57 protein-coding genes (1 of these 57 running past the window's edge) are annotated in these 57,505 nt (G+C 45.7%); 22 read left to right on the top strand and 35 right to left on the bottom strand.

Annotated elements, in window-relative coordinates; translation table 11 throughout:
- Window positions 1-196: 196 nt before the first annotated feature.
- Window positions 197-808, bottom strand: a complete 612-nt coding sequence (locus JZ784_RS15570) for a TetR/AcrR family transcriptional regulator (protein ID WP_026253479.1) — start codon at window positions 806-808, stop codon at window positions 197-199.
- Window positions 809-905: 97 nt separating this feature from the next.
- On the opposite strand from JZ784_RS15570, the gene JZ784_RS15565 reads away from it, so the two are divergent.
- Window positions 906-2,111: an oxygenase MpaB family protein gene (locus JZ784_RS15565; protein ID WP_346315486.1), complete on the top strand. Its 1,206-nt coding sequence runs from the start codon at window positions 906-908 to the stop codon at window positions 2,109-2,111.
- 65 nt (window positions 2,112-2,176) lie between these two features.
- Here the strand turns inward: JZ784_RS15565 and JZ784_RS15560 are convergent, their stop codons facing one another.
- The 3 genes from JZ784_RS15560 to def form a co-directional block, all read right to left on the bottom strand.
- The gene (locus tag JZ784_RS15560; protein ID WP_346315485.1) at window positions 2,177-4,249 is read right to left on the bottom strand and encodes a TonB-dependent copper receptor; all 2,073 of its coding nucleotides are present in this window, start codon (window positions 4,247-4,249) and stop codon (window positions 2,177-2,179) included.
- Window positions 4,250-4,324: 75 nt separating this feature from the next.
- Window positions 4,325-4,765 (bottom strand): DUF2946 family protein, encoded by a 441-nt coding sequence (locus JZ784_RS15555; RefSeq protein WP_346315484.1) that lies wholly within the window; start codon window positions 4,763-4,765, stop codon window positions 4,325-4,327.
- A gap of 97 nt (window positions 4,766-4,862) precedes the next feature.
- Window positions 4,863-5,393 (bottom strand): peptide deformylase, encoded by a 531-nt coding sequence (gene def / locus JZ784_RS15550; RefSeq protein ID WP_005012041.1) that lies wholly within the window; start codon window positions 5,391-5,393, stop codon window positions 4,863-4,865.
- A gap of 119 nt (window positions 5,394-5,512) precedes the next feature.
- Here def and JZ784_RS15545 point away from each other — a divergent pair, with 119 nt between their 5' ends.
- Genes JZ784_RS15545 through JZ784_RS15535 form a run of 3 tightly spaced genes read left to right on the top strand, consistent with a single transcriptional unit; the run spans window position 5,513 to window position 8,438 of the window.
- Entirely contained in the window at window positions 5,513-6,667 is a 1,155-nt protein-coding gene (locus tag JZ784_RS15545) for a LysM peptidoglycan-binding domain-containing protein (protein WP_346315483.1), read from the top strand.
- Window positions 6,668-6,686: 19 nt separating this feature from the next.
- Complete coding sequence (gene dprA, locus JZ784_RS15540; RefSeq protein WP_346315482.1) at window positions 6,687-7,826, top strand: DNA-processing protein DprA; 1,140 nt, start codon at window positions 6,687-6,689, stop codon at window positions 7,824-7,826.
- Window positions 7,827-7,868: 42 nt separating this feature from the next.
- Window positions 7,869-8,438, top strand: a complete 570-nt coding sequence (locus JZ784_RS15535) for a Sua5/YciO/YrdC/YwlC family protein (protein WP_005012046.1) — start codon at window positions 7,869-7,871, stop codon at window positions 8,436-8,438.
- A 381-nt stretch (window positions 8,439-8,819) separates the two neighbouring features.
- Here the strand turns inward: JZ784_RS15535 and JZ784_RS15530 are convergent, their stop codons facing one another.
- Window positions 8,820-9,731, bottom strand: coding sequence for a DMT family transporter (locus tag JZ784_RS15530; protein ID WP_346315481.1), 912 nt, complete (start codon window positions 9,729-9,731; stop codon window positions 8,820-8,822).
- Between the two features lie 126 nt (window positions 9,732-9,857).
- On the opposite strand from JZ784_RS15530, the gene JZ784_RS15525 reads away from it, so the two are divergent.
- From JZ784_RS15525 to JZ784_RS15510, 4 genes are all read left to right on the top strand, one after another.
- Window positions 9,858-10,637, top strand: coding sequence for an AraC family transcriptional regulator (locus tag JZ784_RS15525; protein ID WP_346315480.1), 780 nt, complete (start codon window positions 9,858-9,860; stop codon window positions 10,635-10,637).
- A gap of 337 nt (window positions 10,638-10,974) precedes the next feature.
- Window positions 10,975-11,520: a glutathione peroxidase gene (locus tag JZ784_RS15520; RefSeq protein WP_130145555.1), complete on the top strand. Its 546-nt coding sequence runs from the start codon at window positions 10,975-10,977 to the stop codon at window positions 11,518-11,520.
- A 222-nt stretch (window positions 11,521-11,742) separates the two neighbouring features.
- Window positions 11,743-12,096, top strand: a complete 354-nt coding sequence (locus JZ784_RS15515; RefSeq protein ID WP_346315479.1) for an RcnB family protein — start codon at window positions 11,743-11,745, stop codon at window positions 12,094-12,096.
- A 135-nt stretch (window positions 12,097-12,231) separates the two neighbouring features.
- Window positions 12,232-12,834, top strand: coding sequence for a hypothetical protein (locus tag JZ784_RS15510; protein ID WP_346315478.1), 603 nt, complete (start codon window positions 12,232-12,234; stop codon window positions 12,832-12,834).
- A gap of 65 nt (window positions 12,835-12,899) precedes the next feature.
- On the opposite strand, the gene adhP is transcribed toward JZ784_RS15510, so the two are convergent.
- From adhP to JZ784_RS15445, 13 genes are all read right to left on the bottom strand, one after another.
- The gene (adhP, locus tag JZ784_RS15505) at window positions 12,900-13,934 is read right to left on the bottom strand and encodes an alcohol dehydrogenase AdhP (RefSeq protein ID WP_346315477.1); all 1,035 of its coding nucleotides are present in this window, start codon (window positions 13,932-13,934) and stop codon (window positions 12,900-12,902) included.
- A gap of 501 nt (window positions 13,935-14,435) precedes the next feature.
- Window positions 14,436-14,741: a hypothetical protein gene (locus JZ784_RS15500; protein ID WP_346315476.1), complete on the bottom strand. Its 306-nt coding sequence runs from the start codon at window positions 14,739-14,741 to the stop codon at window positions 14,436-14,438.
- A 154-nt stretch (window positions 14,742-14,895) separates the two neighbouring features.
- The gene (locus JZ784_RS15495) at window positions 14,896-15,375 is read right to left on the bottom strand and encodes a DUF2846 domain-containing protein (RefSeq protein WP_346315488.1); all 480 of its coding nucleotides are present in this window, start codon (window positions 15,373-15,375) and stop codon (window positions 14,896-14,898) included.
- Window positions 15,376-15,512: 137 nt separating this feature from the next.
- A complete protein-coding gene (locus JZ784_RS15490; protein ID WP_346315475.1) occupies window positions 15,513-15,932 on the bottom strand; it encodes a F0F1 ATP synthase subunit epsilon in 420 nt (139 codons plus the stop codon).
- Window positions 15,933-15,958: 26 nt separating this feature from the next.
- Window positions 15,959-17,353, bottom strand: coding sequence for a F0F1 ATP synthase subunit beta (gene atpD / locus JZ784_RS15485; RefSeq protein ID WP_005012065.1), 1,395 nt, complete (start codon window positions 17,351-17,353; stop codon window positions 15,959-15,961).
- Between the two features lie 26 nt (window positions 17,354-17,379).
- Window positions 17,380-18,249 carry a F0F1 ATP synthase subunit gamma gene (gene atpG, locus JZ784_RS15480; protein ID WP_005012066.1) on the bottom strand — a complete coding sequence of 290 codons (870 nt, stop codon included), beginning with the start codon at window positions 18,247-18,249 and terminating at the stop codon, window positions 17,380-17,382.
- A gap of 88 nt (window positions 18,250-18,337) precedes the next feature.
- Entirely contained in the window at window positions 18,338-19,882 is a 1,545-nt protein-coding gene (gene atpA / locus JZ784_RS15475) for a F0F1 ATP synthase subunit alpha (protein WP_005012068.1), read from the bottom strand.
- A 46-nt stretch (window positions 19,883-19,928) separates the two neighbouring features.
- Window positions 19,929-20,465 carry a F0F1 ATP synthase subunit delta gene (locus JZ784_RS15470; RefSeq protein WP_130145535.1) on the bottom strand — a complete coding sequence of 179 codons (537 nt, stop codon included), beginning with the start codon at window positions 20,463-20,465 and terminating at the stop codon, window positions 19,929-19,931.
- Between the two features lie 12 nt (window positions 20,466-20,477).
- Window positions 20,478-20,948: a F0F1 ATP synthase subunit B gene (locus tag JZ784_RS15465; protein ID WP_005012078.1), complete on the bottom strand. Its 471-nt coding sequence runs from the start codon at window positions 20,946-20,948 to the stop codon at window positions 20,478-20,480.
- Window positions 20,949-20,986: 38 nt separating this feature from the next.
- A complete protein-coding gene (atpE, locus tag JZ784_RS15460) occupies window positions 20,987-21,232 on the bottom strand; it encodes a F0F1 ATP synthase subunit C (protein WP_000424060.1) in 246 nt (81 codons plus the stop codon).
- Window positions 21,233-21,316: 84 nt separating this feature from the next.
- A complete protein-coding gene (gene atpB, locus JZ784_RS15455; RefSeq protein WP_005012082.1) occupies window positions 21,317-22,192 on the bottom strand; it encodes a F0F1 ATP synthase subunit A in 876 nt (291 codons plus the stop codon).
- Window positions 22,193-22,297: 105 nt separating this feature from the next.
- A complete protein-coding gene (locus JZ784_RS15450; RefSeq protein ID WP_005012085.1) occupies window positions 22,298-22,696 on the bottom strand; it encodes an ATP synthase subunit I in 399 nt (132 codons plus the stop codon).
- A 170-nt stretch (window positions 22,697-22,866) separates the two neighbouring features.
- Window positions 22,867-23,706 (bottom strand): zinc ABC transporter substrate-binding protein, encoded by an 840-nt coding sequence (locus JZ784_RS15445; protein ID WP_346315474.1) that lies wholly within the window; start codon window positions 23,704-23,706, stop codon window positions 22,867-22,869.
- A gap of 138 nt (window positions 23,707-23,844) precedes the next feature.
- Here JZ784_RS15445 and JZ784_RS15440 point away from each other — a divergent pair, with 138 nt between their 5' ends.
- The 4 genes from JZ784_RS15440 to JZ784_RS15425 all read left to right on the top strand — a co-directional run bounded on the left by JZ784_RS15440 (window position 23,845) and on the right by JZ784_RS15425 (window position 26,553).
- Window positions 23,845-24,339 carry a transcriptional repressor gene (locus tag JZ784_RS15440; RefSeq protein ID WP_005012089.1) on the top strand — a complete coding sequence of 165 codons (495 nt, stop codon included), beginning with the start codon at window positions 23,845-23,847 and terminating at the stop codon, window positions 24,337-24,339.
- Complete coding sequence (gene znuC, locus JZ784_RS15435; protein WP_346315487.1) at window positions 24,315-25,103, top strand: zinc ABC transporter ATP-binding protein ZnuC; 789 nt, start codon at window positions 24,315-24,317, stop codon at window positions 25,101-25,103. The genes JZ784_RS15440 and znuC overlap by 25 nt, the downstream gene beginning before the upstream one ends.
- A 3-nt stretch (window positions 25,104-25,106) precedes the next feature.
- Complete coding sequence (gene znuB, locus JZ784_RS15430) at window positions 25,107-25,907, top strand: zinc ABC transporter permease subunit ZnuB (RefSeq protein WP_005012096.1); 801 nt, start codon at window positions 25,107-25,109, stop codon at window positions 25,905-25,907.
- Window positions 25,908-26,037: 130 nt separating this feature from the next.
- Window positions 26,038-26,553, top strand: coding sequence for a DinB family protein (locus JZ784_RS15425; protein WP_346315473.1), 516 nt, complete (start codon window positions 26,038-26,040; stop codon window positions 26,551-26,553).
- Window positions 26,554-26,915: 362 nt separating this feature from the next.
- Here JZ784_RS15425 and JZ784_RS15420 read toward each other — a convergent pair whose 3' ends face one another.
- The gene (locus JZ784_RS15420) at window positions 26,916-27,536 is read right to left on the bottom strand and encodes a LysE family transporter (RefSeq protein WP_005012102.1); all 621 of its coding nucleotides are present in this window, start codon (window positions 27,534-27,536) and stop codon (window positions 26,916-26,918) included.
- Window positions 27,537-27,702: 166 nt separating this feature from the next.
- On the opposite strand from JZ784_RS15420, the gene JZ784_RS15415 reads away from it, so the two are divergent.
- Window positions 27,703-28,623, top strand: coding sequence for a Dyp-type peroxidase (locus tag JZ784_RS15415; protein ID WP_346315472.1), 921 nt, complete (start codon window positions 27,703-27,705; stop codon window positions 28,621-28,623).
- Between the two features lie 104 nt (window positions 28,624-28,727).
- Here the strand turns inward: JZ784_RS15415 and JZ784_RS15410 are convergent, their stop codons facing one another.
- The 4 genes from JZ784_RS15410 to JZ784_RS15395 are packed head-to-tail and all read right to left on the bottom strand — an operon-like array spanning window position 28,728 to window position 35,555.
- Window positions 28,728-29,273: a hypothetical protein gene (locus tag JZ784_RS15410; RefSeq protein WP_346315471.1), complete on the bottom strand. Its 546-nt coding sequence runs from the start codon at window positions 29,271-29,273 to the stop codon at window positions 28,728-28,730.
- Window positions 29,270-31,690: a hypothetical protein gene (locus JZ784_RS15405; protein ID WP_346315470.1), complete on the bottom strand. Its 2,421-nt coding sequence runs from the start codon at window positions 31,688-31,690 to the stop codon at window positions 29,270-29,272. The genes JZ784_RS15410 and JZ784_RS15405 overlap by 4 nt, the downstream gene beginning before the upstream one ends.
- On the bottom strand, window positions 31,690-32,175 hold the full coding sequence (locus JZ784_RS15400; protein ID WP_346315469.1) for a hypothetical protein: 486 nt from the start codon (window positions 32,173-32,175) through the stop codon (window positions 31,690-31,692). Before JZ784_RS15400 ends, JZ784_RS15405 begins: the two co-directional genes overlap by 1 nt.
- 8 nt (window positions 32,176-32,183) lie before the next feature.
- Window positions 32,184-35,555: a type VI secretion system Vgr family protein gene (locus JZ784_RS15395; protein ID WP_346315468.1), complete on the bottom strand. Its 3,372-nt coding sequence runs from the start codon at window positions 35,553-35,555 to the stop codon at window positions 32,184-32,186.
- A gap of 207 nt (window positions 35,556-35,762) precedes the next feature.
- Here JZ784_RS15395 and JZ784_RS15390 point away from each other — a divergent pair, with 207 nt between their 5' ends.
- From JZ784_RS15390 to JZ784_RS15380, 3 genes are all read left to right on the top strand, one after another.
- Window positions 35,763-36,917: a methionine aminotransferase gene (locus tag JZ784_RS15390; protein ID WP_346315467.1), complete on the top strand. Its 1,155-nt coding sequence runs from the start codon at window positions 35,763-35,765 to the stop codon at window positions 36,915-36,917.
- Between the two features lie 134 nt (window positions 36,918-37,051).
- A complete protein-coding gene (locus tag JZ784_RS15385; protein ID WP_346315466.1) occupies window positions 37,052-38,419 on the top strand; it encodes an MATE family efflux transporter in 1,368 nt (455 codons plus the stop codon).
- Between the two features lie 103 nt (window positions 38,420-38,522).
- Complete coding sequence (locus tag JZ784_RS15380) at window positions 38,523-39,887, top strand: LLM class flavin-dependent oxidoreductase (protein ID WP_346315465.1); 1,365 nt, start codon at window positions 38,523-38,525, stop codon at window positions 39,885-39,887.
- 69 nt (window positions 39,888-39,956) lie between these two features.
- On the opposite strand, the gene JZ784_RS15375 is transcribed toward JZ784_RS15380, so the two are convergent.
- The 9 genes from JZ784_RS15375 to JZ784_RS15335 all read right to left on the bottom strand — a co-directional run bounded on the left by JZ784_RS15375 (window position 39,957) and on the right by JZ784_RS15335 (window position 48,194).
- On the bottom strand, window positions 39,957-40,772 hold the full coding sequence (locus tag JZ784_RS15375) for an ABC transporter ATP-binding protein (protein ID WP_005012128.1): 816 nt from the start codon (window positions 40,770-40,772) through the stop codon (window positions 39,957-39,959).
- 17 nt (window positions 40,773-40,789) lie between these two features.
- The gene (locus tag JZ784_RS15370; RefSeq protein WP_346315464.1) at window positions 40,790-41,551 is read right to left on the bottom strand and encodes an ABC transporter permease; all 762 of its coding nucleotides are present in this window, start codon (window positions 41,549-41,551) and stop codon (window positions 40,790-40,792) included.
- A gap of 14 nt (window positions 41,552-41,565) precedes the next feature.
- Complete coding sequence (locus tag JZ784_RS15365) at window positions 41,566-42,414, bottom strand: ABC transporter permease (RefSeq protein WP_346315463.1); 849 nt, start codon at window positions 42,412-42,414, stop codon at window positions 41,566-41,568.
- Between the two features lie 42 nt (window positions 42,415-42,456).
- Window positions 42,457-43,506, bottom strand: coding sequence for an ABC transporter substrate-binding protein (locus tag JZ784_RS15360; protein WP_346315462.1), 1,050 nt, complete (start codon window positions 43,504-43,506; stop codon window positions 42,457-42,459).
- Between the two features lie 30 nt (window positions 43,507-43,536).
- Complete coding sequence (locus JZ784_RS15355; protein ID WP_346315461.1) at window positions 43,537-45,051, bottom strand: hypothetical protein; 1,515 nt, start codon at window positions 45,049-45,051, stop codon at window positions 43,537-43,539.
- Between the two features lie 13 nt (window positions 45,052-45,064).
- Entirely contained in the window at window positions 45,065-45,280 is a 216-nt protein-coding gene (locus tag JZ784_RS15350) for a TOBE domain-containing protein (protein ID WP_005012141.1), read from the bottom strand.
- A gap of 100 nt (window positions 45,281-45,380) precedes the next feature.
- The gene (locus tag JZ784_RS15345) at window positions 45,381-46,097 is read right to left on the bottom strand and encodes a Crp/Fnr family transcriptional regulator (RefSeq protein ID WP_346315460.1); all 717 of its coding nucleotides are present in this window, start codon (window positions 46,095-46,097) and stop codon (window positions 45,381-45,383) included.
- Window positions 46,098-46,231: 134 nt separating this feature from the next.
- Window positions 46,232-47,173, bottom strand: a complete 942-nt coding sequence (locus JZ784_RS15340; protein WP_346315459.1) for a TauD/TfdA family dioxygenase — start codon at window positions 47,171-47,173, stop codon at window positions 46,232-46,234.
- 184 nt (window positions 47,174-47,357) lie between these two features.
- Window positions 47,358-48,194 (bottom strand): SDR family NAD(P)-dependent oxidoreductase, encoded by an 837-nt coding sequence (locus JZ784_RS15335; RefSeq protein WP_346315458.1) that lies wholly within the window; start codon window positions 48,192-48,194, stop codon window positions 47,358-47,360.
- A 246-nt stretch (window positions 48,195-48,440) separates the two neighbouring features.
- Between JZ784_RS15335 and JZ784_RS15330 the strand changes: the two genes are divergently transcribed.
- The 3 genes from JZ784_RS15330 (at window position 48,441) to phoR (ending at window position 51,464) form a co-directional block, all read left to right on the top strand.
- The gene (locus tag JZ784_RS15330) at window positions 48,441-49,133 is read left to right on the top strand and encodes a TetR family transcriptional regulator (RefSeq protein WP_026253477.1); all 693 of its coding nucleotides are present in this window, start codon (window positions 48,441-48,443) and stop codon (window positions 49,131-49,133) included.
- A 221-nt stretch (window positions 49,134-49,354) separates the two neighbouring features.
- Window positions 49,355-50,065, top strand: a complete 711-nt coding sequence (gene phoB, locus JZ784_RS15325) for a phosphate regulon transcriptional regulator PhoB (protein WP_005012153.1) — start codon at window positions 49,355-49,357, stop codon at window positions 50,063-50,065.
- 40 nt (window positions 50,066-50,105) lie between these two features.
- Complete coding sequence (gene phoR, locus JZ784_RS15320; protein ID WP_130145491.1) at window positions 50,106-51,464, top strand: phosphate regulon sensor histidine kinase PhoR; 1,359 nt, start codon at window positions 50,106-50,108, stop codon at window positions 51,462-51,464.
- Between the two features lie 79 nt (window positions 51,465-51,543).
- Here the strand turns inward: phoR and JZ784_RS15315 are convergent, their stop codons facing one another.
- The 3 genes from JZ784_RS15315 to JZ784_RS15305 all read right to left on the bottom strand — a co-directional run bounded on the left by JZ784_RS15315 (window position 51,544) and on the right by JZ784_RS15305 (window position 53,724).
- A complete protein-coding gene (locus JZ784_RS15315; RefSeq protein ID WP_346315457.1) occupies window positions 51,544-52,191 on the bottom strand; it encodes a glutathione S-transferase in 648 nt (215 codons plus the stop codon).
- 90 nt (window positions 52,192-52,281) lie between these two features.
- Window positions 52,282-52,680, bottom strand: coding sequence for an OsmC family protein (locus JZ784_RS15310; RefSeq protein WP_346315456.1), 399 nt, complete (start codon window positions 52,678-52,680; stop codon window positions 52,282-52,284).
- 96 nt (window positions 52,681-52,776) lie between these two features.
- Entirely contained in the window at window positions 52,777-53,724 is a 948-nt protein-coding gene (locus tag JZ784_RS15305; RefSeq protein ID WP_346315455.1) for a pirin family protein, read from the bottom strand.
- 400 nt (window positions 53,725-54,124) lie between these two features.
- Here JZ784_RS15305 and JZ784_RS15300 point away from each other — a divergent pair, with 400 nt between their 5' ends.
- The 3 genes from JZ784_RS15300 to JZ784_RS15290 form a co-directional block, all read left to right on the top strand.
- Complete coding sequence (locus JZ784_RS15300) at window positions 54,125-55,471, top strand: GGDEF domain-containing protein (protein WP_346315454.1); 1,347 nt, start codon at window positions 54,125-54,127, stop codon at window positions 55,469-55,471.
- 170 nt (window positions 55,472-55,641) lie between these two features.
- Entirely contained in the window at window positions 55,642-56,673 is a 1,032-nt protein-coding gene (dcm, locus tag JZ784_RS15295; RefSeq protein WP_346315453.1) for a DNA (cytosine-5-)-methyltransferase, read from the top strand.
- Window positions 56,674-56,790: 117 nt separating this feature from the next.
- A protein-coding gene (locus JZ784_RS15290; protein ID WP_346315452.1) for an AAA family ATPase crosses the window boundary here: on the top strand, window positions 56,791-57,505 show its start. Its footprint extends 1,709 nt past the window's final position; only the first 715 of its 2,424 coding nucleotides appear in the window; it begins with the start codon at window positions 56,791-56,793; the stop codon falls past the right edge of the window.

Here is a 57,505-nt window from a genome sequence, read left to right as displayed (position 1 = left end):
TTAAAACCAAACTCAATCAATTCAATCAAGTCTTTGTTTCTTAAGAAGTTTTAATCTTCATCACCGCCGATGGATGTGCATTCTACAGCATTTCCTACCCCATGCAACCCTATTTTTTAATTTGCTTGATTGAGTGCTTAAATTTCAAACCATAAAAACAATAAACTGCTGATAATTATGCATAAATTAATTAAAATTAGTTTTCACCAATCGCTTTTGCATCTAAATAAGCCAGAATCATCATCGATAACTCCAACTTAAGCTGCTGTTCTGTAATAAGAAAGTTATTATTGCTGACATAGCGCATCATAGTAAACAGGGTACTGTTGATAATCACAAAAGAGCGGTTTTTCAAAGTTTCAAAGTCCCAGTGCCGGTAATAGCGGTTAAATAAGTACATGCCAACTTCAAAAAAGTGCTTTTCCAAAACCTGAGATGCACCTGAATGACTATACACATGCCAATGTTTCAATATTTCAATTAAAAAACCCTGATCTGCTTTGAGCATGTCAAAACCGAATTGAATGGTCAGCGGAATGATGTCATGAATTTCCTGATCACCCTGCTCAACCACCGCCTGCTTCAGCGCTATGCCCAGCTGTTCTGATTTGCGGAGCAGCAGCTCCTCAACAATCTGCTCTTTATTTTCAAAATATTGATAGATCGATCCCACACTCACCCCAGAGCGCTCTGCAATTTTGGGCGTGGTCAGATAAATCAGCCCCTCTTGCGCAATGCACTGCTGCGCTGCCTGCAAGACATGCTCCACAATTATTTTAGCTCTCTGCTGCTGCGGTTGTTTTCTCATCATTATGACCTGCGCCGCCTGAAATGGAATGCGAATTGAATGCGAATAAATATTCATATTACTGTTGAATTAAACAACAGCAATAAGGCTATCTGCAATGACCCTTCAAATACCTAAGCGCTTGGCGACATTTCAGCAAATGCAAAGGAGTGATGCGCTGACTCAGCTGCTGAACCATTTTACAGCAAAGCCTTTAGCGCCCTCTTATGCAGAATATCTGCGCCTGAATAAAGCCCTCAATTCTGGCGATGCGGCTATGGATGCTGTTGTGGATTGGGTAATGCAGAACCCGAAACGCAACCGTCCATTGTTTGAGGCCGCTTTGTTTCAAGGCCTGGCGCAGCTTCCAGAATCCATTCCCGAACTGACCGATTTCTTCCAGCATGCGGCGCACAAGCCCGATTGGCTGGATGAGGAAAAAATGGATCGCGCCCTGCAATTCACCCATCAGCTGGGAATCAACAATGGCTTTGTACTGAGGGATTTGTCCCTGATGGCTGGCTATTTATTTCCCGGGTTCAATCAACCGTTAATGATGACGGGCGCTTTAAACAAACAGGCAGGCACGCGCTTAGCCGAAACCACAAAATGGTGGATCGACATTACCGAACCTGACGGATTGAAGCGATATGGCGCGGGGTTCACATCGACGATTTATGTCCGCTTTATCCATGCGCTGGTGCGGGCTCATCTGAAAAAAAATCCCAAATGGGATGCTGACACTTGGGGGCTGCCGATCAATCAATTTGACCTTGCGATGACCAATTTAGCATTCAGCAGCGTGGTCTTGATTGGCATTCGGGCGCTGGGCATCTTTCCTTCTCAGCAGGATACTGAAAACTTTTTGCATTTCTGGCGCTATATCGGCTGGCTGATGGGAGTGGATGAGCAATGGCTGATTGCCAAAGAAAGTGAGGGCTGGCGCTTGCTGTACTGGATGCAGTTTGCCCACCCCAAATCGGATGACAGCAGCTGTGCGCTGGGCACCAGCCTGTCTAAAGAGCCTTTTGAACGGCAGTACCGCTATTTGCGCCCTTTGCAGCAAAAACTTGCCTATCGGCAGCATTTAGAATTGACTCAGTTTTTCATTGGCAAAAAACGCATGCAATGTTTAGGCTTGAAACCGCAAACGGCTTCCTGGTTTGCTTACTATTTGATTGCGCGGAATGTGGTGCTGTACAGCGGCGCAAAACGATTGCCCGCCCTGCAGCAAAAATTGATCCAGAAAGGCCGCGAAATACAAAAGCTGGGCTTGGCCTTATATCAAAGCAAAGCCAAACAGCTGGCCAGCATGCATCAATAGCGCGCAGCGTGATCAAAAAAGCAGAGCGGATGCCCTGCTTTTTTTAATTTTTCAAAATAATGAACTTAGAATTTCATTGAAATCCGCGCCCAATAATTGCGCCCAATATTATTGAATTGTTCATTGCTGGCAAAACCAAAACCTGAACTTCCGGCTTTATTTAAATGTTCGGTGTAGGTTTTATCTAAAACGTTATCTACGCCAACAGCGACATCAACATCTTGCATTAAGTTGTAAGAAGCATTTAACGCCAGCGTGCTAAACGCTTTGCTCTCATTCATATCATAGCCCACGATATTGCCTTGGTTCAAGCTAATACGGTCTTGTTTCGCCACCACACGCCACAGCATGCCCAAGGTATATTTATCTTGAACATAGCGCAGATTAAAGCGTCCTTCTAACGGCGCGATTTGCGGCAATGCTTTGTTGTCTGTGGTGTTTTCGCCCCATGCATACATGGCGCTCACATCCGCCTGAATGGCATCGCTAAATTGATAGCCCAATCCGGCTTCCGCCCCTGCAATGGTGGCATCGATATTTTTCGCCCCGGCACTGAAGCTTGAGCCATGACCATGCCCGCCTGAGGTTGGATGATTATGATAGCTCATTAAAATATAGTCATTAATCAAACCTGCATACGCTGAAACCCATGAATTGAATGCGCCATGCTGATGCTGATAGCCCATATCCAGCTGCAAGGTTTTTTCCGTATCCAAATCATTGAAAGTAGGTTTTGGCATGCCTGAATTACCATGCGCTGTACTGAACAGCTCCCAATAATCAGGGACACGCTCAACATAACCTAAGCCAATATAGCTTTTCGCATCATGCTCAGGATGTTGATTTTCCAGACGGATAAAGCCACTCGGCAACGTTTCTGAACGGTCATCATTGAGCTTCAGCGCCTCAATTTTGACTTGGTCAAGTCGGGCGCCTGTCACCAGCTTTGAATTTTCACTCCATTGATAGCCGAGTTCACCAAATGCACCATAGGACTGGAATTTCATATTGGTGGCCAATGGCATATCCATCATCAAGGATTTCATGCCTCCTGCGTGATGATTCTGCTGAGAGTCAATTCCAGTGATTAAATTCAGTTTATCCCACTCACTGGTCATGGCGAAACGGGCATTCAAAGTACGGCGGGTGACTTGCATTTCTGAAAGATTCGCTACCATTTGATGCGTCATCATGTCGTGTGTCATTGGTGGCGTTCTTAATCTAAAGTTATCCATGACATGGTCGTTATAACTATAGTTCACCTGCCCTTCAACTTTTTGAATAACATCCGTCAGGTTTTTCTTTTCAAAACGCAGTCCCAAGCTTTCACGGGCAAATTGTGAGCCATCCATAGAACGGCCTGCATATAAAGCCTCACCATCCGACTTTCCGCCCGTCAGCTCCAGCCACGTATTTTCATCGGGTGTCCAGCCCAGCGCGACATCTGCATTCCAGCGCTCCCAAGCGGAAGGCACTGTATTGCCATCGCCATCCTGATAACTATTCGATTCAGAACGATTGGCATTTAAACGGATATATTTCTTTTCATCCCCAAGCGTTGTTTCTACATTATGATCCAGGCGCCCAAAAGAGCCAATCAGCACGCTGGCTTGACCTTGATAAGGCTTGGCAGCGCTCAGCTCCGGTTTTTGCCGTTCAAAAATCACTGTCGCTGCAGAACCCGTATTGGCATATTGCACCGTTTGCGGGCCTTTAATTACCGAAATCCGGTCATAGCTTTCAGGGGAAATATACGACGTTGGCGCATCCATGCGGTTTGGGCAAGCGCCTAAATTCTCAGAGCCATCCGCCAATACTTTAATGCGCGAACCGAACATGCCACGGAAGGTCACATCACTGTTGGTGCCGCCATTTTTAATCGCGCTGAACCCCATAATGCTTTGCAGATAATCTGCCCCGTCAGTCGCCGGCACAGGCTGAATCGGCTGCTTGGGATCGGCAATCACAATCAATCCATTGGCATCACTGCCCTGCTGTGATGTCACCACGATTGGTGCCAGCGTTTGCACGGCGTGTGCTTCCATTTTATTATCAGATGAATTTGCCCATGCAGCAGAAGTACACGCGACAGCAATTGCAGCCGCCAAAGGCTGTAAAAAAAATTGTGGCTGAGCCATTTTTAAATCTCACTTAAAACATAAATACAACTGGGCTGGAGCCAACCAAGACCCTTAAATTTTTAAAACGTTGATTTATGCAAAAAGCGGCGGCGCCCTGCCTTGAGGCAGCAGAAACAGGCGCTGCAGCGCAAACCAGACATGCGCAAATGCCTGCTGGAAAGCCGCTAAGCGGATTTGAATGCGGTCTAAGACTTCTTTGATATCCAGTTCAGGCGGTAAAACCAGATTGCCGTATACCGTACAGTACTGGCATTGATGGCCTGCATCATGATCATGGCCAGCAGATTTAGAAATCTCGGCATGGTCTGCCTGTACAGCCATGTGATGGGCAGCATGATGCGCCGATGAGGTCTGCGAAGAGTGCTGATGCGGAGAATCTAATAAAAGTGCACGCGTAATGGTTTCACAGACCGGCGCAATTTGATATTGCGTCGGAAGCAAAGGCTGTAGAAAAACAGCAATCTGTAAAAATACCGCTGTAAAGGACAGCAGCAGGCCGCTACGCAGAAACAAAGGCAAATCCTAAAATTTGTCGGCGATAATTATAGCAAAGCCCAATTAAAATTGGGCTTTATACTGTCTTTTTTTAAAGAAAAATCGAATGGAAAGTTTAGCGCTTTACGGCAACCTGATCTTTTTGGCGCTGGCGAACCGTTTTTTCCACTTTTTCACGGGCGCGCTGGCGTTTGAGCGGAGACAGATAATCCACAAAAAGTTTGCCGTTTAAGTGATCCATTTCATGCTGAATGCAAACTGCGAGAAGTCCGTCAGCTTCCAGCTCAAAAGACTCGCCATTCAGATCTACTGCATCTATTTTTACACGTGACGGACGCGAAACTTTATCGTATATTTGAGGCACTGACAGGCAGCCCTCTTCATACGGCTGCGTCTCTTGCGTCAATGGCGTAATTTTGGGGTTAATAAACACCATGGGTTCATCTTTATTTTCAGATAAATCCATGACAATCAGCTGAATATGTTGATCTACTTGAGTTGCTGCCAAGCCAATGCCTGGCGCTTCATACATGGTTTCAAACATGTCTGCTGCCAACTGACGAATTTCATCAGTAACTTCTTCGACTGGTTTTGCAATGGTACGAAGACGGGGATCAGGGAAACTTAAAATAGGTAATAAGGCCATACGACGTCCTCACTTATGCCATTGATCAAAAAACAAAATGAAGGAATGCTTCATCAAAAAATTGTGTGTAATATCGTTATTATAACGCAACTGCATACATAATTTTAGGAATTATGATAATGAAAAAGGTTTTGAAGGGCATGCCAACTTTTAGTGCCTTGGGGTTTAAAAAACAATTATTAGCGCTTGCCGTCTGCCTAAGCATTGGGGCTGGCATCGCCAGCGTTGCTGAAGCAGCGCCTGCCCGTAATGTCAATCCGCCCGCATTGAAAGCTGGCGCGCCGCAAGTGTATGTGGTGAAAAAAGGCGATACGCTGTGGGGTATTTCCAAAAAATTCTTGAAAAATCCAGTCCGCTGGCCTGAAATTTGGGCAAGCAATAAACACGTCAAAAACCCGCACTGGATTTTCCCTGGTGACCGTTTATTGATGTGCACTCATAACGGCAAGCCACTCATCGGCAAAGATGAAGGCGATGGCTGTGAAGGCATTATCCGCCGCTATACGGGCGACACTAAAATGCAGCCTCAGGTGCGTATTGAATCACTGAACAATGCGATTCCTGTCATTCCACTGGCACACATTGAAAAATGGCTGGAACGCAGCATAGTGATCTCTCCTGAAGCCTTAGAAAATACCCCGTATATTGTAGGTGCTGCAGATGAACGTGTACTGGCTGCGAAAGGCCAAACTGTTTATGTCCGCGGCAATGGCTTAACAGTGGGGCAGCGCTATGCTGTCTACCGTGAAGGCGAACCGTATACCTTAACTGATGCAAACGGCAAAAAATATAAGGCTGGCTTAGAATTAATTCAAGTGGCATCAGGTGTCGCTGTACGCGGTGAAAATGATATCACCACACTGGAACTGACGGATACCTACAATGAGGAAGTCCGCCGCGGTGACCGCGTTCTGCCTGAATATGACCCAATGCTGCCAACCTTGTTCTATCCAGCCAATGCAGAGAATGTCACTGCGGGCGGCAGCATAATCCGTGTCCAAGGATCTATTGGCATGGCGGCTGCGAACAGTGTCGTGACGATTGACCGCGGCGCATTGCAAGGTGTGCAGACTGGCCACGTATTCAGCGTAAATCAAAAGGGGCAAATAGTTAATGACCCTCAAACCAGAGAAAAAATCCAGCTCCCAGGCCAGCGGGTTGGAACAATTATGGTTTTCAAAACTTTTGACAACCTTAGTTATGCTTATGTCTTAGACAGTGATTTGCCAATCAAAGTCGGCGCCAGCATTCAGCCTCCGCTTTTGGATGAATAATCCGCCATAGGTTAACAATATGCTGAATCCGTTATCACAAGTGCAACTTGAAACACTCACCTTGTGGTATCTGGTTCAGCATTCGCTGTCCAGCTTCTACAAAATTCACTCGCACTATCCTCAGCTTTCTGAAGCGCTTCGATCCAATCAATTTCCCACATGGCAAGCCTTAGGCATTCATAAAAATCATCTGCAGCGCTTTCAGGAATTTCATACGGCAGAAGGCCAGAAAAAGTTTCAGCAGTGCCTGCATGCTGTTGAATACAGCTGTGATTTTCTTATCACCCATACAGAAACAGATTATCCGCAGCAGCTGCAGCCCTACAGCGATAAACCGCCTATTCTTTTTGGACAAGGCGAAATACAAGCACTGCATCAGCCTCAAGTCGCCATTGTCGGCAGCCGCAAGCCCAGCCCGCATGGCCGGCAGGTGGCTTATGATTTTGCTTTTTACTTAAGCGAACAAGGCTTTTATATCAACAGCGGACTCGCGCAAGGCATCGATGAAGCCGCCCACCAAGCCGCTTTAAAGCATCAGCGCACCATTGCCGTGATGGGAACAGGCCTGGATCAAACTTATCCTTCTCAGCATCAAGCCTTAAGACAGGATATCCTGAGCAATGGCGGCGCCGTTATTTCCGAATTCCTGCCGAATACTCCTCCCTTGCAGCATCATTTCCCGCGGCGCAACCGCATTGTCAGCGGCCTCAGCTTAGGCGTTATTGTGGCTGAAGCCACCTTGAAAAGCGGCTCACTGATCACAGCAAAAATAGCCGCCGAACAAGGCAAAGCTGTTTTTGCCATTCCAGGCCATATTTACGGCGACTTCCATCAAGGCTGCCATCAGCTGATCCGCGAAGGCGCAATTCTCATTGACCACCCTCTGCAGGTCATTGAAGACCTTGCCCTGCCGACACAATGGCAATCTGCTACAAAAAAACCTGCGGCACCCGAAAACATGCAGGAACCGATTGGCATCCCTGAACATCTGCAGGCCTTATACCAGCAGCTGGATTGGTCTGGACAAACTTTGGATCAGCTCGCGCTTTTAACCCAGCTGGATGCGGCTGCACTGACCAGCCAACTCATGGAATTAGAATTATTGGGGCTCGCAATGCAGCAGGCTGGATGCTATCTGCGTTGCCGTTCCGGAAAATAGGGTTCACAATAGCCTCTTTATTTTCATTAAGGTTAAATTCTCATGATTACCACCTCTGTGGCCGAAGCAGCCGATTGTCTAAAAAAAGGGCAGGTCTTGGCATATCCTACAGAGGCAGTTTGGGGCTTAGGCTGTGACCCGTTTAACGAAAAGGCATTCCGTGAAATTTTAAGGCTGAAACAGCGCCCGATTGAAAAAGGCGTGATTTTACTGGCCGCCAATGTTGCGCAAGTTGAACATTTACTGACAGGACTCAGCCCTGAAATAAAGGAAGAAGTCATTGCATCATGGAGCCGCCGCTCACCAGCTGAACGCGCCACCACATGGCTGCTGCCGGCAGGAGGGCATATTCCCAGCTGGATTAAAGGCAGCCATTCTAAAGTCGCGGTTCGCGTCACCACCCACTCGCTCTGCGCAGCCTTATGCCATGCCTTTAATGGCTTTATTGTATCAACCAGCGCCAATCCCGCAGGGCTTGAGCCAGCGCGCTCCTTGCAGGAAGCCAGCCAATATTTTGCCAATGAGCTGAACTATTTGAACGGCGATTTAGGCTTAAGCCAAGAGCCCAGCAAAATTATTGATGCAGAAACAGGTGAAATCATCCGCGCATAAATGCCGATGACGGCAGCAGGCCTTGTCAGGCAAAAAAAAGCTCAGCCATATAGAAATGGCTGAGCATAAAAAAGGATGTGCAAAAAATCACATCCAGAGGGTCTGGAAAATCTAGCAAAAAACAGTCAACATCAGGCACCGTTTTCAGTGGCATTATTATGTGATAAAGCCCTCTGCCAAACAAATAGATTTTTTCTATTAATAAAAAGCTTAAAGTTATTAATTTAAGATGAAAAACAGCAGTTTATTCAAAATATATGCCTATTTTTGATCATATTATTAGAAAAACAAAGACAATTTTAATCTTTGTAGCGCTATATTTTATATCTTGCTTCTGCTGAACAGTTACAAAAAAATATTTAATTTTTTCTGTCATTGCCTCTATTCGGCCATCAACTTAACTCTTGCCGGCGCCTTTTTCTGTGCCAACAGCACGCCCAGAATGGCCAAAGCGGTCCCTATACTGTGATAAGCCGTCCACTGCTCCCCCAGCCAGCAATAAGCAATCGCCGCCGTTACAATCGGCATCAGGTTCATAAAGATGCTGGTTTGATTCGGCCCCAAATATTGAATCGAAAGCATCCAAAGCAATGGCGCTGCCAGCGAGGGGAACATCCCCGCGTACAGTACACTCCAGACATTCTGCGCATTTATGGCATCCAGCCCAAAGTACAGCACAAACGGCAAATGGTACAGCAAGGCAAAAAAGATCTGAACATAGACACTGATAAATAGAGGAATTTTAAGCTGCCATTTCTTTAGAAGCACCCCATAAAAAGCATAGAAAAAAACGGCAGCCAGCATAATCGCATCGCCCGCATGGCCGCCTAAAGACAGCAGATTTGCCCAGTGCCCTTTTGCAATAACCAGCAGCAAGCCAGAAAAAGAAATCAGGCAGCCCAGCAAGGCAAAGCGGTTCGGCCATTCTTTTAAAATAAAAACGGACACTAAAATCGTAAAGACGGGAATAAAGGCATTGATAATGCCCATATTGGTTGCAGTGGTATAATGCGCAGCGCTGTAGCTGAGCCCCTGATACAGCACCATTCCAAAAGCGGCCAGTACCGCAAGCTGCTTCCAGTGCTGCTGAATTAAAGCGCGGTTTTTATACAGCTGCGGCAGCATAAAAGGCGTTAACATAATAAACGCCACCAGCCAGCGGTAAAAACTGATGCTGACTGGAGAAATATACTCCGTCACATAACGGGTAACCGCAATATTCAGCGACCAAATAAACACGGAAAGCAGCGGCAGCAAGACTGCCCAGCGCATCATTTTAGGATTGTGTTGCATAGAATCATTCTTTCAGCAATTTCTGTTTTTTATTGTGCGCAATGTCGCATATAAATGAAATATTGAAGTTCAGACAATGATATTGTTAAAGCGACATTCTTCCGCACCGCGCCCGGACTATAGAACATGATTGAGCAGATTGAACAGCGTATTGAGATCAGCCAGTCTTTTTATGAAAAAGATGAAGAAGTTCATCCTCATAGCTGCATATGGGGCGATTTTAACATGAGCCTCGATGGAATTTTGGAATATGAAGTCAATGGCAGAAAATTATGGTCTCCGCCCAGTTACGGCATTTGGATTCCGCCCCGCGTAGCGCATCACTCCATTGCTGTCGATCAGCACACTACCCATTATGCCGTAATCCGCTTAGACCCTGAATTATGTGAAAATTTTTCCGTAAAGCCTGAAATGCTCAGTGTATCGGTATTTTTCAGGCAATTGATTTTAGAAGCGTTTCATGTACAGCAGCAGGGCCATTTGCATTATTTCCGCCACCTGCTGCAGGTTATTTTAGATCAGCTGAGCAGTGCGCCAAAGCATCATCATTATCTGCCGCAAACCCATCATCCGGCGCTCAAGCCCATCTTAGAGAACTTAGCCGCTCCTGCTTTATTTCAGAAAAGCCTGCGGCAGGTATTAGAGCCTTTTGCCATAAGCGAAAGGCAGCTTCACCGTATCAGCCAGGCAGAGCTGCAGCTCAGCTTATCGGAATGGCGCAGCCGCGCCAAACTGCTGTATGCCATCATGCAGCTGCGGCAGGGAAAATCCATTAAAGCCCTCAGTTTTGAACTGGGATATCAGCATAGTTCCAATTTTATTGAATTTTTTAAACGCTATACAGGCCAGACACCGGCTCAGTTCAAATCTTGCGCTGCGCCAAAGCCGCTCCAGAAATTGCCATAAGCGCGGCACAGGCATAATAGGCCATTCATCACTCCGCTGCATATCGGGTAGCCACCCTATTCAGCACCCAAATCAACGCCGGCATCATAGGAACACTGTAAGCCCCTATAAAATATGCAGATTATTCCGCTATGTTGCATCTGCTTCTTATTATTGACGCACTTAAAGCCCGATTCAAATCATACATCACGATATTAACTGCCTGATTTTATGAATTTTACGGCAGTTCGGCGCTGCGCATACAAAAATTATCAAAACCTGAGGCTTCAACACTTGCCGCCTGCAAGTTTTCCAGTTAAAACATTGCAATCAAAACGCAAATAATCAGGATCATTGCATGGCCGCTTCAGTTTACAACATCCCTGTCAAAACCATTGACGGCGCAGAAACCACACTCAATCAATATCAAGGCAAAGTGCTGCTGATTGTGAATGTCGCGTCTAAATGCGGCTTAACCCCGCAATATGAAGGCTTGGAACAGCTGTATAAGGACAAAAAAGCGGAAGGCTTGGAAATTTTAGGCTTTCCGGCAAACAACTTTTTAGCGCAGGAGCCTGGGTCAGATGAAGAAATTCAGCAATTCTGTTCTTTAAATTATCAGGTTGATTTTCCGCTTTTCTCAAAAATTTCAGTCGCAGGTGAAGACAAGCACCCGCTGTATCAAACCTTAACGGCTGCCATTCCAGATCGCACCGGTGAAGGCCCGTGGAAAAAAGACTTGATTGATTACGGCCTGACGCCCAATGAGCCGCCAGAAGTGCTGTGGAACTTTGAAAAATTCTTGGTGAATAAGCAAGGTGAGATTGTTGCGCGCTTTGCGCCAGATATCAAAGCAGATGATGCCCGCATTGTAGATGCCGTCAATGCAGAATTGGCAAAATAAATAAACCGCAGACAGCCTTGTTAAAGTTATCAATTAAAGACTTTAATAAGGCTGTATCAAAGATATAAACCTCAATATAATTTTTAATTATCATAATAAGATAAAATACACATTTTATTCACTATTTTAATTAAGCAGCAACAGTTCATTCCATTTTTATCTGCAAATCAGTTATATGCTGAAGCTATCGAGAAACAGACGCAGTCAAAAACAGGTGAACCTATGAATACATTAATAAAAGCAATTGTGCTGTCGATTTCAACAGCGTTCGTGGCTGCACCTGCAATGGCTGCACCGCAAAATAGCCAAAACCATCAGCCTCAGGCCGCGCATAATCACGAAGCGCCTGTAAAACATCAGGCGCAGCAGCATAAAAACGCGGTGAATCCATCGCATGACTGGCATGCAGGGCAAAAAGTTCCAAGCCAGTACCGAGGCAATAGTTACAAAGTTGACCACAGCAAGTATAAAAAATTAGCCAAGCCGGGCAAAAACCAGCAATGGATTAAAGTAAATAGCGATTATATTTTAATCAATGTTATGACTCATTCAATCATCAAAATTATTGGCGGTTAATCGCCATCACGGGATTGCCCAAGAGCGCTTCGGCGCTCTTTTTTGTTATCGCTTTGCAGCAATCTATTTTGAATCCACATTTCATCCCTATATTCAACCTAAGACCCAATAAATTGATACAGAGTTTAAAAGCGAATGAAGAAATTCCTGCAAGGCGCCATCCTACCTTTCAGTATTTTTGCAGCCGGCATGGCATTGCTGGGCTGCGATCAAGCCGCTTCACCTGAAAATACCCGCGCTGAGCAGACTCAAATTGAAACTGAACAATCCGAAGGCATTCAGTCCGCTGCGGATGACGATGCGCCTGCTCCGCAAACCGAGCTGAAAAGCGGCAATATGTTCTATCTTATCCGCGATGTAGCAGACCTGCAGCTGAAAGCCGGCGGCTATGTGGAACAGCTGCAGCAGACTCAAGCAGAGCTTCAAAGCGCTGTCGATCTAAAGGATCATGAAAAACTGCAGCACAGCGCCGCCCAGCTGCAAAAACAGCTCACTGGATTCAACCAGGCCTTAAGCAGTGTTCATTTAAAAACGCAGGAAATCTCTGATATCCGCAAAAATATTCTTTCCGCCAATGAGGACGTGCTGAATTCACCTTTCCTGAACGGTCAAGTAGATTTAAGCAAAGTAGATTTGAAAAAAATTGAGCAGCAAATGGTTTCAATCCAATCCGAAATGGTTAAATTGGCTGGCATGCTGATTTCACAAGGACAGGATAAGCAAGCTCAGGAAAGCTAGCATTCCAAGCCACTCAGGCCAATTCATGAACACTGAATTGGCCTGAGTGTGAGTGAAATTGACGGTTAAAGCCTCATATCAATGACAATGCGGCCATCAATTTTGCCCTGCTCCATCCGGTGGAAAATATCATTAATATTTTCTAATGCTTCGACATGAATATGCGCTTTCACCTTACCGCGCGCCGCAATATCCAGCGCCTCTTTCAAGTCTAAACGTGTTCCGACAATTGAGCCGCGTACCGTAATGCCTTCAAGCACCATATTAAAAATAGATAAGTCGAATGTGCCAGGCGGCAGACCATTCAAGACCATCGTGCCGCCGCGGCGGACAATGGCAACGGCTTGTTCAAATGCTTTCGGGGATACCGCGGTCACCAGCACGCCATGACACCCCTCGCCGCCTGTAGCTTTGAGCACTTCTTCTTTCACATCCGCTTTCAGCGCATTAATGGCAACATCGGCACCCAAGTTTTTGGCCAGCTCAATTTTACTGTCATCAACATCAATGGCGACCACATTAAAGCCCATGGTTTTGGCATACTGAATAGCCACATGGCCCAAACCGCCAATTCCGGAAATGGCAACCCAATCCCCTGTTTTGGCCTCCGTCATTTTTAAGCCTTTATAGACCGTCACGCCGGCGCATAAAATCGGCGCAATTTCCAGCAGATCCACACCTTCAGGAATCACTCCGACATAATCACCATCTGCCAGGCAATATTCGGCAAAACTGCCGTTGACGGAATAGCCTGAATTTTGTTGCTTTTTACATAACGTTTCCCAGCCTGCATAGCAATGATCGCAATGGCCGCAGGCTGAATAAAGCCATGGAACACCCACAATATCACCGGCTGTTAAATGCTCAATCCCCTCACCGACCTCAATGACTTCGCCCACACCTTCATGTCCCGGAATAAAAGGCAACGTCGGTTTCACTGGCCAATCGCCATGCATCGCATGCAGATCGGTATGGCAAACCCCTGTGGCAATCATCTTGACCAGTACTTTTCCTGGACTGATTTTAGGAATTTCGACCTCTTGTAATTGCAACGGCTGATTAAATTCAGTGACTACCGCTGCTTTCATCGTATTCGCCATTATGCTGTTCTCCATATTCAAAATATCAAGAAAGTTCTTTTTTTAAGAACCGTTTTTCAACTATATAGAATATATAAATTATCAAAAGTGGCGGATTTGTAGCGGATTTGATGATTTTAGATGCCTCCTCTTGCAATTCTCTTGCAAGCCGCATTGTTACCGCAGCACAAGTTTAAATTAGGACTTTTAAAGTCTGTTCAGCTTTAGAAACTGCAGCATCATTAATCGTCCTTGCCCAATGCCCAACGAAGATGCAATTATATGCAGCGTATTCAAATGAATTGTTTTGACGTGCTTAATTATGATTAAAAAGCCAGCTTAAACAGTATCTTAAATATAAAACCGCTTTCGAATAGTGAAGGTGGCCTTTCTAAAGGGAATGCACGTGCAACTCAGCAAAGCTAAAATCATCCAGTTTAAATAAAGGCTTGAATAAAGCTTTTAGAACCCGCATTGCGGGCAATGGGCAATTCTCGACTATTCCCGAATTGGCCTCAGAGTTTATTCCGCCTTTAGGCTGTGCCGCCATGTTCTGTACGCGGCATGCATCGCTTGACGTTCATACGATTTTACCAATCGGCTTTCCATCGCTGAAAAATCGCCTTTATATGCAGCGGCTACCATCGTTTTTGCCAGCTCTTGAATACTGACTCGTCCACGGTGTTCATATTGCTGTACTTCTTCATGGGTCAGTTCAACATCCCAGCATGACACCACTGAGCTCATATCGACAGCAATGCTTAAATAATAGTGGTCAAAGTCTTGGTACAGTTCCCAAAAGTGCGGTTCAAAGTCGATAAGGTTCATGAGAGAAACTTTGTGAAAATAATGAATTTAACTTAATGCATGGGATGAATAAAATATATGCCACTTTAGATAGCGCAAATTAAGTTCTGCTGGCACAAAAACATTAAAACCGCCAATTTAGGCGGTTTTAATGTTTTTATCTTTGGATTGGCCATTATTTCAATGCAAGCGTTGCCTTGCTGCAATTTCCACCTTTAGCAAATGCATATTCACTAACCGCCTGCTTTCCGGTTTGCTCATCAACCTGTTTTAAATTTGCTCCGCCAGTAAATGCACCCATTTTAATAAATTGCTGAACAAAATATTGCTTGCCCGCTTCAGTTTGAATTTCAAGGTGGTTTGGTGAAAACTCAGATTCCGTAGAAATAGTATGGTTACGGTTTCCTAAGACTTCTTTATAAAAAAACACACCGCGTGATGTTTCTCCTAAGCATTCGCCATCGACCCAAACATCTTTCTTTAGCGCAGCGCCTTTCACTGAAGCTGAACGGTATACATAAATCCCTGCATTGCCGTCTTGCGGAGCTGTGAATTGTTTCACTGTATCAGAAGCATGCTGATCCGCCTTCGGCACTGATGCGCACCCCACAAAACCTAAAGATAGCAATAATGTGAATATAATTTTTTTTGACATGAAAAAGCCCATTGGTATAAATTTTATAAGCACATGAAAAATAGCAATTAAATCATCTTTCAGCAATTCTTATTTTCTGAATTTCAGCCATAAAAAAACCACCCTTGCGGGTGGTTTTTTCAATCTCGAACCGTCTCTTATTGAGCGCGGTTTTTGATTTTGCGGATGGTTTCCAACTGAGCAGCAGTTTCTGCAAGAGCAGCCAAAGCAGCAGCAGAGTCCAAATCGCTCTTTTGATTTGCTAACAATTGTTCAGCTTGTTTACGAGCTTCAAGAATTGCTGCTTCATCAAGGTTGTCAGCACGTACTGCAGTATCTGCAAGTACAGTAACAACGTGCGGTTGAACTTCAAGTACACCACCTGATACATAGATTAATTCTTCTGTACCATTTTCAAGCAGAACGCGGATCGCGCCCGGCTTAAGCAAAGTTACCAGCGGAGCATGGCCAGGCATAATACCTAACTCACCGCCAGCACCTTTAGCAATTAGCATAGTTACAGTGCCAGAGTACAAAGACTCTTTAACACTTACAACGTCACATTGCATAGTTGACATGAGAATCTCCTAAATTAGGTAACTAATTAAAGTTTCTCAGCTTTAGCAATAACTTCGTCAATACCACCAACCATGTAGAACGCTTGTTCTGGGATGTGATCGTATTCACCAGCTAGAAGACCTTTAAAGCCACGAATTGTTTCTTTAAGCGGTACAAGTTTACCAGGAGCACCAGTAAACACTTCAGCTACGTGGAACGGTTGTGAGAAGAAACGTTGGATCTTACGTGCACGGTATACAGTAAGTTTGTCTTCTTCAGCCAATTCGTCCATACCAAGAATTGCGATAATGTCTTTCAATTCTTTATAACGTTGAAGAACGTTTTGAACTGAACGAGCGATTTCGTAATGCTCAGCACCTACTACAAGTGGATCTAACTGACGTGAAGTTGAGTCAAGTGGATCGATCGCTGGGTAAATACCAGAAGATGCGATGTCACGGCTCAATACAACAGTTGCGTCCAAGTGAGCGAACGTAGTTGCAGGCGATGGATCTGTTAAGTCATCGGCAGGTACGTATACCGCTTGGATTGACGTAATAGAACCAGACTTAGTAGATGTAATACGTTCTTGAAGAACACCCATCTCTTCTGCAAGAGTCGGCTGGTAACCTACTGCAGACGGCATACGGCCTAGAAGTGCTGATACTTCAGTACCCGCTAGTGTATAACGGTAGATGTTGTCAACGAACAATAGTACGTCACGGCCTTTGCCGTTTTCGTCTTTCTCGTCACGGAAGTACTCAGCCATAGTCAAACCAGTCAACGCTACGCGTAAACGGTTACCTGGTGGCTCATTCATCTGACCGTAGACCATTGCTACTTTGTCTAGAACGTTTGAGTCTTTCATTTCGTGATAGAAGTCGTTACCTTCACGAGTACGCTCACCAACACCAGCAAACACAGATAAACCTGAGTGAGCTTTAGCGATGTTGTTGATCAACTCCATCATGTTTACAGTTTTACCAACACCGGCACCACCGAACAGACCAACTTTACCGCCTTTAGCGAACGGGCAAAGCAAGTCGATGACTTTAATACCAGTTTCTAAAAGGTCAGTAGAAGCCGCTTGTTCAGCATAAGAAGGCGCTTGACGGTGAATTGGCAAACGCGCTTCAGTACCTACAGGACCAGCTTCATCGATCGGGCGACCAAGAACGTCCATGATACGGCCCAAACATGCAGTACCTACAGGTACAGAGATTGGAGCGCCAGTGTTAGTTACGTTCAAACCGCGCTTAAGTCCTTCAGTAGAACCCATCGCAATTGTACGTACTACGCCATCACCAAGTTGTTGCTGAACTTCTAAAGTAGTTTCAGTTCCATCAACGTGAAGAGCGTCATAGATCTTAGGAACGCTGTTGCGTTCAAACTCGACGTCGATAACCGCGCCGATGATCTGAATGATACGACCGCTACTCATTGCTGTCTCCTCAATTCAAAATAATGTTAAACGGCAGCGGCACCACCAACGATCTCAGAAATTTCCTGAGTAATCGCGGCTTGACGCAGCTTGTTATAAATAAGTTGCAGGCTCTTGATGAGGTCACCCGCGTTATCCGTTGCAGCTTTCATTGCAACCATACGCGCAGACTGCTCACACGCGATGTTTTCAATCACGCCTTGATATACCATAGACTCGATGTAACGAACCAATAAGCCATTGAGAAGCTCTTCAGCTTCTGGCTCATAGATGTAGTCCCAACCGTATTGACGGTTCAGGCCTTCACTTGTTTCAGCTGCTGCTAAAGGAACAAGCTGTTCGATCTTTTGATTTTGAGTCATGGCATTGACAAAGCCGTTTGACACAAGATAAATGCGGTCTAATTCGCCTTTATCAAATGCGTCCAACATCACCTGTACAGAACCAGTTAACTGTTCAAGACTCGGCGCATCACCGACATTTGTCGTAGCACCCAGCACTTTACCGCCGTAGTTTTTAAAAAACGAAACCGCTTTTTGACCAATCAAAGCAAATTGAACTTCAATTGACTGCTCTTGTTGCTGCTGTACGTGTTTTACCACTTTTTTGAACAGGTTAATGTTCAAACCGCCAGCAAGGCCGCGATCTGAAGACACAATGATATAGCCAACGCGCTTAACTGGGCGTTCAACCATATAACGGTGCTTGTATTCAGGATTCGCTTGTACCAAATGAGCAATTACACGGTGCATATTTTCGGCATACGGACGGCCTTGAGCCATGCGCTCTTGCGCACGACGCATCTTAGAAGCTGCTACCATCTGCATCGCGCGAGTAATTTTCTGCGTGCTTTTGATACTAGCTACTTTGGCGCGAATTTCTTTTAAATTTGCCATACGCTTAACCTAGTATTCGAAAGCCCTTTCGAGCTTTCGAAGGTTGATCCGTGAACCAAACCGACACTAAATCCAACTGGGTTGAATATTAGTAAGTTTGAGTCGCTTTGAACTTCTCAATACCTGCTTTAAATTCAGCTTCGATGTCTTTGTTGTAATCACCAGTTTCATCGATTTTTTGCATTAACGCAGCATGCTCTGAACGGAAGTAAGAGATTAGCGCAGCATCAAATGCAACGATTTTCTTCACTTCTACGTCAGCCATGTAGCCTTCGTTAGATGCATAAATTGAAACAGCTTGGTCAGCGATTGAATATGGAGCATATTGCTTTTGCTTCATTAATTCAGTTACGCGCTGACCGTGTTCTAACTGCTTACGTGTTGCTTCATCAAGGTCAGAAGCAAACTGAGCGAACGCTGCCAATTCACGGTATTGCGCCAAAGCGGTACGGATACCACCAGACAATTTTTTGATGATCTTAGTCTGCGCTGAACCACCAACACGAGATACAGAGATACCCGCGTTCACAGCAGGACGGATACCTGCGTTGAATAATGATGTTTCTAGGAAGATCTGACCGTCAGTGATCGAAATTACGTTCGTTGGTACGAATGCAGATACGTCACCCGCTTGAGTTTCAATGATTGGCAATGCAGTCAAAGAACCAGTTTGGCCTTTAACTTCACCATTCGTGAATTTCTCAACGTAGTCAGCAGAAACGCGCGAAGCACGCTCAAGAAGACGAGAGTGAAGATAGAATACGTCACCTGGATACGCTTCACGGCCTGGTGGACGGCGTAATAACAATGAAATTTGACGGTAAGCAACAGCTTGCTTAGACAAATCATCATAAATGATTAGTGCATCTTCACCGCGGTCACGGAAGTATTCACCCATTGTACAGCCAGAGTATGGAGCCAAGTACAACATTGCTGCTGGATCGGCTGCAGCTGCTGCTACAACAGTGGTATACGCCATAGCGCCAGTTTCTTCTAGCTTGCGCACAACGTTAGCAATAGTCGATTGTTTTTGACCAATAGCTACGTATACACATTTAATGCCAGAGTTTTTCTGAGCGATGATCGCATCGATCGCCATCGCTGTTTTACCAGTTTGACGGTCACCAATGATCAGCTCACGCTGACCACGGCCTACAGGGATCATTGTATCTACTGATTTATAACCAGTTTGTACAGGCTGATCCACTGATTGACGCCAAATTACGCCTGGTGCTACTTTTTCAACAGCATCAGTTAATTTTGCATCAATTGGGCCTTTACCATCAATTGGGTTACCCAAAGCATCTACGACACGGCCTAAAAGTTCTGGACCAACCGGAACTTCTAATACGCGGCCTGTGCAGCGAGCTTTTTGACCTTCTTGCAGGCTTAAGTAGTTACCTAAAACAACGACGCCCACTGAATCCTGTTCTAGGTTCAGTGCCATACCGTATAAGCCGCCGTCGAATTCGATCATTTCACCGTACATTGCATCAGCAAGGCCGTGAATACGCACAATACCGTCGGAAACCATAACAATGGTCCCTTCGTTCTTAGCGGTCGCGCTGGTGTCCAGATCGCCGATACGCTGTTTAATGAGCGCACTGATCTCGGATGGATTCAGTTGTTGCATTGCGCTATACCTCAATCTTTTTAAAGTTCAGTCTTCTTATATGCAATTAAGCAAGAAGACGAGTCCGCATTTTTTCAAGCTTATTAAGCGCAGAATCATCTATCACTTGGTCGCCTGCACGAATAACAACACCAGCAATTAGTTCTGGTTTCACTTCTACAGAAACATTTACCGCAGCTTCGAATTTCTTCTCTAATGCATGCGTAAGTAACTGTTCCTGTACAGAAGTCAATGGGAATGCTGATTCAATCACAACATCCACAGAGTTGTTATTCTGTGATTTGAGCTGCTCATATTCTGCAGAAATCTCAGGTAGAAGCGCCAGACGGCCATTATCGGCCAGCAATGTCAAAAAGTTTGACACTGCTGCGGTCTGATCTTCGCCTAAAACTTTGGCAAAAACACTTACCTGCTCTGCAGGAGTAAGCTCAGGGCGATTTAAGTAAGCTGAAAATGCTTCGTCTTGCACCGCAGCACTGAGCAATTCAAGCACTTTTGACCATGAGTCAGTTGCACTTTGCTCAGAAGCGTAAGCAAATGCTGCTTTAGCGTATGGGCGTGCCAACGTCAAGAGTTCAGCCATAATCCGCCTCTCTTAAAGTTTAGCAGCCAGCTGAGTCAGCATGGCATTGTGAGCTTCTGCATCAACTTGCTGGCTAAGAATCTTCTCAGCGCCAGTCACTGCAAGAGCAGCCACTTGTTGACGTAATTCTTCGCGAGCTGTATTGATCTCGGTATCAACAGCTTCTTTAGCCTGTTGACGGATACGCTCACCTTCAGCAGATGCCTGAGTGCGCGCTTCTTCTACCAATTGCGCACCGCGACGGTTCGCTTGTTCGATCAATTGAGCCGCTTGCGCTTTCGCTGCGTCTAATTCAGCTTTCACTTGAGCTTGCGCATCCGCAAGGTCAGCTTTTGCTTTTTCAGCAGCGTTTAAGCCATCAGCGATTTTACGCTGACGCTCACTAATCGCATTGATTAGTGGTGGCCATACAAACTTCATGCAGAATGCGACAAAGATCGCAAATGCAATTGCTTGGCCTATCAATGTGAGGTTGATATTCATTGCTATTCCTCAATAGTTTAATTTAGGAATTAAGCTGATTAACCTACAAATGGATTAGCGAAGATGAAGAACAAGCCAATACCAACACCGATCATAGGCACAGCATCAAGAAGACCCGCGATTAAGAACATGCGAGTTTGAAGTTGTGGAGCCAATTCTGGTTGACGAGCAACAGCTTCAAGGAAACGGCCGCCTAAAAGACCAAAACCAATCGCAGTACCTAAAGCACCAAAAGCGATCAAGATAGCAGATGCAATTGCAACTAGACCTAAAGTGAGTTCCATGATAATTCCTCAGAGGTTAGGTTTATACCAAATTAAATTAAAAAATTGTGCGCCCAACCGTCCATCGACAGTTAGGCAATACCATTAATGCTTTTCGCTTGCCATGCTCAAGTATACGATAGTCAGCATCATAAAAATGAATGCCTGCAGCGTAATAACGAGAATATGGAAAATAGCCCAAGGCACAGATAACGCCCACTGGATCCAGAACGGCAATAACGCGATTAAGATGAAGATTAACTCACCCGCATACATGTTACCGAAAAGTCGCAGAGCCAATGAAACTGGACGTGCAAGGAAAGTTACCAATTCAAGAATTAAGTTCACTGGAATCAATAACGCTTTTGCAACTGGGTTACTTGGGTTAAATGGGTTAAGCGCCAACTCACCGACAAAACCGCCGATGCCTTTTTCACGAATGCTGTAGAACAAGATCAGCGCAAATACAGACAATGACATACCAAGGGTAATGTTAGGGTCAGTAGATGGAACGATTTTGAAGTAAACGTGATGCGGGTCCATGCCAAACACATTAGAACCAATAATTCCTGCAAGGTGCGGAATGAAATCTACAGGAAGTAAATCCATCGCATTCATCAGGAAAATCCACACAAAAATTGTGAGGGCTAAAGGCGCAATTAAACGTGATTTGCCATGAAAAGTGTCGCGGACACTTGAGTCAACAAACTCGATGATCATTTCAATTGCAGACTGGAACTTGGTTGGAACACCAGAGTTTGCAGCTTTCGCTACGCACCAGAACAGCAAACAGAAAATCACACCTAGCGTGATAGACCAACCCATTGAATCCAAGTGAATAGCAGTGAACCCCATCTGTTGAGCTTCATCAGCAGTCTCAGCCAATTTCCATGAACCGTCTGGCATTTTGCCATAAGTCAAATTGGTCAAATGGTGCTTGATATACTCGGTCGAAGTAAGGGCATGTTCTTCAGCAGCCATAAATCACACCTGGTCAATGTCAAAAAACTAAATGGAACTCACGAATATCGCGTGCTGCTTGATATCTCGCCAGCTCCTGAAAAAACTTTTCAATTTCAGCTGCGCTTAAACCCGCTTCTGCAGACGTGACGCCCAAAATGGAGCGACCCACGTCATGGCCTGAACGAGGATAAAGCCGCAAAATAATGCAGCCGGTGACAGCGGCTTTACATTGCTTAAAATTAAAATGAATCCAACAATCACAATTGCAAACTTGCCCATCATGCCACGATACATGTTGGACAGCACTTGTTTGGTGGCGCGGGCGCCAGCGGCCCGAAACGACTGCCATGTAAAATAGCAGCTTGCCAGCCAGCATACCAGTGCACCTAAGGCCGCACTCAATGCTGCAGCTGAATCTTTTAAGACCCATCCAATCAAGGCTGAAACAGGAATCATTAATGCTTGCAAGATGATCAAAGCTTTCGCTAATCGTCGATCAATCAAGCGACTAGTTCGGCTCATTTTTGTACACTCACAGCAATTATGCTTGACAAGTTTAGCTGATGATTATTTTTAATCGCAGGCATTATAGAGTTACACCCCTGAACATGCAATCTTTTCCCGACCTAAGTCTGTTTTTTTTGCATGTTTGGATTGCTGTCAAATTAAACAACTACTGTTTGTTTTTTGCATTATTTCCGCGCATTTAGCACACAGCTGCGGGTTTGCTCCGCCAAAGTTTTCCAAGCATGGATAAAACTGGTCTCTGCGTTCATGCTTTCATCCACATGCTGAAAAATGATGGGATTGAGTTTTTGATACTGGTTTTTACTGGCCTGCCCTTCCGCCAGCAGGCACATTTTGGCTTGCGGACGGCTGTCCTGCAGGTATTTAATCTGCGCGATGGTTGGCGCAATATGCGGGTCATCCGTCAAGGCGCCCGCAAACTTTAAATTCAATGAACGCTCCAGATACTGATATGCATCATGATAAGACCAATAAGGCTGTGCATTATTGCCGCTGCTCAGCTGGTGAGAAGCCATCAGCATTTGATGCGCGAAATTTCTGGCATTGGCCCAGTACTGTTCGCGGTGCGCAGGCATCTGCTGTGAACGCAGGGCGGCAATGAAAAAACCGATACGCACAGCATTGTTCGGCTCCAGCCAAACATGCGTATCTACAGTATTCGGCAGCGCTTTCCCGCGCGGACTGCGCAGCGGCTGTGTGGAGAGTATGCCGGAGTTTAAAAGCGCAACGCTTTTGCGTTTGCCGGACAGCAGCTTGTCCAAAGGCGCCTCATGCGCCTTGCCCAGCCAGATCACCAAATTGGCATCCTGCACAATTTTGCGGTGCATGGGCGTCAAGCTGACATCGTGCCCGGATTGATTCTGCAGCAGCAGTGTCGGCTGCTCTACGCCCTTCGTCACTTCCTGTGCAATTAAATAGATTGGGTGCGTTGAAACCACTAATCCTTGCGCCCAGCTCACTGAGCTGAAAAATGCAAAAGCACAGAATGCCAAGATACGGGACATAGGGAGAATCACTAAAAAATAGAATAGTGTTATAATATAACAAATTCTCAAAAATACCTATGCCTGATCGAAACTTGCCTCGCTTCATGCTAAGATTTAAAGTCTTTTTCTTTTATAGTTTCGCACTTGAGGTTAATCATGAGCTCTTGTTCGCACGAACATCATAATGCATTGCATGGCGTGCACGACCACCCGAATGTGGCGCAGCGGCTTGCAGACGCTGAAAGCATGTGTTCGGCTTCAGGCGCGCGCCTCACTCCTTTGCGCAAGGAAGTGCTGGAGCTGATTTTAAATGCTGCAGGCCCCATGGGCGCTTATGACCTTTTGGCAAAAATCAAAAGTGATTCTGACCGCCCTGCTGCCCCGCCAACGGTGTACCGCACTTTAGACTTTTTATTGGAAAAAGGCTTAATCCACCGTTTAACCTCAATTAATGCCTATATTCCCTGCTGCCACCCGCGTGAGGGTCATCAGGCCGCCTTTTTAATCTGCACCGAATGCAAAACGGTAAAAGAAGCTTCTGCGCAAGGCCTGCTGCAGCAGCTGGATGAATTGTCTGCGTCTGACCATTTCACCGCACACCACAGCATTATTGAAATTTCAGGAATCTGTCAGCAGTGCAGCAAACCCTAAGCACAGCTCCTCTGATTGAGCTGAAAAACATCCATGTGCGGATTGATGAACGCGATATTCTGAAAAATGTCGATTTCACCCTGCACGACCGTGAAATTGTCACGCTGATTGGCCCGAACGGCGCAGGCAAATCAACCCTGATCAAAGTCCTGCTTGGCATTCTGAAGCCCAAGTCCGGACAGGTCATCGCAGCCAAGAATTTAAAATTTTCCTATGTGCCGCAAAAATTCAACCCATCCCACAGCTTACCGCTGCGGGTCTGTGATTTGCTGGCTTTAGAAAAATGTGAAGACTCTATAAAGGCAGAGGTTATCCGTGATACAGGCATTGCCAAGCTGCAGGACGCCAAAGTGCAGCAGCTGTCCGGCGGCGAGCGCCAGCGGGTGCTGATTGCCCGGGCGCTGCTGCGCCAGCCGGATGTGCTGGTTTTAGATGAGCCGATGCAAGGCCTGGATATTCAGTCCGAAGCGGAACTGTATGATTATGTGCGCAGCCTGCCGGAAAAATACGGCTGTGCGGTACTGATGGTGTCGCATGATTTACAGTGGGTCATGCAGGGCACACACCGCGTGGTCTGCCTGAATAAGCACATCTGCTGCAGCGGCCTGCCTGAAAGCGTACAGCAGCATCCTGAATATCAAGCGATTTTCGGCACCAACCGCGTGTTCTATCAGCACCATCATGATCATTGCGGCCATGGAGATTCTGCGGCACCGTGCCCGCACGATTCTCGCCCGCACATTCACCCCGAACCGGAAGCCTAAGCCATGATGGAATGGTTACAACTGCTGCTGCCGGCATGGATTATGGGCACCTTATTGGTGTTCCTCACAGCCCCGCTCGGCTGTTTAATGCTGTGGCGCCGCATGTCGTTTTTTGCCGATACCATGGCGCATGGCACCTTACTGGGCGTGGCGATTGCCGGCGCTTTAGCCCTCCCCCTCTGGGTAGGCGTGACCTTGCTTGCTGTCATGCTGGTGGGCATTTTATGGATTCTGCACGATCCGCGGCTGCCGAATGATGCGCTGCTGGCGCTGTGTTCTGCCACACTGCTCTGCTCCGGCCTGCTGCTGATTCAGCACTTGCCTGAGCTGCGACCTGAACTGCTCAGCTATTTATTTGGCGACCTGCTGACGATTTCATGGTCAGATTTGCCTGTCTTTAGCCTGGTGATTATAGGCGCGCTGGCCATACTGTATAAATATTGGCAGGCGCAGATTCAGATCGCGATTGATCCGGATATTGCTGTCAGTGAGGGCATCAATGCCAAATGGCAGCGCCTGATTTTCATGCTGCTGCTGGCCTTGTTTACGGTTCTGGCGCTGCGCGCGGTCGGTTCATTATTAATGGGCGCTTTGCTGGTGATTCCTGCATTAACTGCGCGCCTCATGGCAAATTCACCTCAACAGATGGTGCTCTGGTCTTTTGTATTTGCACAAATCGGCATTAGCGTAGGCCTATGGTCCAGCGCTGGCCTGAATGTATCGACAGGCCTGAGCATTGTGCTGACCATGTCGATTTTGTTTGCCGTGATTTTTGCCGTGCAGAAAATCAAAAAAATGGCTTAAGCAGTCCAATATTGCAATCTAAAACCATGCTATACAAACACTGAACTGCCTGCGGGCAGTTTTTTATGATGTTCTTTTTCTGTATCCTCTGATATATGTTGAATATCAGCATTATGAAAAAAATCAGATTATGGAGCTGGACAGCTTTCAATTAATGGCCCGCTATAACAGCTGGGCCACGCAGCGTTTAAACCTGATTCTAGATCAAGTCTCAGATGAAGACTTTTACAGAGACAGCGGCTTATTTTTTCAGAGCATTTTCGGCACACTGAATCATTTGCTGCTGGGTGAACATGCCTTATGGTTTCCGCGCTTCAGCCAAGGCCATTCACCGAAAATAGCCTTGAACAGCATTATTGAACAGGACCGTTATGTGCTGACTCAAACGCTGCTGGAAAAGTCCTTTGATTGGCAGAACTATCTGCATGATCTGGATCCTGCGCTGCTCAGCGGACTCTTTCATTACCAGACCTCTAAAGGCCAAGAGATTTCTGTCCCCTTTGCCGGTACGCTGCTGCATGTGTTTAATCACGGCACCCATCACCGCGGACAAATTACAGCGGCACTTACCGCCATGGGCTATGACTGCCCTGAACTGGATTTGATTTATATGCTCTTAGAGCAAACAAAGAGCGATCCAAAATAATGAATGGACTGTTTTAAAGGCTATTTTTTAATTTATAGAACCGAAACTCTGGATTAAACAGCCCAATTAAAAATATGATTGAAAATGCGATCCAAAAGAACCATGCCATCATAATGATTTGGCCTTTCGTCCACTCTTCAGATTGAAAAGAGCTAAAGAAAAGCCATGTTTTCCAGCCCTGAATATACGATGCACCGCCCCACGATATAATCCATTTTGTCACGATGCAATCTAAGGCATAAATCAAAATCCATAGCGCTGTAGACATTGTTTTTTCTACTTATTTTATTAACTATATCTCAAACATATCAGATCAGCCAATAAGATAAAAACACATTATTATTAAAGCTTATACGTATAAATCACTGATGCACCAAGCTCAGCAAGCTGGCTGCGCAGGCAAACAGCACTGCAAAGGTCCGATTCATATACTTTTGCTGTTTGGGTGATTTTAAAAGCCGTAGCACTTTTGATGCCAGCCCTGTATAGCCTGCCATGACAATTAAATCGATACTGATCATCGTCACAGCCATGATTACATATTGAATCCACTGCGGTTTGGACAAGTCTAAAAATTGCGGCAAGACTGCCAATAAAAACACAATGGCCTTGGGATTGCTCATATTCACCAGAAAGCCATGCAGCACCAATTTTCCGCGTGATTTATCCGGCAGATTCTGCTGAATTTCGATGGACTGTACAGGCGCTGTCCACTGCAAAAAAGCCAAATACAGCAAATATAAAACCCCAAACCATTTCACAATTTGAAATGCCCAAGGTGTAGTCGCAAACAACACTCCTGCCCCTGCCGCCACAACGCCAATTTGCACCAATAGCGCCAGCTGCAGTCCAAGCGCATTCCAATAGCCATGCTTAAAACCGTAATTGAGGCCGCTCGACATAGAAGCAATCGCGCCTGCGCCTGGAGAAATACTGATCACCCAGCAGGCCAGCATATAGGCCAGCCAAATTTGGAAGGACATATCAAAGGTAGTTTTACAAATAGAAGCGCAATTATATGACATTTACTATTTATTAGGCGGATTAAAGCCATGCGGATTTAAATATACTTCTAGGCTACCCACTGTACAGCCATTAGGGCACAATAGAGAAAGCTACGCAGAAAATATCAAAATTTAGGAGCCATGAATGACCGCCCAATCTGTAATTTTACCTTTGCCATCAGATCATGCGCGTTTTATTGTTCTTCGCTTAAAAGATTTAACCCTTGAAGAACTGAAAGAAAAACTTGGGGATTTATTTGATACCCGTGACCGCTTAATTACACAGCATCCGCACTCCCAGATTAAAACAGCTGTCGCTTTTGGCCCCGAGCTTTGGGCAAACCTGCATGCTGAAGCGCCTGCAGGCTTTAAACAGCTGGCGCCGATTGAAGGCTCATTTCAAATGCCTGTGGTTCCCGCAGATGTGCTGATTCATATCGCCGCACAGCGTACCGATATCTGCTTTGCTTTAAGCCAGGCTTTTTTTGACGGCATTCAAGATAAAGTAGACGTTTTAGATGAGCGCGTCTGCTTCCGCAATTTTGATGGCCGCGACCTCACTGGCTTTATTGATGGCACTGAAAACCCGCAATTTCCAGATGACCGCGCTGAAACCGCATTGCTGCCTGAAGATGCTGGTGTTTTTGCAGATGGTTCTTTCATTTTCGCTCAGCGTTATGCACACAACCTAGAAAAATGGAAAAAGTTGAAAGTGGATGCGCAAGAGCATGTGATTGGCCGCACCAAGCTGGAATCGATTGAACTGAGTGAGGCTGAACAGCCTGAAAACTCGCATGTATCACGCACTGTGGTTGAAGATGGTGAAGGTGAAGAGCTGGCCATTCTGCGTCATTCTTTGCCTTATGGAGATGGCCGCGGTGATCAAGGCTTATTTTTCGTTGCTTACACCAACGATTTAAGCATTATCGACAGCATGTTATTGCGTATGTTTGGCACCAGCGGTGACGGCATTCATGACCGCCTGCTGCATTTTGTCACTCCCATGGATGGCGCATATTACTTTGCACCGAGTGAAGAGCTGTTGGAAGAAGTGCTGGAAGGTTAAATAAATAAAGCCGACGAAAGTCGGCTTTTTAAGATTTGAATTTGTGATATTAGTTTATTTTAAATCTCTCAACTAGATTTTAATTTCCTGAGATTAATTCCAAATCACTCTAAGTTACAGGAAATGTGATCCAAACTTTCAATCGAGATAGACTCTATTTTACTGCCATTCCCAATATTATATATAAAATAGCCTTCATTCTCCTTCATAGGAATCTTATATACAAATAGGTCTATTGAATCATCCCCACTAGAAAATCTTTCTGGCTTGATATTTCTATTTAATTTCTTAATACTATTTCCCAGCTTACCAACACTTATATTGTTAGCATCAACTACTTTCAAATCTCGAGTATGAATAGATGTGACTACTCCATAATCATCAATATCAGCACTTGTCAGAGTGTTATTAACTAAAATATTTTTTCTATTTTGACATTCTTTTAAATCAGTAATATCACTATAGTTTTGAATAATTATATCCCCCTTAAACCTCTCCATTAATATTTCTAAATTATCTCCTATTTTAATATAATTTAATTCATTTTCTTTATTTTTATTTCCATTTAAGTCTGATAAATTATTATAACCATTGAAACAACCACACAAAAATAAAATAAAAAAAATAAAATATTTTTTTTCATAAATCAAATATCCTCTAGATCTGGAGACAACCCTTGTAAATGAAGGTGATTATTATGCCGTGGATCTGACAAATGCTTACAATTTGGAAAAATATAATTACTTTCAACACCAGCCTTAGAGTTAGTAAAATACTCACTGAGCATTTTTTTTGACTTCCCCCAACCAAATCTTATAAAGTTATTGATCAAATTCAAAGTCCTTTCATGATCATAAATAGCATCTTGCAATATAACTGCTAGAGGCTGTTTATCAGTTCTTAAATATCTTAGATCTCCTGCTTCACCATTAATATGACTTTTACTCTCACCTGGATCACCATTGACTCTGCTAAAACCATTAAAACAAATGTCATCATACCCAGATTTACACAAAGCTCCTAAAAATGCAGCTAACTCAATACCACCTAAATAATATCGTTGCTGTCCAGAATTCATTAAAATTTTATAACCTACTACACCTGAACGATATTTCTCAAAATGTCTTACATCTACTAAATAAACATTACCACTACCCAAGACGTTCTTGGAAGACCATCTTTTTGCGACAACATATTTTGATTTACCTAAATTATGAACAGCCCCTGTAGAATCGTAATATATATACTGAGCATAGCCAGTAGCAGCTCTGTTTTCTCTTTTAATTTTTCCATCATGGTAAATATGATAACGTGTTGTATCACTCGTAGATGGAGACTGATTGCTAGCCGTTGTTAGTGGCTGACCACCATTTTCGGTGTATGTATTATCTTGAATAGGCTGATGTTTTTCTGATTCCAATTTTGCTTTTTCAGCCTGTTCTTTTGCTTTTTTTTCATGAGCATCTTGTTGCTGCTTTTGCCGCATTTGTTCAGATTTTTTCTTAAGTTGATCTGCTTCCTTACGCTTTTGATCGGCAATTTCATACAGCTTAGAAGCTTTTACAAATCCTTCATTAACTTTAAAATACCTAATTGGTATTCCTTTCAAAACACGAAGCTTCTGCAACTCTTTATTTTTTACACCAAAGCCAAAAACAAAACCCAGAAGCATTTTTACACTGACATCTCCATTACTATCTGTTCTTTTTACAATTTGCTTATTTCTATAGAAAATACTTACCAAGGTATTTTTTACATTTTTATTATTTTCTTTAACATTGATTTTAAAAGAACATACAGGTAATTTAATTTTAATAGTCTGATTAGATAAAGACTGTTCAACTTTAAAATGATGTATTTTTTGAGGTTGACCAGCTCCAGATACTGTAACCTCGATATCTTCACCTACTTCAGCCACTATTCCTTTTTTTGTCCCTGACGAATCAGCCGTATGCTTTTTTATATTCCCTTTATAAGTTAAGTAAAAACCCATATTAGAAATAGCCTTCCTTGTATCCTCTTCTATAATTTGAACATTAAAACTCACTTCTTTTGTATTGCCAGCAACTACCTCTTTTTTTTCTTCAGATGAATTTTGCTCATTTCTTACTTCTTGAGGAGTCTTATCTGATTGAGGTTTTGGCTGAGGAGTACTATTTTGCTCTAACACAACAGGTACAGATATTTCTTTTGTTAATTTAATTGTATAGCTTTCTTTTTTATCTTTTTGCTGTGTAATTTCTAATTTCTTACCATCAACGATTATTTTAATTTTAGTATTTGGATGTCTAACAATAACTGGAATTTTCCCTTCATTGTTTGTCTTATAATCATTCGAAATTTTTCCGATTTTACTGTAATATTTACCTTCTTTATATTCCGACTCAATTATAACTTTTTTACCTAAAACAGGATTACCACCCTCATCTATTAGATTAATATATACTTTACGATTACAACAACTTTCCAAATCGTAATGAGCGAATAAGGATATATATTCACCGACTTTCGTACCAAAAGCATCTGTACTATTACCTAAGCCTTGAACAAATTCTAGAACATATTTAGGTCCTTTTAAATGTGCTCCTGCTATACAGCCAGATTCAGTTATTTCAACACCACCAACCCTAACACCATAAAATTCATTTAAATTTTGACTATTTAGTCTATTACACAAAGTATTAATCCATTTATTAAAAGCCTTTATTTGAATAGTTCTATCTTTTAAAAAAATACTTTTTGAGGTGACGCCATCTAACCCCGTCCAAGTACCATTCCAATCATTGACTTGTAGGGATTTTTGAAAACTACTCGAAGACTTACTATTAAATTCAAAAGGCGGCTTAAAATAACCCAAATCATATAGTGCACTTTCACCAAATTGAAAATAGCCTATAAATCCATACCCAGCAGTTTTACCGTTATGAACATTTCTGGCTTGTAAATTTGGTCTAACTGTATCAGATAATGAGAGGTTTGATGACGATTCTCTACGGGAAATAGCATATATATAGGCTAGTCGATCTTCTCCAAAAGAAGGTCCATTTTCAAGCGAAACAAAACTCATTATAGCCCCTTAGATTCAAAATCAATTTTTTTAAATAATATTAATATTTTATTTTTATTTTTATCATTTATACTTTTTGAAAATATAATCATATTTTTATTAAAATCAAAGCTTCTATCTTTCTTTAAATTAAACATAACACTTCCTAAACTTTTAATGTCATCAACAATCACATAAAACTCTAAAGGTTTGTTTTTATTTATAAATGAGATAAGCAGAATGTTTTCCTTTGAATTTTTGATATCCCAGCATTCATAAGGGATATGCATCCAATCTCCAGACCCAAGATCTATCTTATTTATTTTTAGAATACGATTTATTGAACTTTTTAAATCTTTTCTCTGAAAATTACATTTATCTGATTCGATATAATTGAAGCTAACTTTTTCACCATCCAATATTTCATATGGATATGATTTCAATATCTCTGCATGAGTAAAAGGCATTAGACACATAAACAACATAAAAAGGATTTTATTTTTCATAAAACTTCTCACAATCCAAAACTTTTAAAATCAGCTTCTAATTCACTATAATCATATAATTCTTCCGTGTTGTGATAATGATCATCGTCATCACCACCACAGCAATCTTCACTAGAATCCTGATTTTCTGTGCTATTCAAGTCATTTTTGATAACAAAAAGCTCATCATGATTCTGACTATCATGTCCTAAAATAATTACTTCAACATTATCAGCACTATCGCTGAAAAAGCGTTGAGTACGACCGAACTCGTCTAAAAACCCATTAAATTCAGTTTTTTTGGCATGATTTAAAAATTTAAATTTAATTTTTTGATTTATTTGATCTTTATCAAATAGTTCACCAAAATCAAACCTTCGGCTAAATATTCCACTCTCAGGCATCTTAGGTAATTGAGCATTCACAGTCGCACCCGCCACAAAACTATGCTGCCCTGCCTTACTTTCAAACTTTCCGCCCGTTGTGGTAAATATTCCAGCCCCATTAATCTTCAGCTGTGACCCACCCGCCGTCAGCACAATCTCTTTCGGACTGGTAATTTCAATCTTATCTTCCGTTGAAATCAGCTTAATTACCTTACGGGCAATCGCTTCTATCGCATCATCTTGTGCCTGCAATTCCACTTTGCCTTTAGCAGCATAAGCACTTAGCCCCTTTTGCGCTGCAAACAGGCTGATTTTGTCCTGTGCATGCGCCACCAAATTCTTCTGCGCGCTGATATTTACAGAACCCTGAGCACTCGAAGCAATGTCTTGAGAGGCCTGCAGCACAATATCTTCTGGCGTGGTCAATGCAATGCCATTTGGAGACGCCAATAACATAAGCGCCTGCCTAAACAATTTACCTTGCTCCTGCTGTTGCGGGTCTGATGAACTTTCCAAATTTTGGGTATAGCCTTCCATGAAGCCTTTAACATGTTCCAAAGCCTTAGTAGGTGTGAATATTTCAGGCTTGCCGAAACCACCATCCATGATCATTTCATCAGGCTTGATTTTGATTTCTTCAACAATTTTACCCACCTCTTTCAAAACCTTCAGCGGATCATTCTTCAGCTGGTTTTTTAAATTGCCAATTCGTGCCTGCAGCTGCTCAGAACCATGATCTTCAAGGTTTTGAATCACTTCTTTTAAATTGTCAAAAGCCTCTTCAGCATCTTCAAAATAGGCTTGGAACTGCTGCACTGTGCCTTTGACATCTTTGGTAATTGCGCCCATATCCTGAATAAAGCCTTTGCAATTTTTTAAAGCATTTAACGGATCTTGCGACAATTCATCTTTAAAGAGGCTGACTGTCGTCATCAAGGCTTGCGAGGTGCTTTTAATTTCAAGGGATTGAATTAATTTGGGCAAACGGCCAATCACATTCAGCGCATCTGTTTGCTGTTTCACAGCAATACTGCTGAGCATTTTCATGCTTTCCTGACCTTGGCTCAGCAAGGCCTGCGCTTTAGCAGCCTCCAAATGATCGGCGATGGCATTTTCCTGCGCATAGGTCGAAATCAGCATGCCTTTGCCTGCACGCACGGCGCCAAAAGCATCGGTTCTCAGCTCAAACCCCTCACCGCGTCCATTGCTTTGTTCTTTATCTTTCGGATGGCTGAGATTGCCTAAATTCAGCTGGCTGGCGCCATGGCTGCTTTGCAGCTGCGTGCTGATCTGTCCTGCCGTATCATCAAAACGCAATTGGTTAAAGCCAGCGCCATCCACCTCCTGCGAACGGATGCCGCTGAGTTTTTTAGTCTCAGGCAGCTGGCCTTTGGCATCAAACATGGTCTGATGCCGTTCCGCTTCATGTATGCGCCCCACCACAAAGGGCCGGTCGACGTCGCCTTCGAAGAAATCAATCACCACAATTTCACCAATCCGCGGATGAAAACGCGCGCCATAGCCCTCACCCGCCCATGGGGTCAACACATCGACCCAAGCAGAATCCACATCACTGTCATTGCTGCCGGCGCCGCCATCATGAGCATGGTCTTCATTGCGGGTAAAGCTGAAACGGACTTTAATGCGCCCCCAGGCATCCACATGAATGCTTTCCCCTTCTGGACCCACCACTTTAGCCCGCTGCGGATGCGCGGCAGGACGATGCTGCAGCGGGTCATATTCTGGAACCACAGCAATGCTGCGACGCATCACATGCAGTTCATTGGCTTGGCGCTCATCGCCTAAAGATGGCCAGCAGCTAGCGCTGAGCAGCGATTCCAGCTGCATCAGAATGTCTTTCGGCAGGTTATTTTGGTTATAAAATGCTTTGCCTAAAATCAGAAATTCACAGTCTGAGCCTTCATGCGGGTCAATGTCAGGATGATCGGTCAGCTGGAACCAATAGCCGGCTTGCGCATCGCGGACACTACTGCGCGCTGTAAAAAATTTCGACTGCAAAGTCTGATGCTGATTCAGCTGCTGATTCAGCTGTTCCAGCTGCGCACTGCCCGCAGGCGTCGCTTGATCTTCACCGCTTAAATCCGCTGTCCATGCAGGGCTGAGTGACCAGACCTGTTCCAGGCCGAGGCTTTCATTGTCCTGCTGCTCACTGTGCACATGCGTGCTGAGCAAAGGCTGAGACTGGTCCTGAGCCAAAGACTGCGCCTGCCAGCGCTGAGTTTGAACTGCTGTCGCCTGCAGCTGGCGCTGTCCAATGAAACTGGTGATGCTATCCAGACGCTCGGCTGCATGGCTGCGGTGAAACCGGATGGAGCGGCGGCTCAGCGCGTTAAACGCCTGATTATGATCAATCAAGCGCAACTGCTGCGCCTGCATCGGTGCAGCGGATGCAGCAACGGTCAGTTCAGCTTCATCAATCAGCCAATTGATGCCTTCACTGCGCCACAAACGCGTTAAAAAGCCATAGTCACTTTCATTGGCCTGCATGACAAATGGCCGCACGGCATAATCTCGGCTGAGCCCTTCTAAATTCAAGCTTAAACTGGATGCGAATAACGCGCTTTTCTGCTGCCATTCGCTGAATAAAACTTCAGTGACCTCACGCACGCTTTTATTCATAAACACCCGGCTATTGCGGCGCTTATGCCAAAGCGCGGTGGCATCTTCAATGACCAGCTTATAAACCGTCAGCGCGCCATCGCTTTGCCCCTGACTGGCGCCCGTAATCACCCCGGTGATGCGCTGCAGCTGGCCTAAATCGGTCACTTGATCAATGGCGGCACGCCCGCCAATAAATTGCTTAAGCGGAATATGCGCATGCGCGGACAGACAAATCAGCTCGGCGCGCAGTCCCTGATTAATGCGGTGCTCGCCTTCAATGCGCTGAATAAAGACTTGAGTATTCAGAACTTCATTTGAAAAATGGATATGCAAAGCGCGCTGCTGCACACTGAGGCCAAAACTCTCAATTAAGCTATAAATATTTTTAATCATGTTCTTTTTTTTAATTAATTTATTTTATTTGTGCGCGCATTCTAGAAAATGTTGTTTTTTTAGTCCAGTTATTTTTTCAGCAGCTGCTCAATTTCATTGCCCATCCCCTTCATTGAAAAATGCATAAAATTATGCCGCATTCAACTTTCAGGACGGAAAATGGGCTGTTACACTGCTGATTCTCTTTAATTTAATCATGCTAAAAAGATGCTCCAGATTGAATCCAAACTCCCTGCGCAAGGCGTGACCATTTTCAGCACCATGAGCGCCATGGCGCAGCGTTTAAATGCGTTGAACATGTCGCAAGGCTTTCCTGATTTTCCTGCGCCGCCCGCACTGCTGGACGCCTTAGCGCAAGCTGCACAGGATGGATTTAATCAATATGCGCCGGGCGATGGCCTATTGAGTTTGCGGGAACAGCTGGCACAGCTTTTTTGGCAGCGCGACCAGTTGCATCTCGATCCTGCGGCTGAAATCACCATTACCCCGGGCGCAACCATTGGCCTGTTCAGCGCCATTCAAGCCATTGTGCATGCAGGCGATGAAGTCATTATTTTTGATCCCAGCTATGACAGCTATGCGCCCAGTGTAAAGTTAGCCGGCGGCATTCCTGTGCATATCCGCCTCACCGCTCCCGGTTTCCATGTGGATTGGCAAGCGGTGAAAGATGCGGTCAATGTCAAAACCCGCATGATCATTGTCAACACGCCGCACAACCCGACGGGCGCCATTTGGTCAAAACAGGATTGGCAGCAGCTGATTGAGCTGATTCAGGATACAAATATTGCCGTGCTGTCGGATGAAGTTTATGAACATCTGATTTATGACGGCCAGCGCCATTATTCCGCGCTGTCTTTTCCAGAACTGCGGGAGCGCAGCTTGGTGGTCGGCTCATTTGGCAAAACCTTTCATGTCACCGGCTGGAAAACCGGCTACTGCGCGGCGCCAGCTCATTTGATGGCGCTGTTCCGCCAAGTCTATCAATTTACCAATTTCTGCGGTGTGACGCCGGTGCAAATGGCGCTGGCCAATTTCATGACGCATCACCCTGAACATATTGCAGAACTGGCTGGTTTTTATCAGGCCAAGCGTGACTTATTTAATGCCGGACTGAAAAATTCACGTTTTCAATTTACACCGTCACCCGGCACCTATTTTCAAAATTTAGATTACAGCGCCATCCGCCCCGATTTGGATGACAGCGCAATGTGCCAGCATCTGGCGGAACAGCATGGCATCGTGGCCATACCGGTCTCTGTTTTTTATCAGCAGCCGCCGGAAAATTTACGCTTAATCCGCTTTTGCTTTGCGAAAAAAGATGAAACGCTGCAAAAAGCGGGAGACATTTTATCGCAGGTCTAAAAATTCGCTGAATCGCCATTTTGGCTAATTAAATTCAAGCCTGAGTTACTGTAGAACTAAGGCTTTTTTAAGCCATTCCTGCTAATGTCAGCATGAGCCAATCAACATTATAAGTACACTGCCTAGGATTGCATATGACGGAGCATCAGCCTTTCAACAGTCAACAGAAACTTTGGAAATCCTTTCTGATTTTCCTTGTGCCGCTGATCGCCACCAATATTCTGCAAAACCTTTCAGGGACAGTAAATACCGTATTTGTCGGCCAAATGCTGGGGGTTCATGCAATTGCAGCGGTGTCCGTCTTTTTTCCGATCTTATTCTGCCTGATGGCCTTTGTGATTGGCCTTTCGGCAGGCGCTACCGTTTTGGTTGGACAGGCCTGGGGCGCTAAAAACATTGAGAAAGTGCACAGCGTGGTGGGTTCAACACTGTTTATGACGCTGATTGGCGGCAGTGTGATTGCTTTTCTTGGAGTGTTTTTTGCCAAATATATACTGCTGGCGCTGGGCACAGATTCAGAGGTGCTGCATCTGTCTATCTCTTATGTGCAATGGATGCTGGCGGGCAGCCCGCTGCTGTTCATCTACATTATTTACACCTCGATTCTGCGCGGAGTCGGCGACAGCACGACCCCGCTGATTGCATCCGGCATGACAATTGCCACGGGCTTGATCATCACCCCGGTCCTGATTGCGGGAAAATTTGGCCTGCCCAAGCTGGGCATTGTCGGGCCAGCCATTGCGACAATCATCGGTTTCAGCATTGCGCTGATCTTTTTATATTTCTATTTAAATAAAAAAAATCACCCGCTGCGCCCAGATGCAGCATTGCTCCGCCATATCCGCTATGAGCCGGAACTGAGTAAAATCATTCTGCGGCTGGGCATTCCAACGGGCATTCAAATGGTGACCACCTCTGTGGCTGGGCTGGTGATTGTCGGGCTGGTCAACCGCTACGGCGCAGATGCCACCGCCGCCTACGGCGCAGTGAATCAGGTGCTGAACTACATTCAGTTTCCGGCATTATCCATTGCCATCGCGGCTTCAATCTTTGCCGCGCAAGCGATTGGCGCCGGCAAGTCCGATTTGCTGAACAAAGTCAACCGCACCGCGCTGACCATGAATATTCTGTTTACCGGCACACTGGTTATTCTGGCCTATTTATTCTCCAAGTATTTGATGGCGCTGTTCATCACTGACCCGCAGGTCGTTGTGCTGGGTCAGGAACTGCTGTTTATTGTGCTGTGGTCGATCGTATTTTTTGGCGCCAGCGCAATCTTTTCCTCCATCATGCGCGCCAGCGGAACCGTGACTGTGCCGATGATCATCAATATTGCAGCCATTTTGCTGATTGAAGTGCCTTGCGCTTATTTATTCAGTGAACGGTGGGGGCTCAAAGGCATTTGGTATGCCTATGCGCTGGCCTTTGTCTGCCTGTGCCTGATGCAAGGGCTGTATTACCACTTGGTTTGGAAAAAGAAAACGATTCAAGCGCTGATTTAGCAGCTCAGCTTGAAAACTGATAACCTTTGAAATTAATCCTATTTTTATACATATCTGTTCCTTGTTATAACCAAAGCGCATCTGATAAAAATAGGTTATTACCATGTCAAAACGAAAAATTAAATTAGGCGCTTTTGTACCCGGCATTTCTCAGCATTTGGCAGGCTGGCGCCACCCGCAAGCACGCCCGCAAGACAACCACAGCCTCGCTTATTTTGTAGAACTGGCCAAAACGGCAGAACGCGGTTTATTTGATGCCTATTTCCTTGCTGATATCCCTGTCAGTGTCGACCCGGACCGCACAGCTAATTTAGGCCTCAATGCCAATAATACGGGTTTAGAACCGATTACCCTCTTTTCAGCGCTGTCTGCAGTGACTCAGCATATTGGCTTTATTGCGACGGCATCCAGCACCTATGAGCAGCCTTATAGTTTGGCGCGCAAGTTCGCCTCCTTAGATCATCTGTCGCAAGGCCGCGCCGCATGGAATGTGGTCACCACGGCCCAGCCTGAAGCTGCCAAAAATTATGGCCTAGAACAGGCGCCTTTGCCGCAAGCGCGCTATGAACGCGCGGATGAATTTATTAACGTAGCGCAAAAGCTCTGGGACTCTTGGGAAGATGATGCTTTCAGCTATGACAAAGCATCCGGAGAGTTTTTTGACGGCAGCAAAGTGCATGCGCCGCGGTTTAAGGGCAAGCATATTGCCGTAGACGGCGCGTTGAATATCGCCCGCCCGCCGCAAGGCTATCCGGTGATTGTGCAGGCAGGCCAGTCTGAAGATGGACGCGAGCTGGCCGCTAAATATGCCGAAGTCATTTTTACCGCACAGCAGAATTTAAGTGATGCGCAAAGCTTTTACCGCGATATTAAACAGCGTCTAAGCAAATATGGCCGCCCTGCCGATGATGTCAAAATCATGCCCGGCGTGTCTATCTTTGTGGCAGCAACGGAGGCCGAAGCCCGCGCCAAGTATGATGAGCTGAACAGCTATATTCATCCTTCCGTCGGGCTGATGCTGCTGCATGCCTTAGGCGGATTTACCGAAGACCTCAGCCAATATGATCTGGATCAGCCGCTGCCGGCGCATATCGGTCAGCTCAGTCACGGCGCCAGCCGCCAGCAGCTGATTTTAGACATTGCCCGTAAAAACAACTTCAGCATCCGCCAGCTGTACCAATGGATTGCCAGCGCGCGCGGCCACTGGACACTAATCGGCACGCCTGCGCAAATCGCAGATCAGCTGCAGGAGTGGTTTGAAAATGATGCTGCGGACGGCTTTAATATTTTACCGCCGACCACGCCCGCCAGCTTGGATGATTTTGTCGATTTAGTCGTGCCTGAGCTGCAGCGCCGCGGCCTATTCCGCACGGCCTATGAAGGAAAGACTCTACGTGAAAATTTAGGCCTGAAGCGCCCTGAAAACCAGTATGTTTTGGCGCGCCGCTATACGGAACACGCCTCATAAGCAGCAAGCCAAAAAAAAGCCCCAGATGGGGCTTTTCTTTGGCTTCAGGTCTTAACCCAGATCACGCGCTTACCACGCCAGCTTAAACTGCTCCAGCTCATGCGGCAGCGCCAATTCAGGCTGTTCTTGGAAATCCAGCAGAATATCATTTTTAATCGCGGCGATGCGGTAATCCTCACGCTTGCGCGGACGCTCAAGCTCTACAGGCACAATGCGTTTAATCCGCCCTGGATGCGGCTGCATCACCACCACCCGGTCACCCAGCAGCACCGCCTCTTCCACATCATGCGTCACCAAAATGGTGGTGATTTTTTCAGACTGCCAAATCCGCTGCAGCTCTTGCTGCAAATTCGCGCGGGTCAATGCATCCAACGCGCCAAAAGGCTCATCCAGCAATAAAATTTGCGGACGGTTGACCAAGCTGCGCGCAATGGCAACGCGCTGGCTCATGCCGCCTGACAGCTGGCTCGGATAAGCCTTTTTAAATGCGCTTAACTGCACCAGCTCTAGATGGTAATCAATCAGCGCCTGCTTTTCAGCCTTGCTTAAGGCGCTTTTTTCTAAGGCCAAAGCCACGTTTTGTTCGACATTCAGCCATGGAAACAGGCGGTGATCCTGAAACACAATGCCGCGTTCTAAACTGGTGCCTTTAACAGGCTGACCGTCAATTAAAATTTGACCATCAAAAGATGCATCCAGCCCGACCAAGAGGCGCAGCAGCGTAGATTTGCCGCAGCCGCTGTTGCCGACAATGCTGATGAACTCGCCATGCTGAATATTCAGCTGAATCTGTTCTAAAACCTTTAAGTCCTGTCCGTCTTTGGGAAAGTATTTATCCAGCTGCCGGATTTGCACATGCGGCTGATGTTGTACTGCTTGATTCATAATCTTCTCGCTTCTTGTTATTTCTGCGCAGCCTGACGCCAGCGTAAATTGTATTGTTCAAAAAATTGCGCGGCTTTGGAAAGGACAAGGCCGACTGCGCCAATGATCAGCATGCCGTACAGCACCACTTCCATTTTAAATAAGTTCTGGCCGTCCATAATCGGGTTGACCACGCCCACAGCGGAAACAAAGAAATACTCCGCGCCCACGGTCGCCACCCATGAAAAAACCAAGGCGATATTCAGGCCCGCAAAAATACTGGGCGCAGCAGCCGGCAAAATCACTTTAAAAAAAGTCTGCAGCGGACTGAGCTGGAAAATTTGCGCCACTTCTTTGACTTTGACAGGCACATTTCTGACGCCGTCATAAGTGTTGAAAAACACCGGGTAGAACACCACCAGACTGATAAATATCACTTTGGAAACTTCGCCATGGCCAAACCACATAATCATCAGCGGAATCCATGCAAAAACCGCGACATGCTTGATGGCATTTAAAGTGGGCGAAAAAAATCGGTCCAGCCAGACATTCAGCCCGAGCAGCAAGCCAAAACCTGCGCCGATCACACCGCCTGCAATAAAGCCCGCTGTATTGCGCAGCAAGCTGGCGATGACATTTTCATACAGTTCACCGGACTGCGCCGACTCCAGCAGCACCTTGCCCACCTCTTTCGGCGCGGGCAGCAAAGCTGGATCAACCCATTTCCAAGCGGCCGCAGCCGACCATGCAATCAAAAGCACCAGCGGGATGATCCAGCCGCGATAATCAATATTTTTCATTCTTCTTGCTCCGGTTAATTGGCCTGATCCCAGCCGCGGAATTGCTTTTGCAGCAAGCGGATGAAGACATCAAAAGCAAAGCCCACCAGTCCAATCACCACAACGGTCGCTAAGACCACATCCAGCTGGAAAATCTGCCGTCCATACACCATGATGTAGCCAATGCCCTCGCTGGATGCCAGCAGCTCGACCGCAACTAAGGCGCCCCATGCGCTGGCCAGCGATAAGCGCAGGCCGCCAATAAAGCTGAGGAAAGCGCCCGGCAGCACCAGATTTTTAAACTTGGACCACGTGCCCAGCTGATAGACATCTGCAACCTCAATCAGCTGCGGCGAGATATTGCGCACGCCCTTAAAAACATTGATGGTCATCGGGACTAAAGCGGCTTTGGCAATAAGAATAATTTTCAGCGCTTCATCAATCCCGACCAAGAGAATTAATAACGGAATCCAGCCCACCACAGGCACTAAGTTAATCACTTTAAACGTCGGCCAAATATAGGCTTCGGCTGTACGGGACAGCCCCATGGCAAAGCCAAGCGCTAGCGCTACAACAATCCCAGCGCTAAAGCCATAGCCAATGCGGCTCAGGCTGATACTGAGATTGCTCCACAGCTCACCGCTGCTGTACAGGTCTTTCAGCGCTGTCCAGACCAGCTCTGGCGGCGGCAGCAATAAGGTATTGACCCAATTGCGCTCCACCGCGATTTGCCATGTGTACAGCAGCAGCAAAGGGAAAATCAGGCCGACACTCCACAATGCTACTTTACTCTGAAGCACAGGCTGCAGCAGGCGTTTCAGCGCCAGCAGCGGTTCAGGCTTCGCAATCGGTTTTGCGCTATCCAGCTCTAATTCTTGCAGCATCAGATCTCTCCTTTCAGAAACCAAGGCTTATTGATCCAGCACTCAAGGTGTCCAGAAATTCTGTAAGTTTTGACTCTTCAGCGCGTTGTTGAGGTATTTAGGCTCAATCCACTGATCGACATCAATATTGCCGCGGATCAGCTTTAAATCCTGGCCTGCTTTGAGTTTCTGCTTAATCAAGGAAATACTGGCGCTATTGAAGACTGGCGCGCTGTGGCTTTTTAAATTCACACCGTCATTGGCGCGGACAAATGCGCTATACGGCAAGCCGGATTTAGCCCAAGTTTTAAATAAAGCCGGCTTGTTGTTTGGGTTACTCTCCCAAGCGGCTTCTTTCACCAGCACATTGACCACGCGCTGTACGGTTTCAGGATATTTCTGTTCGAACTTTGAGTTTACGAGTACGTAGCCAGAACTTTGCAGCTGCGCAGGCTCTTTTTTAGAGCTGTAAATCAGCTTCGCCACACCGCGGTCAATCACAGGAAATACTGACTGATTGCTGAATAATGCATCCAGATCCCCGCTGGCCAAAGCCGCGTAGCCGACAGGGCCGTCTACGTTGACAAATCTAAAGTCCTTTTCCGTAAAACCATATTTTTTAATAATTTGATTTAATGCTAAATGCACACTGGTGCCGCGGAAAAAGCCAATTCTTTTGCCTTTTAAATCTGCCCATGATTTGGCGCTTGATCCCGGCGGCACAATTAAATAGGTATTGTCATTTGAACCTGCCACCGCAATCAGTTTGGTATCTAAACGGCTGGCTTTACCAATCAGGGCCGGCAGATCACCGAGCCAAGTAATGTCAATCAAGCCATTGGCATAGGATTCGTTAATTGCAGGGCCTGCGCCTTTGAAGTTGTTCCACTGGATTTTAATGCCGTCTTTTTGGAATTCTTTTTCAATGAGGCCTTGGGTCTGCACCGTTGCATAGTAGCTGCCGTAACCGACAGGGCGGTTGCCGGTGCCCACCAATGGCGAAGCGAAACGGATGACCGCAGGCTTAGCCTCGGCAGCAAAGGCCTGCACCGCCGGTACGAGTGTAGAAACAGCGATCACGCTGCTGAATAAAATTTTGGTCCATGAAGACATGCTGAATTCCTCTAATAATTTAAATAAGGTTTAAAAGCCGTACTGGAACTGGGCGACCAGCTCGTTGTAGCTCTTGTTGATTAGTTCGTTATTCACATGATTCACATTGATTTGAAATTTGGTGGTTTCTGCAAAAAATGCATTGAGCCCAAGGCTGTGTATGTCAATCAGCTGATTGTCCGCATTGGTGTCGCGGTTGATGCTGTCAAAGCGGTAAAAGGCCTGATAGGACTTTGGCCACCAGTCGTCATAACGCCCTTGATTGCGGAAGCCCTTGACAAACTGCTCACCAAAGTTCCAAAACAGCGTGCCCGTATGTGACTCGCTTTCACGTTTATACACAGAAGCGCTTTGGCTGCTATAGGTATCGTCTTCGCCCTGCACATATTCATACGTCACGCCAAATGGATGGTGGTTGTAATAAATATCAAAGCCTTTGCGCAGCACATCGCCTTTGCCGGCAAAGGATGCGCTGGCGCCGCTGGTTTCAAATAAATTGCTCCTGCCCTGATACCACGACACGCCAAAGCTCAGTTCACGCAGCCACGAGTTGTATTCGGCAGGCAAGGTGTAGCGCAGGCGTCCGACAAAGTTTTTGTCATCATTGTCATCGGACTTATTGGCGCCATTGCCATTCACAATCCCAAAGGCATAACTGATCATTGGAGAACGGTAGTTGTAGCCATAATCGACCGTCGGCAGCGCATCGCCGCGCACAATCAGCCCCACCTCACGCAAAGCCAAGCCGTAGCCATAGCCCGGCAAACTGAATAAGGCATTGTTGATGGTTGGCTTCAAATCTTCAGTCGCCTGCACCTCTTGGCCAAAGGGCAGCAGCTGCTGACCCAAAGTGACCGATAAACGGCCTGTATCTGGGCTTAAGGTCGGCAGCACGTTATAAATCAGCTGCGCATCCAGCAAGTTCAAATAGCTGTTATTGGTGCCAGACTGCGGTGACGTGCCAAAACGCAGGTTGAAGTCGAGGTTTTTGCCCTGCTCATAATCTTTAAATAAGTTGCCGGAAAAGCCAATCTGCACCGCGCCTAAATCAAAGGAAGAGCGGCGGCTGTTCACCGCATTGCCTGTATTTGCGCCCTGCGGCTGCGTGACTTGCGGCTCATCAATATAAGATGCTTTGGTCTGGACCACGCCATTAATCAGCAGCTGGCGGGTAGACAGCGCCGTTTTCGTATCACGCTCACGTTGCACTTGATATTTATAATTTTCCAAATCACTTTGCAGCCCTTGCAGTTCTGCACGGGTCACAAAACTTTGATCATCTTCAGCCTCAATACTGCTTTCTGATCCAGTTTCAGCGCCTGCATCTGCTGTTAAATTTTCATCAGCTGCTTCTGCGCCGTCTGCTTTCGTTTGGTCTGCACTTTGAATACGGCTCAGCTCAGTTTTTAATTGTTTTAATGACTGCTCCAGCTGCGCAACCTGCTGCTGCAGCTGCGCAACATCCGTATCTGCATGGCTTAAAGCAATACTTGCACTCAACAGCGTCAGCGCTGCTGCCCCTTGTTTTAAATAAATTCGTTTCATGCTGAACCGTCACCTAAAGCTTCGCAAGTGACACATCAGTGGACTTAATCAGCACAATCACCTGACTGCCGATCTGCAAATCCAGTTCGATCACAGAACGGGTGGTAATGACTGAAGTAAACACGCCGGAGGCCGTAACTACATCGACTTCTGAAACAACGTCGCCTTTCACGATTTCCTGAATCGTGCCTTTTAATTGATTGCGTACATTAATAGATTGAATGGTCATTTTTAATTCCTGTTATTTGCTTAAAATTAATCATGACGCATTTATAAAAATTTAAAAAATAATATAAAACGATTTTTATATCGGTTTTATTAAAATAAAACTAAATTAATAAAACCTGTTTTGATAAATAATCTTTATTCTTTATAATAATATTTTCATACTGCCAAAAAACCACATCCTGCTGTGCAAGGATTTTAATTTCCTTATTAATCGTTTGCCGTGAAGATGACAGCAGGTCAGCTAAATCATGCTGTGAAATTTTTAAGCGGATTTCCGTCCCAAGCGCATGCGCTTCTCCATACCGCATCGACAAATCCAGCAGTATTTTGCAAACTTTTTGATGTAAATTGGCCACTTGCAAGAACTTCACCTGCTGAATTAAATAGTGCATGCGCAGGCTTAAGATATCCAGCACATCCTGCTTCAAAGCAATGCTATGACTGATTTCTTCAATAAAAAAAGCTTTGGGAATCTGCAAAATTCGCACTTGATTAAAAGCATAATAATCATAGTCAATCGCTTGCGAGTTCAGGCAAGGCAGTAAATTAATCAAGTGCTTTTCCGAATAATAACTAAAGGCGTGAAAACGGCCCGACGGGCTTAAATATCCAATTTGGATAATCCCATCGAGCAAAATATACAGTGCATCACTGCTATTTTCTTGACTTAAAATTAAATCATTTTTTTGATATTTTTTAATATTAGAATTTTCTAAAATAGATTGAATTTTATAATCCGATATATTTTTAAAGACCTTCTTTAAAACCTCATAAACTTCACGTTTATAAAATGTAGATACATCTGCATGCGCTGCCATGATTAATCCATCCTGTTATTTTAATCTTTTGATGAGAGAAAAATATACTAGATGGATTAATCGGCACTGACGAATCATTTATTCTTCCAACTTTAGCGTTTTATATGCAAAGTTTGCGAATATAACAGCATTTCTTATGAAGCTTTTTCATATATGCCCTGCTCGCTGTTATAGCGGAAATTTGCAGGGTCTTCTTTCACTTCCTTACGCAAGACTTTGCTTGGCAGCCCATCTGCGCCAACAGGAATATCACCTTCCAGCGTGACACGGCGCACAACGCGGTGCTGGTCGCCGTAGTCATTAATGGCCCGATGCTGTGTCGCGCGGTTATCCCAGATGGCAACATCACCTGCATCCCAGCGCCAGCTGACAATATTTTCCAGCTTTTCGACATACGCCTGGAACAGCGCATACAAACTGCGCGATTCCGCCTGACTGTAGCCGACAAAGTTTTTGAAGAAGCTGCCTAACAGCAGCGATTTCTCGCCTGTTTCCGGGTGTACGCGCACCAGCGGATGCTCCGTTTCATATTCGGTCGAGTTAAAGTAGTTTTTATATTTCGCCAAAACTTCTGGCGGAATGCTGGCCTTGGCCGCATAGTCATAATTGTTGCTGTGCACCGTGCGCAGGCTGTCCGCTAAAGTTTGCAGCTGCTCAGGCAGATCTGCATAAGCCGCTGCGGTATTGGCCCAAACCGTATTGCCGCCCACTTCTGGCGCCACCACGCTGCGTAAAATTGAGGCTTTAGGATAAGCATCAATAAAGCTAATGTCAGTATGCCATGCATCTGCACGCGCTCCGCGTGAATCAATTTCCAAAATATGCGCTGAGCCATCTTTCACAGGAACCGTCGGATGATTCAGCGGCGTGCCTAAGCGGGCGGCAAATGCCTCTTGCGCCACATCATCTAAATGCTGCTGGCCTTTAAAAAAGACCGCTTTGTGCTTCAGCAAAGCCTGATTGATCTCTTGCACCACTTCGTCCGCTAAGTCTGCAGACAGCTGAACGCCTTGAATTTCTGCGCCAATGCGGCCGCCGATCGGGCGGACTTGAATATGCTGATATTGCTGTGACATGAAAATTTCCTCTTTAAAATTGTTATAGGACACTGGGCCTGTGAAATCATCATGCCGAATTGGCTGAGGCAAATCTGTCAATAAATTGACATTTCTATACTGCATTTCTGCTATATAAAAATTAAAAAATGCTTTACCCCCGTAAAAAAGCCCGCAATCTGCGGGCTGTTCTGCTGCATTGTCTTTATTTGCCTTGGCCCAGCTTGGTCGCCATGGCGGTAATTTTCTGATAGCCCGTCGGCAGGATGCGCTGGATTAAATCCAGCGCTTTAGCATCATTGCCGATCAGCAGGCGGCGCTTGTCTTTCTGCACAGCCTCTAAAATCTGGCGGGCGGCTTCTTCCGGCGGGCAGCGCAGCAGCTTATTGAAGGTTTGCGCCGACTTTTCCGGATTCATGCCTAAACTGCGCAGGCTGTCATTCATTTTTGCCGCATTGGCAATATTGGTGCGGATGCCGCCCGGATGCACACACAGCGCGCTGACACCGCTGTTTTCCATATCCAGTTCTTGGCGCAGCGACTCGGTAAAGCCGCGCACAGCAAATTTCGTGGCATTATAGGCCGACTGCGTCGGCTGCGCGGTCAGGCCAAAAAGGCTGGAAATATTAATGATATGGCCTTCACCCGATTTCTTGATCAGCGGCAAAAACTCTTTGGTGCCGTACACCACGCCCCAAAAATTGATATCAACAATCCATTCCAGCTCTTCATAGCTGGCGCCTTCCACGGTAGAGCCCAAAGCCACGCCGGCATTATTGAAGATCATATTGACCGAACCATGATTCTGCACGGTGTCCTGCGCCCAGGCGCGGATCTCATCCAGCTTCGCGACATTGACTTTTTGGGTGGTGACACGCACATTGCTGTCTGTCAGCAGCGCCGCCGTTTGCGCCAGCCCCTGCTCATTCACATCACTTAAAGATAAATGGCAGCCCTGCTTTGCCAGCAGTACCGCCAGTTGCTGGCCAATCCCTGAACCTGCTCCCGTAATGGCAGCGACTTTATTTTTAAAATTTTTCATTCTGTTTCCTTTGCTTAAACGGTTCTGAGCGTAAAGCTTTTGCACTCTGCCCAACGGGGCATCAGCTGCTTGTATTTGTGCAGCCTCGTCTCAGCTCATTGCTTCAATATAGGTTTGACAATGTATATTGTCAATATCATCTTGGGACGCTCTGTTGCACTTGCGGATAAGGCGGATGGGCATAGGTGTTCGGCTGATTTATTGATAAGATATGACAATGATCCGTTTCAACTTAAAATGATGATGATGACAGAGCAGCCAGCGGCAGAAGAAAAGCAGCCCGCCAAAAACAGCAAGGAACGCCAATTCAAAGGCCTGTCACTGACAGAGCGCAAGCAGCTGCGCCGTGAAAAACTGATTGAAGCCGGCATTGAAGCCTATGGCACGCACGGCTTTTTTTCGGTGACAGTCAAAGACATTTGCAATGAAGCCAAACTGACCGAACGCTATTTTTATGAATCCTTTAAAAAAAGCGAAAATCTTTTTCAAACCATATTCTTAAAGCTGATTGATGAGCTGCAGCAGAATGTCATGCAGGCGATTATGCAAGCCTCTTCAGATCCGAAAAAAATGATTGAAGCCGGCCTCACGGCCCTGCTGACCACATTAAAAGACAATCCGCAAATGGCCCGCATCATTTACATTGATGCCATGCTGGTGCAGGAACTGCATAATCAAGCCACCATTCACGAAACCATGTCGCGCTTTGACCGCATGATTCATGCCTTTGTCATGCTGATGATGCCGAATATTGGACGCTCAGAGCGGGAGATTTCTCTGGTGGCAACCGGGCTGAATGGCTATGTCACACAAATTGCCATCCGCTGGGTGATGAGCGGATTTAAGCAATCGATGGATGAAATTCTATCGTCCTGCAGCATTGTGTTCCTCTCCCTGCTGCAGACCTTCTCTCAGCATGAGCCGTCAGTGAAAAAATAATGAAACTTATTTTACAGTGTTGAAAAAATCTTATTAATTTTTAAAAAACATAAGCTTATTTTTAAATTGAACGGCTATTTTACGCAGATATTTGTCACAAAATCTTTCAAAAACGGGCTGCTCATACTTTTTTGCAATGATACTGTCATAATTAATCTTTGTAATAAGCCTGTCATAAATATAAAACGGTCCACCGTTTACATGAAATAGGGTATTGCGCTGTGAAAGATGACTACATTTTGATTGTCGACGACGAACTCCCGATCCGGGAAATGATCCATACCTCTTTAGATATGGCGGGCTTTCAATGCCAGCAAGCCGAAGATGCCAAACAGGCGCATCAAATGATTGTCGACCAGCGCCCTGCTCTCGTCCTGCTGGACTGGATGATGCCTGGCGGCGTCAGCGGCGTCGATTTATGCCGCCGCTTGAAGCGCGACGAGAACTTATCTGAGATCCCTGTCATCATGCTGACCGCCCGCGGCGAAGAAGACCATAAAGTGCAAGGCCTGGATGCCGGCGCAGATGACTACATGACCAAACCGTTTTCGACCCGCGAGCTGGTCTCACGCATTAAGGCAGTATTGCGCCGTTCAAATGCCTTGGGCGGTGAGAAAACCATTGATGCCAATGGCCTGATTTTAGATCCGGTCAGCCAGCGCGTCAGCCACGGCGACAGTATTTTAGAAATGGGGCCGACCGAATACCGCCTGCTGGCTTTTTTCATGACCCATCCTGAACGCGCCTACACCCGCGCGCAATTGCTGGATCAAGTTTGGGGCGGAAACGTGTATATTGAAGACCGCACGATTGACGTGCATATCCGCCGCCTGCGCAAAGTTCTGGAGCCTTATGGCGCAGACCGCTATGTGCAGACCGTGCGCGGCACAGGCTACCGTTTTTCTACCCGCGCAGATGTTGCGCTTGGCTGATATCATTCAAGATCAAGCTTTTTTAGGTTAGCAGTATTTTATGTACGAACCCTACCCTGTCCCTGAGCTGGCGCGAGAGCATAAGAAGTTCCGCTACAGCAGCTTATGGACCTTTGCCAAGCAGGATTTGCGCCTGCTGGCTTTTCTGCTGATTATCGGCGGCTGCATTGGCCTTGGGATCGGGTATTTCTGGATTTGCATTTTTGCGGCTTTCAGCATCTTCTTTGCCCTGCAGCTGCGTTCGCTGTATTTAGTCAATGAATGGATTTCCAACCGCCCTTATGATGTGCCGCCGAATTTAGACGGCATCTGGGGCGCGCTGCTGTTCAATGTTTACCGCGCGCAGCGCCAGGAGCGCATTGTTCAGGCGGAAATGGTCGGCTTGATTGACCGCGCGCAGTCCTCACTGGTGGCGCTGGCCGAAGCCGTAGTCCTTATTGATGAAAGCCATCAAATTGAGTGGTGGAACCCGGCTGCGGAAAAGCTGCTGGGCATTCAAGCCGCCGACCGCGGGCGCAATATTTTGACTCTGCTGCGCCAGCCGAGCTTTATTGAGTATTTCAACAATATTGATCAGGCGCCCGATGGCTTGAAAATGAAATCGACGGGTTTTGATGAACATTATGTGCAAGTCAAAATGACCCGGTTTGGCGGCGAGAGCCGCCTGCTGGTCGCCTATGATGTGACCCGCATGCACAATCTGGAACAGATGCGCAAAGACTTTGTCGACAATATTTCTCATGAACTGCGCACGCCGCTTACCGTGCTCAGCGGCTATATCGAAACCTTTACCGATCAGGAAGATTTGAACCCGCGCTGGAAGCGCGCGTTTGACCAGATGCAGTCACAGACACGGCGCATGAATGCTTTGGTGAATGACCTGCTGCTGCTGTCGCGCTTAGAAAATGATAAAAAAATTGCTAAAAATCAAATTATTGATATGCCCAGCCTGATGAACCAGCTGTATGACGATGCGCATGCCTACAATGTCGATTATGGCCATGAGCTGAATTTAGACATTGACAGCCACTGCGATTTAATCGGTTCCGACACCGAACTGGCCAGCGCCTTCAGCAACCTGATTACCAATGCCATCAAATACACCCCCAAAGGCGGCACAGTGACCATTGGCTGGCATGACGACGGCGAGCAAGGCTATTTCACGGTTGAAGATACCGGCATCGGCATTGACCCGAAACATCTGCCGCGCCTCACCGAGCGCTTTTACCGTGTCGACAGTGACCGCAGCCGGCAAACCGGCGGCACAGGCTTGGGCCTAGCGATTGTCAAACATGTGCTGATGCAGCATCAGGCGCATTTAGAAATTGAATCGAAAGAAAACCGCGGCTCGATTTTCAAAGTGGTGTTTCCGAAAGAACGCCTGTATCACGTCAGCTGAACCGTCTGATTGTCAAATCAAAAACGATTAAAAAGCCTGCTCAATCAGCAGGCTTTTTAATATCGGCAAGTGTGCGCGCTCAGTTCAGCGCCTGCTCTTTTTGCTGCGCGCGCTGAAAGGCTGGACGGCTGCTGATGCGTTGCAAGAAAGCCTGAATATGCGGATATCGCCCTTGCGTGCGCGACTGCAAGGCCTGCAGAGGAAAGCTCATCTGAATATCAGCAAAGCTGAATTGGCCGGCAAAATAATTATGCGCTGACAGATAATGTTCTAAAAAAGCAATATGGTCTTTTAAGCGCGCCTGCACAAAACCCGCTTTCACGCCGTCACTGATTTTCTGCGCAATCGGCTTAATCAGCCATGGCACATGCTTCGGCACATTGGACATCACCAGCTGCATCACTAGCAGCGGCATCAGTGACCCTTCCGCATAGTGCATCCAGTAGCGGTATTGCTGGCGGTCTATCGGTGTTTTCGGCGCAAACTGCCCTGATTCGTCAAACTGTTCCTGCAGATATTCTAAAATCACCGCAGATTCTGCAATGCTCTGATCATCATCGGTCAGTACAGGCGCTTTGCCCAAGGGATGCACGGCCAGCAGCTCCGGCGGGCCTGAAAAATTCGGAAGGCGTTTGTAAAACTGAATCTGATACTCCAGGTCTAATTCTTCCAGCGCCCATAAAATGCGGAATGAACGGGATTGTTCTAAGTGATGCAGTGTCAGCATGGTTTATCCTTATTATTTAACTGATCATGAATTGAATGGAATTAACGCAGCGCTGTAAAAAGCCGTGCGGGACAGCACGGCTTAAGCGGATTAAACCAATTGAGTGTTAATGTCTAAACTGCGCAGCAGCGTTTTCGTGACGGGCGTTTTACTGCAAATATCCAGCACCTTCTGCTGCAACGCCTCATCTGGGGGACTCTGAAAATGCACACGGCGTTCAATCCATTCCCTGCCCTCTTTATTGGCGCAGAAATCAGCTTCAACCTGAAATGCGCCCAAATCAATGCCCTTATGCTGCGCATACATGCGCAAGGTAATCATGGTGCAGGAAATCAGCCCTGAGCAGATCAAATCATAGGGCGCCAAGCCCTGATCCTGACCGCCGAAAGATTCCGGCTTGTCCGTAATCATCTGATGCCTGCCGCTGCGGATTGCGCCTGACCACGGTTCAGGCAGGGTCTCTACTTTTGCATTTGCAATAACAGCCATTTTTTGTCCTTATTCATCTTGTATTATTGTGATGCCAGCGCACGTCATTTAACCGTCAGGCGCCGCATGCGGCAGCGCCTGAACCATCCAGCCCGTTTACTTGGAGGCGCGCATTTTGTCAGGAAAAGCCGGCGCTTCTAAACGCGGCCCTTCATAGTCTGGAATATTGCCAAAGCGTTCATCATGATTAATCCACTGATCGCGCGCTACATTCAACTCTTCCTGCGTCCGGCCCACAAAGTTCCACCACAGCAAAATAGGTGATTCAAACGGTTCACCGCCCAGCAGCAGAACCCGGCTATGGGCATGAATTTCAATGTCAACGCGCTCCAGCCCGGGCTCTAAAACCACCATATTGTCTTCGGTCAATTCATGGCCATTGATGGATGCCGTACCTTCTAAAGCCATAAAGCCATATTCAAATTTCGGATTCAACCCAATGCGGGTGCGGGTGCTTTCCTGCGCCTGCAAATCAACGCCCAAAAGCTCAGTATGTACGGCAACCGGCGACTTGACCCCTATAAATTCGCCCACCAGCACAGTAAAATCAACACCATCCTGGCTGACCACAGGCAGTTCAGGGTAATGATCAAAACGCGGCGCCATATTGATTTTGTCATCCGGCAAAGCAATCCACAGCTGCGCGGCGTGCATATGCGTTTCAGTCTCCGGCGCCACTTCGGTATGTGAAATGCCGTAGCCGGCCGTCATCAAATTCACCTGATGCGGGCGGATCAGCTGTTTTGTGCCCAGGCTGTCGGTATGCATCATGGTGCCTTCAATCATCCAAGTGAAGGTCTGCAGGCCAATATGCGGATGCGGGCCAACATCCAGCCCCTCTCCCTGCGGAAACACTGCAGGCCCGGCGTGATCCAAAAAGCACCATGCGCCAATCATGCGCTTATGGCGGCTGGGCAAAGCGCGCTTGATCACGGTTCCCTGTCCAATTTCAGCGCTGCGCAGCGGGAATTCCTGTACAAATTGATTGATATATTTCTCGCAATCGTCTGAAGATGACAGTTCTGTGTAATTGGTATTGGTCATATTGCTATCCTGAATCTGGCGAAGTCTTGCTGCAAACACGGTTGATGCTGAAAGGAATGTACAGCCGAAATGGCGTATAGCTGAATCACGGCATGGAATACATGCATCTTAGTCAATTCTGAAGGTGAAGCCCATGCATCCGGCAATACGGTGAATGCTATAAATAGGACAATAGCGGTTTTTATTCGGCCCAATGCCCTGCAAATCTTTGCCTTTAATCTAGCATGCTGTTCCCGCCGCAGAAAGCGCGTAAAAGTGTCAGAATTTTAAATCAGTCGATATCTACACATTTTGTCATACTTTATGCGAAAAAATACCCAAATCTGGTGAGTTTATTTTTTAACCAATTTATCCATAATACATTCCTCTTCATTCCTGCTGTAATCAAAAGGATCAGCGCATGACTGCAGATTTGAGGATTGGTGAAAAAAGCCATTCCAGTATAACCGCACAGCATAAGCCTCAGCAGCATTTACTGAAGCCTTCGGAATGCAGCCTGAAAAACCGCAGCGCCATTGAACAGGCGCTGGCAAATCATAACGCGCCCATTCCAGCACATTTTCAGCAGGCCTATTTAGATTTCCAGTACCAGCAGCAGCGCTTTTTCCTGCGCCGCATCAACTATATTGCCCAGCTGGTTTTTTTGATCTATTTTTTTGCAGATTATTTCATTATGCCGGATATGTATAACCTGTCGGCTTTTCTGCGGGTCGGCTGCGTCGCCGCATCGCTGCTTGCCGGGTTCTATCTGTTCAAATATAAAAAAGATATTCTTCTGCTGGATCTGATCTTGCCGGTCAGCACCGCCTGCAGCATGGGGCTTTGGATCTTTTTGCTGCTGCAGTCCTCCAGCCCGTGGGTCAACTCTTATATTTACGCTTCAGTTATTTTTGTATTAATTGCAAATCTCTGCATACAGGTCCGTTTTAAACCCGCCCTTTACAGCACTATATTCATCTCTATTTTTGCGCTCATCGGTGTGCAGCAGCTGATGCATGTGCAGGAAGCGATTGTATTTTTCCTCACCTTTTTCCCCATTCTTTTATTCAGCCTGTATATCAGCTGGAACAGCACTTTACATGGCCGCCGGAATTTCTTGCGTTCCCTGCTGGATGACTGGAACCTGCACAGTTTCAAAAACATGGCGCATACAGATGAACTGACTCAACTATTTAACCGGCGCCAATTTGTGCATGTCGCTGAACGGCGCATTCATGAATGGCCAACGTCCGCCAGCACCTGCCTGCTGATGTTTGATGTGGATTATTTTAAAAAAATCAATGACAGCTACGGGCACGACATCGGTGACCGTGTTTTGCAGATCATCGCGGACACCACGCGCAAAGAAATGCGTCAAAAAGATGTCTTGGCGCGGTTTGGCGGTGAAGAATTTATTGCCCTGCTCGCAGAAACCAGCATTCAGGATGCATTGCTGATAGCCGACCGTATCCGTGAGCGCATCCAGAATGAATGCTTGCATTTAAAAGAAAGAAGCTTGAGCTTTACTGTCTCAATTGGCGTTGCAGAATTAAAATCGCATCGGCAGGATTTGGATGAATTGGTCAAACAGGCCGATCTTGCGCTCTATCAGGCCAAAGAAAATGGCCGGAATTGCGTTGTGCGTTACGAACCCGCCATGAGCGCCCGCTCAAAATTAACGCCAGCAAAAAATAAAAAGTCCTTGAATGCAATCCAGCTGCCTAATCCGTGCAAGGATCCTGCCTCACGCACATGGTCCATTATGTAAATCTGTGTCAAACACAGGTTTGGCTTCACTTTCGGCAGCGGAACTGCGGCAGCGCCAACCCGCATATGCCGTCATTCTAGGAACGCATTAAATAACGGATTGACCCTTTTTATTTTGCTGTTTTTAATTACAATGAAAGTGCGTTTTTATCCCCTGAGATTGAGTTTTTAATGCTGTCTGATCCGATTACTCCCCCATTTCTACAGCCTAAAGATTATAAATTTACATTTATAGATCTCTTTGCGGGTGTTGGCGGTTTCCGGATGGCCTTACAAAACCTTGAGGGGCGCTGTGAATTTTCCAGTGAGTTGAATAAGCGCGCCCAGCAGACCTACTTGTGCAATTATGGTGAATTGCCTGAAGGCGATATCACATTAGAAAGCACAAAAGCGGCAATTCCAAAAACATTTGATATTCTCTGCGGCGGTTTTCCCTGCCAAGCCTTTTCTATTGCCGGTCACCGCAAGGGCTTTCAAGAGACCCGAGGCACCTTATTTTTTGATGTGGCCAATATTGCCAAAAAGCATCGCCCCAAAGCGCTTTTTTTAGAAAATGTCAGAAATCTGGTGACACATGATCACGGCAATACCTTTCAGGTCATCTGCAATACGCTGGAAGAGCTGGGCTATACCGTCTTTCATCAAGTCTTAAACAGCATGACGCATGCCAATGTGCCGCAATACCGTCAGCGCATTTTTATTGTGGCCTTAGATCCTGTACAAGTGCCGAGATATCAAGAATTCAATTTCCCTGAAGAAATTCCGTTAACTGCCTCCATCCGCAGCTTGCTGGAAAAAGGCAAAGTGGATCAAAAATATTACTATGGGCCAAATCATAAATACTATGCGAAGATGGCGGAATCCGTAATCTCAATGGATAAAGTGTATCAATGGCGCCGGGTGTATGTACGTGAAAATAAGCGCAATGTTTGCCCCACACTGACTGCGAACATGGGTTCTGGCGGGCATAATGTGCCGATCATTAAAGATGATTATGGCATTCGTAAATTAACCCCCAAAGAGTGTTTTGCTTTTCAGGGCTATCCTGTCGATCAAATGCATTTTCCTAAAAAAATGGCCAATTGCGCTTTATATACACAGGCAGGAAACTCGGTGACCATGCCGCTGGTTCAGCGCATTGGTGAACAGATTTTAAAAGTGCTGGATTTGAATGAGATGCCGAAACAGAGAAAGGCGGGGTAAGGTTTAGAGTATAAAAAAGAGCGCTGAGGTGCTCTTTTTTATTGAATAATTAACAACCAAAAAGTATATTTAATAAATCAATAAATATTTGAATATTAAAAATTAAGTTGGTATAAAATGAAAATTAAGCGTATATCAAAAATTGATAATTTTGGAATTTTTAAAAATTTTGATTGGGATCAAAATTTAAGTCTTGGAAACAATCAAAACTATGACTTTAAAGATATCAACATCTTTTATGGACGTAACTACTCAGGCAAAACTAGCCTTTCTAAAATTATTAGATCTTTAGAAAAACAAGGTATTCCAGCTAAATACGATAACCCTAATTTTCAGATTGAACTCTCAGATAACTCTATAATTTCACAAAGTAATCTATCTGCATTCATTCATCCTATTCATATTTATAATTCTGATTTTATTAAAGAAAACTTAAAATTCATCCATGATGAAAATGCAAATATTGAGTCTTTCTCAGTAACTTTGGGTGGTGACAATCAACAAATTCTAGACCGTATTCAACTGTTAAAAGATGAATTAGGCTCAAATGAAGAAAATAGTAAAACTGGCGTCTATCTTTCTATCCAAAATAAAGAGAAGGATGTACATGATGCTAGTGAAAATCACCGTACTAAGAAAAATAAATTAGAAAAATTACTTTTAGATAAAGCAACACGTAGCTCAGACTCTATAAAAAATCAGCATGAACATTTTGGTAATATTCGCTACGATAAACGAAATTTAGAAGCAGATATTTTCGAGGTTCAAAAATCTAGCTTTCAAGTTTTATCTGAGGATCAAAAAACAGAAAAATTATTATTAATAAGACAGG

Source organism: Acinetobacter sp. CWB-B33, from assembly GCF_039655955.1.
Taxonomy (GTDB): Bacteria; Pseudomonadota; Gammaproteobacteria; order Pseudomonadales; family Moraxellaceae; genus Acinetobacter; species Acinetobacter bouvetii.
This window is presented reverse-complemented; position numbering and strand designations above follow the sequence as displayed.

Bases quoted from the DNA above. Each gene is read 5' to 3' on its own strand.
- JZ784_RS15570 (WP_026253479.1), bottom strand. From the start codon at position 808: ATGAGAAAACAACCGCAGCAGCAGAGAGCTAAAATAATTGTGGAGCAT.
- JZ784_RS15565 (WP_346315486.1), top strand. From the start codon at position 906: ATGACCCTTCAAATACCTAAGCGCTTGGCGACATTTCAGCAAATGCAA.
- JZ784_RS15560 (WP_346315485.1), bottom strand. From the start codon at position 4,249: ATGGCTCAGCCACAATTTTTTTTACAGCCTTTGGCGGCTGCAATTGCT.
- def (WP_005012041.1), bottom strand. From the start codon at position 5,393: ATGGCCTTATTACCTATTTTAAGTTTCCCTGATCCCCGTCTTCGTACC.
- JZ784_RS15545 (WP_346315483.1), top strand. From the start codon at position 5,513: ATGAAAAAGGTTTTGAAGGGCATGCCAACTTTTAGTGCCTTGGGGTTT.
- dprA (WP_346315482.1), top strand. From the start codon at position 6,687: ATGCTGAATCCGTTATCACAAGTGCAACTTGAAACACTCACCTTGTGG.
- JZ784_RS15535 (WP_005012046.1), top strand. From the start codon at position 7,869: ATGATTACCACCTCTGTGGCCGAAGCAGCCGATTGTCTAAAAAAAGGG.
- JZ784_RS15530 (WP_346315481.1), bottom strand. From the start codon at position 9,731: ATGCAACACAATCCTAAAATGATGCGCTGGGCAGTCTTGCTGCCGCTG.
- JZ784_RS15525 (WP_346315480.1), top strand. From the start codon at position 9,858: ATGATTGAGCAGATTGAACAGCGTATTGAGATCAGCCAGTCTTTTTAT.
- JZ784_RS15520 (WP_130145555.1), top strand. From the start codon at position 10,975: ATGGCCGCTTCAGTTTACAACATCCCTGTCAAAACCATTGACGGCGCA.
- JZ784_RS15515 (WP_346315479.1), top strand. From the start codon at position 11,743: ATGAATACATTAATAAAAGCAATTGTGCTGTCGATTTCAACAGCGTTC.
- JZ784_RS15510 (WP_346315478.1), top strand. From the start codon at position 12,232: ATGAAGAAATTCCTGCAAGGCGCCATCCTACCTTTCAGTATTTTTGCA.
- adhP (WP_346315477.1), bottom strand. From the start codon at position 13,934: ATGGCGAATACGATGAAAGCAGCGGTAGTCACTGAATTTAATCAGCCG.
- JZ784_RS15500 (WP_346315476.1), bottom strand. From the start codon at position 14,741: ATGAACCTTATCGACTTTGAACCGCACTTTTGGGAACTGTACCAAGAC.
- JZ784_RS15495 (WP_346315488.1), bottom strand. From the start codon at position 15,375: ATGTCAAAAAAAATTATATTCACATTATTGCTATCTTTAGGTTTTGTG.
- JZ784_RS15490 (WP_346315475.1), bottom strand. From the start codon at position 15,932: ATGTCAACTATGCAATGTGACGTTGTAAGTGTTAAAGAGTCTTTGTAC.
- atpD (WP_005012065.1), bottom strand. From the start codon at position 17,353: ATGAGTAGCGGTCGTATCATTCAGATCATCGGCGCGGTTATCGACGTC.
- atpG (WP_005012066.1), bottom strand. From the start codon at position 18,249: ATGGCAAATTTAAAAGAAATTCGCGCCAAAGTAGCTAGTATCAAAAGC.
- atpA (WP_005012068.1), bottom strand. From the start codon at position 19,882: ATGCAACAACTGAATCCATCCGAGATCAGTGCGCTCATTAAACAGCGT.
- JZ784_RS15470 (WP_130145535.1), bottom strand. From the start codon at position 20,465: ATGGCTGAACTCTTGACGTTGGCACGCCCATACGCTAAAGCAGCATTT.
- JZ784_RS15465 (WP_005012078.1), bottom strand. From the start codon at position 20,948: ATGAATATCAACCTCACATTGATAGGCCAAGCAATTGCATTTGCGATC.
- atpE (WP_000424060.1), bottom strand. From the start codon at position 21,232: ATGGAACTCACTTTAGGTCTAGTTGCAATTGCATCTGCTATCTTGATC.
- atpB (WP_005012082.1), bottom strand. From the start codon at position 22,192: ATGGCTGCTGAAGAACATGCCCTTACTTCGACCGAGTATATCAAGCAC.
- JZ784_RS15450 (WP_005012085.1), bottom strand. From the start codon at position 22,696: ATGAGCCGAACTAGTCGCTTGATTGATCGACGATTAGCGAAAGCTTTG.
- JZ784_RS15445 (WP_346315474.1), bottom strand. From the start codon at position 23,706: ATGTCCCGTATCTTGGCATTCTGTGCTTTTGCATTTTTCAGCTCAGTG.
- JZ784_RS15440 (WP_005012089.1), top strand. From the start codon at position 23,845: ATGAGCTCTTGTTCGCACGAACATCATAATGCATTGCATGGCGTGCAC.
- znuB (WP_005012096.1), top strand. From the start codon at position 25,107: ATGATGGAATGGTTACAACTGCTGCTGCCGGCATGGATTATGGGCACC.
- JZ784_RS15425 (WP_346315473.1), top strand. From the start codon at position 26,038: ATGGAGCTGGACAGCTTTCAATTAATGGCCCGCTATAACAGCTGGGCC.
- JZ784_RS15420 (WP_005012102.1), bottom strand. From the start codon at position 27,536: ATGTCCTTCCAAATTTGGCTGGCCTATATGCTGGCCTGCTGGGTGATC.
- JZ784_RS15415 (WP_346315472.1), top strand. From the start codon at position 27,703: ATGACCGCCCAATCTGTAATTTTACCTTTGCCATCAGATCATGCGCGT.
- JZ784_RS15405 (WP_346315470.1), bottom strand. From the start codon at position 31,690: ATGAGTTTTGTTTCGCTTGAAAATGGACCTTCTTTTGGAGAAGATCGA.
- JZ784_RS15400 (WP_346315469.1), bottom strand. From the start codon at position 32,175: ATGAAAAATAAAATCCTTTTTATGTTGTTTATGTGTCTAATGCCTTTT.
- JZ784_RS15395 (WP_346315468.1), bottom strand. From the start codon at position 35,555: ATGATTAAAAATATTTATAGCTTAATTGAGAGTTTTGGCCTCAGTGTG.
- JZ784_RS15390 (WP_346315467.1), top strand. From the start codon at position 35,763: ATGCTCCAGATTGAATCCAAACTCCCTGCGCAAGGCGTGACCATTTTC.
- JZ784_RS15385 (WP_346315466.1), top strand. From the start codon at position 37,052: ATGACGGAGCATCAGCCTTTCAACAGTCAACAGAAACTTTGGAAATCC.
- JZ784_RS15380 (WP_346315465.1), top strand. From the start codon at position 38,523: ATGTCAAAACGAAAAATTAAATTAGGCGCTTTTGTACCCGGCATTTCT.
- JZ784_RS15375 (WP_005012128.1), bottom strand. From the start codon at position 40,772: ATGAATCAAGCAGTACAACATCAGCCGCATGTGCAAATCCGGCAGCTG.
- JZ784_RS15370 (WP_346315464.1), bottom strand. From the start codon at position 41,551: ATGAAAAATATTGATTATCGCGGCTGGATCATCCCGCTGGTGCTTTTG.
- JZ784_RS15365 (WP_346315463.1), bottom strand. From the start codon at position 42,414: ATGCTGCAAGAATTAGAGCTGGATAGCGCAAAACCGATTGCGAAGCCT.
- JZ784_RS15360 (WP_346315462.1), bottom strand. From the start codon at position 43,506: ATGTCTTCATGGACCAAAATTTTATTCAGCAGCGTGATCGCTGTTTCT.
- JZ784_RS15355 (WP_346315461.1), bottom strand. From the start codon at position 45,051: ATGAAACGAATTTATTTAAAACAAGGGGCAGCAGCGCTGACGCTGTTG.
- JZ784_RS15350 (WP_005012141.1), bottom strand. From the start codon at position 45,280: ATGACCATTCAATCTATTAATGTACGCAATCAATTAAAAGGCACGATT.
- JZ784_RS15345 (WP_346315460.1), bottom strand. From the start codon at position 46,097: ATGGCAGCGCATGCAGATGTATCTACATTTTATAAACGTGAAGTTTAT.
- JZ784_RS15340 (WP_346315459.1), bottom strand. From the start codon at position 47,173: ATGTCACAGCAATATCAGCATATTCAAGTCCGCCCGATCGGCGGCCGC.
- JZ784_RS15335 (WP_346315458.1), bottom strand. From the start codon at position 48,194: ATGAAAAATTTTAAAAATAAAGTCGCTGCCATTACGGGAGCAGGTTCA.
- JZ784_RS15330 (WP_026253477.1), top strand. From the start codon at position 48,441: ATGACAGAGCAGCCAGCGGCAGAAGAAAAGCAGCCCGCCAAAAACAGC.
- phoR (WP_130145491.1), top strand. From the start codon at position 50,106: ATGTACGAACCCTACCCTGTCCCTGAGCTGGCGCGAGAGCATAAGAAG.
- JZ784_RS15315 (WP_346315457.1), bottom strand. From the start codon at position 52,191: ATGCTGACACTGCATCACTTAGAACAATCCCGTTCATTCCGCATTTTA.
- JZ784_RS15310 (WP_346315456.1), bottom strand. From the start codon at position 52,680: ATGGCTGTTATTGCAAATGCAAAAGTAGAGACCCTGCCTGAACCGTGG.
- JZ784_RS15305 (WP_346315455.1), bottom strand. From the start codon at position 53,724: ATGACCAATACCAATTACACAGAACTGTCATCTTCAGACGATTGCGAG.
- JZ784_RS15300 (WP_346315454.1), top strand. From the start codon at position 54,125: ATGACTGCAGATTTGAGGATTGGTGAAAAAAGCCATTCCAGTATAACC.
- dcm (WP_346315453.1), top strand. From the start codon at position 55,642: ATGCTGTCTGATCCGATTACTCCCCCATTTCTACAGCCTAAAGATTAT.